The 54,080-nt window shown below is 60.3% G+C and carries 61 protein-coding genes and 2 pseudogenes (2 of these 63 cut by a window edge); 36 read left to right on the plus strand and 27 right to left on the minus strand.

Features of this window, described 5'->3' with window-relative positions; all coding sequences use genetic code 11:
* Positions 1-61, minus strand: partial view of a transglycosylase SLT domain-containing protein gene (locus H9Q16_RS17255; protein ID WP_191076650.1) — the start only. It extends 527 nt beyond the left edge of the window; only the first 61 of its 588 coding nucleotides appear in the window; it begins with the start codon at positions 59-61; its stop codon lies off the left edge, out of view.
* 296 nt (positions 62-357) lie between these two features.
* On the opposite strand from H9Q16_RS17255, the gene hspQ reads away from it, so the two are divergent.
* The gene (gene hspQ / locus H9Q16_RS17260; protein WP_191076651.1) at positions 358-684 is read left to right on the plus strand and encodes a heat shock protein HspQ; all 327 of its coding nucleotides are present in this window, start codon (positions 358-360) and stop codon (positions 682-684) included.
* A 70-nt stretch (positions 685-754) separates the two neighbouring features.
* On the opposite strand, the gene ggt is transcribed toward hspQ, so the two are convergent.
* The 3 genes from ggt to H9Q16_RS17275 form a co-directional block, all read right to left on the minus strand.
* Positions 755-2,332 (minus strand): gamma-glutamyltransferase, encoded by a 1,578-nt coding sequence (gene ggt / locus H9Q16_RS17265; RefSeq protein WP_191076652.1) that lies wholly within the window; start codon positions 2,330-2,332, stop codon positions 755-757.
* A gap of 324 nt (positions 2,333-2,656) precedes the next feature.
* Positions 2,657-3,118: an ATP-binding protein gene (locus H9Q16_RS17270; protein ID WP_246455787.1), complete on the minus strand. Its 462-nt coding sequence runs from the start codon at positions 3,116-3,118 to the stop codon at positions 2,657-2,659.
* A gap of 19 nt (positions 3,119-3,137) precedes the next feature.
* The gene (locus tag H9Q16_RS17275; RefSeq protein WP_191076653.1) at positions 3,138-3,476 is read right to left on the minus strand and encodes an STAS domain-containing protein; all 339 of its coding nucleotides are present in this window, start codon (positions 3,474-3,476) and stop codon (positions 3,138-3,140) included.
* Between the two features lie 85 nt (positions 3,477-3,561).
* Here H9Q16_RS17275 and H9Q16_RS17280 point away from each other — a divergent pair, with 85 nt between their 5' ends.
* The 10 genes from H9Q16_RS17280 to rarD all read left to right on the plus strand — a co-directional run bounded on the left by H9Q16_RS17280 (position 3,562) and on the right by rarD (position 14,296).
* Positions 3,562-4,734 (plus strand): thiolase family protein, encoded by a 1,173-nt coding sequence (locus H9Q16_RS17280; protein ID WP_191076654.1) that lies wholly within the window; start codon positions 3,562-3,564, stop codon positions 4,732-4,734.
* Between the two features lie 53 nt (positions 4,735-4,787).
* Positions 4,788-5,246 (plus strand): GAF domain-containing protein, encoded by a 459-nt coding sequence (locus tag H9Q16_RS17285; protein ID WP_191076655.1) that lies wholly within the window; start codon positions 4,788-4,790, stop codon positions 5,244-5,246.
* A gap of 71 nt (positions 5,247-5,317) precedes the next feature.
* Positions 5,318-5,890 (plus strand): helix-turn-helix domain-containing protein, encoded by a 573-nt coding sequence (locus H9Q16_RS17290; protein WP_191076656.1) that lies wholly within the window; start codon positions 5,318-5,320, stop codon positions 5,888-5,890.
* Positions 5,890-6,510: a LysE family translocator gene (locus H9Q16_RS17295; protein WP_191076657.1), complete on the plus strand. Its 621-nt coding sequence runs from the start codon at positions 5,890-5,892 to the stop codon at positions 6,508-6,510. Before H9Q16_RS17290 ends, H9Q16_RS17295 begins: the two co-directional genes overlap by 1 nt.
* A gap of 3 nt (positions 6,511-6,513) precedes the next feature.
* Entirely contained in the window at positions 6,514-6,888 is a 375-nt protein-coding gene (locus tag H9Q16_RS17300; protein ID WP_191076658.1) for a GFA family protein, read from the plus strand.
* An 11-nt stretch (positions 6,889-6,899) separates the two neighbouring features.
* Complete coding sequence (locus H9Q16_RS17305) at positions 6,900-9,350, plus strand: GcvT family protein (protein WP_191076659.1); 2,451 nt, start codon at positions 6,900-6,902, stop codon at positions 9,348-9,350.
* Entirely contained in the window at positions 9,347-9,982 is a 636-nt protein-coding gene (locus H9Q16_RS17310; RefSeq protein ID WP_191076660.1) for a LysE family translocator, read from the plus strand. Before H9Q16_RS17305 ends, H9Q16_RS17310 begins: the two co-directional genes overlap by 4 nt.
* Positions 9,979-10,863, plus strand: coding sequence for a homocysteine S-methyltransferase family protein (locus H9Q16_RS17315; RefSeq protein WP_191076661.1), 885 nt, complete (start codon positions 9,979-9,981; stop codon positions 10,861-10,863). Before H9Q16_RS17310 ends, H9Q16_RS17315 begins: the two co-directional genes overlap by 4 nt.
* Before the next feature lie 12 nt (positions 10,864-10,875).
* Complete coding sequence (locus H9Q16_RS17320) at positions 10,876-13,320, plus strand: GcvT family protein (protein ID WP_191076662.1); 2,445 nt, start codon at positions 10,876-10,878, stop codon at positions 13,318-13,320.
* 52 nt (positions 13,321-13,372) lie between these two features.
* A complete protein-coding gene (gene rarD, locus H9Q16_RS17325; protein ID WP_191076663.1) occupies positions 13,373-14,296 on the plus strand; it encodes an EamA family transporter RarD in 924 nt (307 codons plus the stop codon).
* A 6-nt stretch (positions 14,297-14,302) separates the two neighbouring features.
* Here the strand turns inward: rarD and H9Q16_RS17330 are convergent, their stop codons facing one another.
* Positions 14,303-14,713, minus strand: coding sequence for a nuclear transport factor 2 family protein (locus H9Q16_RS17330; protein ID WP_191076664.1), 411 nt, complete (start codon positions 14,711-14,713; stop codon positions 14,303-14,305).
* A gap of 51 nt (positions 14,714-14,764) precedes the next feature.
* On the opposite strand from H9Q16_RS17330, the gene H9Q16_RS17335 reads away from it, so the two are divergent.
* Positions 14,765-15,412 (plus strand): pseudouridine synthase, encoded by a 648-nt coding sequence (locus H9Q16_RS17335; RefSeq protein WP_191076665.1) that lies wholly within the window; start codon positions 14,765-14,767, stop codon positions 15,410-15,412.
* Between the two features lie 138 nt (positions 15,413-15,550).
* Here the strand turns inward: H9Q16_RS17335 and H9Q16_RS17340 are convergent, their stop codons facing one another.
* Entirely contained in the window at positions 15,551-16,978 is a 1,428-nt protein-coding gene (locus tag H9Q16_RS17340) for an aldehyde dehydrogenase family protein (RefSeq protein ID WP_191076666.1), read from the minus strand.
* A 141-nt stretch (positions 16,979-17,119) separates the two neighbouring features.
* Here H9Q16_RS17340 and H9Q16_RS17345 point away from each other — a divergent pair, with 141 nt between their 5' ends.
* Positions 17,120-17,773 (plus strand): peroxiredoxin, encoded by a 654-nt coding sequence (locus H9Q16_RS17345; RefSeq protein WP_191076667.1) that lies wholly within the window; start codon positions 17,120-17,122, stop codon positions 17,771-17,773.
* A gap of 3 nt (positions 17,774-17,776) precedes the next feature.
* Here H9Q16_RS17345 and H9Q16_RS17350 read toward each other — a convergent pair whose 3' ends face one another.
* From H9Q16_RS17350 to pnp, 6 genes are all read right to left on the minus strand, one after another.
* The gene (locus H9Q16_RS17350; RefSeq protein ID WP_191076668.1) at positions 17,777-18,535 is read right to left on the minus strand and encodes an FkbM family methyltransferase; all 759 of its coding nucleotides are present in this window, start codon (positions 18,533-18,535) and stop codon (positions 17,777-17,779) included.
* On the minus strand, positions 18,516-19,373 hold the full coding sequence (locus H9Q16_RS17355; protein WP_216859438.1) for a glycosyltransferase family 2 protein: 858 nt from the start codon (positions 19,371-19,373) through the stop codon (positions 18,516-18,518). The genes H9Q16_RS17350 and H9Q16_RS17355 overlap by 20 nt, the downstream gene beginning before the upstream one ends.
* Positions 19,374-19,616: 243 nt before the next feature.
* Positions 19,617-20,414: an ABC transporter substrate-binding protein gene (locus H9Q16_RS17360; protein WP_191076669.1), complete on the minus strand. Its 798-nt coding sequence runs from the start codon at positions 20,412-20,414 to the stop codon at positions 19,617-19,619.
* A complete protein-coding gene (locus tag H9Q16_RS17365; protein ID WP_191076670.1) occupies positions 20,411-21,127 on the minus strand; it encodes an ATP-binding cassette domain-containing protein in 717 nt (238 codons plus the stop codon). The genes H9Q16_RS17360 and H9Q16_RS17365 overlap by 4 nt, the downstream gene beginning before the upstream one ends.
* Positions 21,121-21,825, minus strand: coding sequence for an ABC transporter permease (locus tag H9Q16_RS17370; RefSeq protein WP_191076671.1), 705 nt, complete (start codon positions 21,823-21,825; stop codon positions 21,121-21,123). The genes H9Q16_RS17365 and H9Q16_RS17370 overlap by 7 nt, the downstream gene beginning before the upstream one ends.
* Before the next feature lie 140 nt (positions 21,826-21,965).
* Positions 21,966-24,098 carry a polyribonucleotide nucleotidyltransferase gene (pnp, locus tag H9Q16_RS17375; protein ID WP_191076672.1) on the minus strand — a complete coding sequence of 711 codons (2,133 nt, stop codon included), beginning with the start codon at positions 24,096-24,098 and terminating at the stop codon, positions 21,966-21,968.
* Positions 24,099-24,535: 437 nt separating this feature from the next.
* Here pnp and H9Q16_RS17380 point away from each other — a divergent pair, with 437 nt between their 5' ends.
* Both H9Q16_RS17380 and H9Q16_RS17385 read left to right on the plus strand, forming a co-directional pair.
* Positions 24,536-25,333: a methyltransferase domain-containing protein gene (locus H9Q16_RS17380; RefSeq protein WP_191076673.1), complete on the plus strand. Its 798-nt coding sequence runs from the start codon at positions 24,536-24,538 to the stop codon at positions 25,331-25,333.
* A 323-nt stretch (positions 25,334-25,656) separates the two neighbouring features.
* Positions 25,657-25,872 carry a hypothetical protein gene (locus tag H9Q16_RS17385; RefSeq protein WP_191076674.1) on the plus strand — a complete coding sequence of 72 codons (216 nt, stop codon included), beginning with the start codon at positions 25,657-25,659 and terminating at the stop codon, positions 25,870-25,872.
* Between the two features lie 116 nt (positions 25,873-25,988).
* On the opposite strand, the gene H9Q16_RS17390 is transcribed toward H9Q16_RS17385, so the two are convergent.
* Both H9Q16_RS17390 and H9Q16_RS17395 read right to left on the minus strand, forming a co-directional pair.
* Positions 25,989-26,900 carry an MBL fold metallo-hydrolase gene (locus tag H9Q16_RS17390; RefSeq protein WP_191076675.1) on the minus strand — a complete coding sequence of 304 codons (912 nt, stop codon included), beginning with the start codon at positions 26,898-26,900 and terminating at the stop codon, positions 25,989-25,991.
* A gap of 85 nt (positions 26,901-26,985) precedes the next feature.
* The gene (locus H9Q16_RS17395; protein WP_191076676.1) at positions 26,986-28,101 is read right to left on the minus strand and encodes a serine/threonine protein kinase; all 1,116 of its coding nucleotides are present in this window, start codon (positions 28,099-28,101) and stop codon (positions 26,986-26,988) included.
* Between the two features lie 70 nt (positions 28,102-28,171).
* Between H9Q16_RS17395 and H9Q16_RS17400 the strand changes: the two genes are divergently transcribed.
* Entirely contained in the window at positions 28,172-29,023 is an 852-nt protein-coding gene (locus H9Q16_RS17400) for a methyltransferase domain-containing protein (RefSeq protein WP_343067883.1), read from the plus strand.
* A gap of 4 nt (positions 29,024-29,027) precedes the next feature.
* Here H9Q16_RS17400 and H9Q16_RS17405 read toward each other — a convergent pair whose 3' ends face one another.
* Complete coding sequence (locus tag H9Q16_RS17405) at positions 29,028-29,423, minus strand: MAPEG family protein (protein ID WP_191076677.1); 396 nt, start codon at positions 29,421-29,423, stop codon at positions 29,028-29,030.
* A gap of 114 nt (positions 29,424-29,537) precedes the next feature.
* On the opposite strand from H9Q16_RS17405, the gene H9Q16_RS17410 reads away from it, so the two are divergent.
* Entirely contained in the window at positions 29,538-30,128 is a 591-nt protein-coding gene (locus H9Q16_RS17410; protein ID WP_191076678.1) for a TetR/AcrR family transcriptional regulator, read from the plus strand.
* Here H9Q16_RS17410 and H9Q16_RS17415 read toward each other — a convergent pair.
* From H9Q16_RS17415 to truB, 6 genes are all read right to left on the minus strand, one after another.
* Positions 30,125-31,393, minus strand: a complete 1,269-nt coding sequence (locus H9Q16_RS17415) for an adenylate/guanylate cyclase domain-containing protein (RefSeq protein WP_191076679.1) — start codon at positions 31,391-31,393, stop codon at positions 30,125-30,127. The genes H9Q16_RS17410 and H9Q16_RS17415 overlap by 4 nt on opposite strands.
* Positions 31,394-31,540: 147 nt before the next feature.
* The gene (gene rpsO, locus H9Q16_RS17420; protein WP_191076680.1) at positions 31,541-31,810 is read right to left on the minus strand and encodes a 30S ribosomal protein S15; all 270 of its coding nucleotides are present in this window, start codon (positions 31,808-31,810) and stop codon (positions 31,541-31,543) included.
* A gap of 161 nt (positions 31,811-31,971) precedes the next feature.
* Positions 31,972-32,931, minus strand: coding sequence for a calcium-binding protein (locus tag H9Q16_RS20795; protein ID WP_191076681.1), 960 nt, complete (start codon positions 32,929-32,931; stop codon positions 31,972-31,974).
* A gap of 99 nt (positions 32,932-33,030) precedes the next feature.
* Entirely contained in the window at positions 33,031-33,555 is a 525-nt protein-coding gene (locus tag H9Q16_RS17430) for a DUF1643 domain-containing protein (protein WP_191076682.1), read from the minus strand.
* Positions 33,556-33,647: 92 nt separating this feature from the next.
* A complete protein-coding gene (locus H9Q16_RS17435) occupies positions 33,648-34,136 on the minus strand; it encodes a hypothetical protein (RefSeq protein ID WP_191076683.1) in 489 nt (162 codons plus the stop codon).
* A 207-nt stretch (positions 34,137-34,343) separates the two neighbouring features.
* Entirely contained in the window at positions 34,344-35,273 is a 930-nt protein-coding gene (truB, locus tag H9Q16_RS17440) for a tRNA pseudouridine(55) synthase TruB (RefSeq protein ID WP_191076684.1), read from the minus strand.
* Between the two features lie 218 nt (positions 35,274-35,491).
* Between truB and H9Q16_RS17445 the strand changes: the two genes are divergently transcribed.
* Positions 35,492-36,751, plus strand: coding sequence for an aminotransferase class V-fold PLP-dependent enzyme (locus H9Q16_RS17445; RefSeq protein ID WP_191076685.1), 1,260 nt, complete (start codon positions 35,492-35,494; stop codon positions 36,749-36,751).
* Positions 36,752-36,805: 54 nt separating this feature from the next.
* Here H9Q16_RS17445 and H9Q16_RS17450 read toward each other — a convergent pair whose 3' ends face one another.
* Genes H9Q16_RS17450 through rbfA form a run of 3 tightly spaced genes read right to left on the minus strand, consistent with a single transcriptional unit; the run spans position 36,806 to position 39,095 of the window.
* Positions 36,806-37,927 carry an aminotransferase gene (locus tag H9Q16_RS17450; protein ID WP_191076686.1) on the minus strand — a complete coding sequence of 374 codons (1,122 nt, stop codon included), beginning with the start codon at positions 37,925-37,927 and terminating at the stop codon, positions 36,806-36,808.
* 17 nt (positions 37,928-37,944) lie between these two features.
* Entirely contained in the window at positions 37,945-38,682 is a 738-nt protein-coding gene (locus tag H9Q16_RS17455) for a phosphodiester glycosidase family protein (protein ID WP_191076687.1), read from the minus strand.
* On the minus strand, positions 38,679-39,095 hold the full coding sequence (gene rbfA, locus H9Q16_RS17460) for a 30S ribosome-binding factor RbfA (protein WP_191076688.1): 417 nt from the start codon (positions 39,093-39,095) through the stop codon (positions 38,679-38,681). Before rbfA ends, H9Q16_RS17455 begins: the two co-directional genes overlap by 4 nt.
* 88 nt (positions 39,096-39,183) lie before the next feature.
* Here rbfA and dapB point away from each other — a divergent pair, with 88 nt between their 5' ends.
* The 4 genes and pseudogenes from dapB to H9Q16_RS20925 all read left to right on the plus strand — a co-directional run.
* Positions 39,184-39,993, plus strand: a complete 810-nt coding sequence (gene dapB, locus H9Q16_RS17465) for a 4-hydroxy-tetrahydrodipicolinate reductase (protein WP_191076689.1) — start codon at positions 39,184-39,186, stop codon at positions 39,991-39,993.
* 120 nt (positions 39,994-40,113) lie between these two features.
* Entirely contained in the window at positions 40,114-40,470 is a 357-nt protein-coding gene (locus H9Q16_RS17470) for a dihydrodipicolinate reductase (RefSeq protein ID WP_191076690.1), read from the plus strand.
* A gap of 34 nt (positions 40,471-40,504) precedes the next feature.
* Positions 40,505-40,627, plus strand: coding sequence for a hypothetical protein (locus H9Q16_RS20800; RefSeq protein WP_281403164.1), 123 nt, complete (start codon positions 40,505-40,507; stop codon positions 40,625-40,627).
* A pseudogene (locus H9Q16_RS20925) lies at positions 40,584-40,703 on the plus strand (aldo/keto reductase); the annotation flags it as partial. The gene H9Q16_RS20800 and the pseudogene H9Q16_RS20925, both read left to right, overlap by 44 nt.
* A 114-nt stretch (positions 40,704-40,817) precedes the next feature.
* Here H9Q16_RS20925 and H9Q16_RS17475 read toward each other — a convergent pair.
* The gene (locus H9Q16_RS17475; protein ID WP_191076691.1) at positions 40,818-41,105 is read right to left on the minus strand and encodes a hypothetical protein; all 288 of its coding nucleotides are present in this window, start codon (positions 41,103-41,105) and stop codon (positions 40,818-40,820) included.
* Between the two features lie 108 nt (positions 41,106-41,213).
* On the opposite strand from H9Q16_RS17475, the gene phnC reads away from it, so the two are divergent.
* The 5 genes from phnC (at position 41,214) to H9Q16_RS17500 (ending at position 45,925) form a co-directional block, all read left to right on the plus strand.
* Positions 41,214-42,029, plus strand: coding sequence for a phosphonate ABC transporter ATP-binding protein (gene phnC / locus H9Q16_RS17480; RefSeq protein WP_191076692.1), 816 nt, complete (start codon positions 41,214-41,216; stop codon positions 42,027-42,029).
* 94 nt (positions 42,030-42,123) lie between these two features.
* Positions 42,124-43,032, plus strand: a complete 909-nt coding sequence (gene phnD / locus H9Q16_RS17485) for a phosphonate ABC transporter substrate-binding protein (RefSeq protein WP_191076693.1) — start codon at positions 42,124-42,126, stop codon at positions 43,030-43,032.
* Positions 43,033-43,100: 68 nt separating this feature from the next.
* Positions 43,101-43,976: a phosphonate ABC transporter, permease protein PhnE gene (gene phnE / locus H9Q16_RS17490; protein ID WP_191076694.1), complete on the plus strand. Its 876-nt coding sequence runs from the start codon at positions 43,101-43,103 to the stop codon at positions 43,974-43,976.
* Between the two features lie 18 nt (positions 43,977-43,994).
* Positions 43,995-45,308, plus strand: coding sequence for a phosphonate ABC transporter, permease protein PhnE (phnE, locus tag H9Q16_RS17495; RefSeq protein WP_191076695.1), 1,314 nt, complete (start codon positions 43,995-43,997; stop codon positions 45,306-45,308).
* A complete protein-coding gene (locus H9Q16_RS17500; RefSeq protein ID WP_191076696.1) occupies positions 45,308-45,925 on the plus strand; it encodes an LbetaH domain-containing protein in 618 nt (205 codons plus the stop codon). The genes phnE (H9Q16_RS17495) and H9Q16_RS17500 overlap by 1 nt, the downstream gene beginning before the upstream one ends.
* A gap of 25 nt (positions 45,926-45,950) precedes the next feature.
* Here the strand turns inward: H9Q16_RS17500 and phnF are convergent, their stop codons facing one another.
* Positions 45,951-46,670: a phosphonate metabolism transcriptional regulator PhnF gene (gene phnF / locus H9Q16_RS17505; RefSeq protein WP_191076697.1), complete on the minus strand. Its 720-nt coding sequence runs from the start codon at positions 46,668-46,670 to the stop codon at positions 45,951-45,953.
* A gap of 81 nt (positions 46,671-46,751) precedes the next feature.
* Between phnF and phnG the strand changes: the two genes are divergently transcribed.
* The 7 genes from phnG to phnN are packed head-to-tail and all read left to right on the plus strand — an operon-like array spanning position 46,752 to position 51,744.
* Positions 46,752-47,207 carry a phosphonate C-P lyase system protein PhnG gene (gene phnG / locus H9Q16_RS17510; RefSeq protein WP_191076698.1) on the plus strand — a complete coding sequence of 152 codons (456 nt, stop codon included), beginning with the start codon at positions 46,752-46,754 and terminating at the stop codon, positions 47,205-47,207.
* Positions 47,207-47,806 (plus strand): phosphonate C-P lyase system protein PhnH, encoded by a 600-nt coding sequence (gene phnH, locus H9Q16_RS17515; protein WP_191076699.1) that lies wholly within the window; start codon positions 47,207-47,209, stop codon positions 47,804-47,806. The genes phnG and phnH overlap by 1 nt, the downstream gene beginning before the upstream one ends.
* Positions 47,797-48,885 carry a carbon-phosphorus lyase complex subunit gene (locus tag H9Q16_RS17520; RefSeq protein ID WP_191076700.1) on the plus strand — a complete coding sequence of 363 codons (1,089 nt, stop codon included), beginning with the start codon at positions 47,797-47,799 and terminating at the stop codon, positions 48,883-48,885. The genes phnH and H9Q16_RS17520 overlap by 10 nt, the downstream gene beginning before the upstream one ends.
* Positions 48,882-49,733, plus strand: coding sequence for an alpha-D-ribose 1-methylphosphonate 5-phosphate C-P-lyase PhnJ (locus tag H9Q16_RS17525; protein ID WP_191076701.1), 852 nt, complete (start codon positions 48,882-48,884; stop codon positions 49,731-49,733). The genes H9Q16_RS17520 and H9Q16_RS17525 overlap by 4 nt, the downstream gene beginning before the upstream one ends.
* On the plus strand, positions 49,730-50,500 hold the full coding sequence (phnK, locus tag H9Q16_RS17530; protein WP_191076702.1) for a phosphonate C-P lyase system protein PhnK: 771 nt from the start codon (positions 49,730-49,732) through the stop codon (positions 50,498-50,500). The genes H9Q16_RS17525 and phnK overlap by 4 nt, the downstream gene beginning before the upstream one ends.
* A gap of 3 nt (positions 50,501-50,503) precedes the next feature.
* On the plus strand, positions 50,504-51,187 hold the full coding sequence (gene phnL, locus H9Q16_RS17535; RefSeq protein WP_191076703.1) for a phosphonate C-P lyase system protein PhnL: 684 nt from the start codon (positions 50,504-50,506) through the stop codon (positions 51,185-51,187).
* Positions 51,184-51,744 carry a phosphonate metabolism protein/1,5-bisphosphokinase (PRPP-forming) PhnN gene (gene phnN / locus H9Q16_RS17540; RefSeq protein ID WP_191076704.1) on the plus strand — a complete coding sequence of 187 codons (561 nt, stop codon included), beginning with the start codon at positions 51,184-51,186 and terminating at the stop codon, positions 51,742-51,744. Before phnL ends, phnN begins: the two co-directional genes overlap by 4 nt.
* Here the strand turns inward: phnN and H9Q16_RS17545 are convergent.
* Complete coding sequence (locus tag H9Q16_RS17545; protein WP_191076705.1) at positions 51,726-52,397, minus strand: DUF1045 domain-containing protein; 672 nt, start codon at positions 52,395-52,397, stop codon at positions 51,726-51,728. The two genes, phnN and H9Q16_RS17545, sit on opposite strands and share 19 nt — an antisense overlap.
* On the opposite strand from H9Q16_RS17545, the gene H9Q16_RS17550 reads away from it, so the two are divergent.
* Both H9Q16_RS17550 and H9Q16_RS17555 read left to right on the plus strand, forming a co-directional pair.
* On the plus strand, positions 52,396-53,589 hold the full coding sequence (locus tag H9Q16_RS17550; RefSeq protein ID WP_191076706.1) for an alpha-D-ribose 1-methylphosphonate 5-triphosphate diphosphatase: 1,194 nt from the start codon (positions 52,396-52,398) through the stop codon (positions 53,587-53,589). The two genes, H9Q16_RS17545 and H9Q16_RS17550, sit on opposite strands and share 2 nt — an antisense overlap.
* Positions 53,590-53,748: 159 nt before the next feature.
* Positions 53,749-54,080: pseudogene (locus tag H9Q16_RS17555) on the plus strand (tyrosine-type recombinase/integrase) (it continues 303 nt past the right edge of the window).

Below are 54,080 nucleotides of genomic sequence, written 5' to 3' on the forward strand. Positions count from 1 at the left end.
GTCCACCCCCGCAGGATGCCACCAGCAACACAATTATCAGGGCGCGAAGGGATCTGCTCATCTGCCTCTCGCTTTTTGTATCTTGTTTTGCCGCTATTCTACCTCATTTTTCTGCTGCGTCACATCACAAAATGTCACAGGTTCATCTCTGTGATCCGCAAGGCGACCTGCATGAGGCAAACAGCTTGGGCACGGACGCGACCGGCCAACTCTCCGTCTCGCAAGCAGAATTTTCGGTATGGGCGGTTCGCGACCCTACAGACACACATCAACAGACTGTTTCTGCAAAATCAGGCCTCGTGATTGGACAAAAGGCCCTTGAAACGACTAGTAACGAAAGGTAGGGGCTGCAATGTTATGCTACGCACACGTGCGAAATATCATCTTGGGCAGATTGTCCGACACAAAAAACATCCCTTTCGAGGGGTTATTTTTGACGTGGACCCTGAATTTGCAAATACAGATGAATGGTACGAAGCCATTCCTGAAGAAAGCCGCCCGATCAAGGACCAGCCGTTCTACCACTTGCTGGCCGAAAACGATCAAAGCTATTACGTGGCCTATGTGTCAGAGCAGAACCTGGTCGCGGATTACTCGGGCGAGCCTGTAGATCATCCGGATATTCCGGATCTGTTCGGCCCCTTCACAGATGGGTCCTATCCGCTGCATTTTCAGCTGAACTGAATCGCCCACGGTCCGCTCGCGGCACGGTCGGTATTGAGTTTATTGGAAAGATGAAGGCCGGGCCGCGCGCTCAATACCCCAGCGCGCATCCATCCTTGCGAGGATCACTGGCCCCTTCCAGCACGCCGCTTTCATGCATGCGGATCGCCTGTGCGCCGCCGATTGCGGTGTCTGGCGCGACCATCTTGTGGCCAAGATCTGCAAGCTCTTGCCGCACAGTGTCGCTGTAGCCTCGCTCTAGCCGCAGCTCGCCCGCGTCGGCAAAGGCGCGCGGCGCGTCGATGGCGGTTTGCGCATCCATGCCATAATCGACCATGTTCGAGACAAATCGCGCGTGGCCGGTGCACTGATAGGCCCCGCCCATCACGCCAAACGGCATCACGACGCGTCCCTTTTCACGGATCATCCCCGGGATGATCGTATGCATCGGACGTTTGCCGCCCTTCAGCTCGTTCGGATGCCCTTCTTTTAGGGTAAACCCTGCCCCGCGGTTCTGCAGCAGAATGCCAAATTTGTCCGACGCGATGCCGGACCCGAAACTGCTGAAAATGGAATAGATCAACGACACGGCCATGCCATCGCGGTCCACCACGGTGATATAGACCGTGTCTTTGTGCACCGATTCAGTCAGCGGTGCTGCGGCAGGCATGGCCTTCTTAAGATCAATCAAGCCGACCAGCTTGTCTGCTGTTTCAGGCGACAGCATGTGTTCCAACCCGGTGGTGTAATCGGGATCAGCCAGAAACCTGTTGCGCGCGTCATAGGCCAGCTTGGTCGCTTCCGCCTCGATATGCACGCGTTCGGCGCCCATTGGATCCATCGCGGAAAAATCGAATGCCTTGAGCATATTGAGCAACAACAGCGCGGTGGCCCCTTGCCCGTTTGGCGGATGCTCGACCACTTCCAGATGCTTGTAGGTGCCAGATACCGGCGTGCTTGGGGTCGCGGCGGCTTTGGCAAAATCGTCCGCAGTGTGCACGCCGCCTGCCGCCTGCAGGCAACGCAACATATCCTCTGCCACCTCCCCCTCATAGAACGCGCGACGCCCGTCGCGTGCGATTCGACGCAAGACCTCGGCCTGGCCCGGCGCGGCAAAAACCTGTCCGACCTGCGGGGCTTTGCCGTTGAACAGATAATGTGTGCGCGCGCTGCCCTTAAGGGTGTCGGCATCCAAATGCCAGTCAGAGGCAACGCGCGGGGCGACGGGCACGCCAGCTTCGGCATAATGAATCGCGGGGGCAAGTACTGCATCAAGCCCAAGGTGGCCGACCTCATCCGACAGGCGGCAGAATGCATCGACCGCAGTAGGGATCGTGACAGCCTCAGGCCCCCACTTTGGCACCTTGTCCGCGCCCCGATCCCGGAGCATGGCGGCGTCCAAGGCCGCAGGCGCCCGGCCCGACCCGTTCAACGCGTGAACATCATCGCTGCCGGGCAGGGAATAAAGCACAAAACAATCGCCCCCGATCCCGGTCATCTGCGGCTCGCAGATACCCAGCAACACCGCACCGGCAAGTGCCGCGTCCATCGCATTGCCACCTTGTTTGAGGATAGCGACTGCCGTTTGCGCGGCCAGCGGATGAGAGGTCGCGCACATGCCATTGGTCGCGAAAACGGGCGACCGCCCCGGTAAGTGAAAATCGCGCATGACTGCTTCCTCTGACACTCTGTGCCGCGATGTAGCCCGTCCGGACGGGTGTGCCAAGGAAGAGGGTCAGAATTGGGGGGAAGTTCCTCGGCACCGCGCACTGGGTGGGGGCTATCAAACGCAGTGCCGAGGGAAGCCATATGCAGCTACAGGGTCAACGATGCACAGAAACCAAGGCGATTTTGTGAAACCACGGGGGCGCTTTGACGGTGAATGAAGGCGACACAGTGTCATGGTGAATCTCATGCGGGGAATGTCTTAACACCAACGGGAAGTGGCCCTCGCGCCAAGGGTCAGCGGTCGCGTGCAGGTGGCGATCAGGCGTCAGGGCGGCGCGCGGCGTACCGCGATGGCCAGTCGCAGCTGCAGCTCGTTCTCGCAGCCTTGACGTTGATAGGCCACGTCCTTGGCCAGATCGCGGATCATGAACCAGCCAAACCCCCCTTCGGGCATGTCCATGACATCCACATTGACATCCTGAACCATCCCCAGCGGGATCTGTCCGTCTGGCATCGCTTTGCCCCTGTCCCGGATAGTGAAAAACAACCCTTTCTGCCGATGCCTGCAAGTCACATGAATGGGCCCGCCTTGCGCATCGGGGGGATAGGCATGTTCAACGATGTTGTTGAGTGCCTCTGCCAGCACCAACTCAACCGTGCCCACTTCCTCAATGTCCAGCCCCAGCGGTCCAAGCCCGTGGATCACATCGCGCAGCGCATCCCGAACGGCGTGTTCACTGCTGATCACTGACACATCAAAAGGTGCAAGCATGATCGGTTCATCCATCCGCTGGCCGCCCCTGTTTTCAGGCACGCACGTCGCTCAAGGCGTCGTCCAATGAGGTGAACACCCGAAACACCGTATCCATCCGGGTCAGCTTGAACACCTTGTCAACTGTCGGGCTCAGCCCGGCCAGCACCAGTTTCCGGTCAGGTGCCAGATGCTTCATCGTGGCCACAATCGCGCCCAGCCCGCTTGAATCGATAAAGTCGACCTTCTGAAGGTCCAGCACCACCGTCTGCGGCCCCCCGTCGGTTGTGTTGCGCATCGCATCCTTGAAAGCCAGCGCCACAGCGGCATCAATGCGACTGTCCTGCACACTCACAACTTGCATATCAGCTTCTGTTCTGGCCAAAACTTCCATAAATAGACCTCTGAGACCCTTAAGGTCCCAGCAATAGCCGCGATTCCTTACTATTCAGTGTGCGGCCCCAAGCGAGGTAGGTTTGATGAAAAATGTTGTCATCGCGGGCGCGTCCCGGACGCCAATGGGCGGATTTCAAGGTGCTTTCAGCGGACTGACCGCCGCCGATCTGGGCGGTGCTGCGATCAAGGCCGCCATAACCGGTGCCGGTGCGCCCCAGATCGACGAGGTGCTGATGGGCTGCGTGCTCCCCGCGGGGCAGGGGCAGGCACCCGCGCGCCAGGCAGGCTTCAAGGCCGGTCTGGGCGAAGAGGTGCCCGCAACTACGCTTAACAAGATGTGCGGGTCGGGCATGAAAGCCGCGATGATCGCCTTTGACCAGATCGCATTGGGGCACACAGATGTCATGATCGCAGGCGGCATGGAAAGCATGACAAACGCGCCTTACGTCCTGCCAAAGATGCGCGGTGGGGCGCGGCTGGGCCACGGACAGGTCATCGACCATATGTTCCTCGACGGTTTGGAAGACGCCTATGACAAGGGCCGCCTGATGGGCACGTTCGCCGAGGATTGCGCAGAAACCTACCAATTCACCCGCGAAATTCAGGACGACTATGCATTGGCCTCCCTGTCGCGCGCGCTCAAGGCACAGGAAACAGAAGCCTTTGATCACGAAATCGCCCCAGTCGACGTGCATTCCCGCAAAGGCAGCGTCACCGTGGCCGCCGATGAACAGCCCGCCAGCGCGCGCCCCGACAAAATCCCACAGCTCAAACCGGCCTTCCGCGACGGGGGCACGGTGACAGCGGCCAACTCTTCTTCGATCTCTGATGGGGCTGCGGCCCTCGTTCTGGCTTCTGAAGAGGCGGCAGCGGCCCAAAACCTTGCCATCCGCGCGCGCATTATCGGCCACGCCAGTCACGCGCAGGCACCGGGCCTCTTTACCACCGCGCCGGTTCCCGCGGCCAAAAAACTGCTCGACCGCATCGGATGGTCAAAAGACGACGTCGATCTTTGGGAAGTGAACGAAGCCTTTGCCGTCGTCCCCCTTGCCTTCATGCGTGAAATGGGGCTCGACCACGACATCGTCAACGTCAACGGCGGGGCGTGCGCGCTGGGCCACCCCATTGGCGCGTCAGGCGCGCGCATTATGGTGACGCTTCTGAACGCACTGGAAAAGCGGAACCTCAAACGCGGTGTGGCCGCTATCTGCATCGGCGGCGGCGAAGGCACTGCCATCGCGATTGAACGCGTCTGACTGCATCTTCTGGCCACAAATATCCAATTCCAACCGCACACAGCAGAACCACAATGGCGATTGATTACCCAACCCTTGCCCAAACCATCGCGTCGCTGACCAAGGGCGAAGACGATCCTATCGCGCTAATGGCCACGCTGGCGTGCGAAATCCACCACGCAGACACCCGTTTTGACTGGACGGGTTTCTACCGCGTCACAGCGCCCGACATGCTCAAGATCGGCCCCTATCAGGGTGGCCATGGTTGCCTGCACATCCCCTTTTCACGCGGGGTGTGTGGTGCGGCGGCGCGCACCGGCGAAACCCAGCTGGTACCAGACGTAGACGCCTTTCCGGGTCACATCGCCTGCGCCAGTTCAACCCGTTCTGAACTGGTGCTACCTGTGTGGAACGCGACAGGTGACCTCATTGCGGTGCTCGATATCGACAGCGATCAGCCCGACGCGTTCAACACTCAGGATGCCACCGTGCTGGCTGCTATTCTGAAAACAACCTTCGCTTGCGTGAAATAGCGCTGGATTTTTTCACGTGAATTTGGCTATCGTGAAAAAGAGAGTCCTTTTTTCACGGAAAATCCGCTCCAATGCGCCACACTCTGCCAGACACACCGGATACCCTGGGGGCCGACCTGCGCGCCCTGCGCAAGACGCGCGGGCTCACCTTGGCAGGGCTGGCGGAAAAACTGGGGCGCTCGGTCGGGTGGCTCAGCCAGGTTGAGAGGGACCTCTCAGAACCCTCCATCACAGATCTCCGCCACCTGGCGGCAGCGCTGGATGTCTCCGTGTCCATGCTATTCCGCCACGCAGCAGCCCCGGCACATGAGGCCGGATACATTGTGCGCGCCGACGCACGCCGGCCCATCGGGTCAGATACCGCAGGACTGGTCGAAGAACTTTTGTCCCCTGACCTAACGGACGATTTTGAGATGGTGCATTCCACCTTTCAGCCCCACAGCCGGATCAAGGACCTGGTCAAGCGCCCGACGCAGGAAGTGGGCTACCTGATTTCGGGCCGCCTGCAGATGGAGATCGACGGCACGACCCACGAGATCAATCCCGGCGACAGCTTCCGCATGCGGGGCGAGCCGTTCCGCTGGGCCAACCCTCATGACAAACCCGCCGTGGCCATCTGGGTCATCGCGCCGCCGGTCTACTGATGTCATTTGAGGGCTGGATCATATTCGCGGTGTTTTGGGCCGTCTTCGTGACAACCCCGGGGCCAAACGCAGTGAACTGCATCACCAATGGCATGACAATCGGCTTTCGGCGGTCGCTTGTCGGCGTGCTTGCGATCCTGACACAGGCCACGCTCTTTCTGATCTTGTCCGCCTTCGGGGTTACGGCGCTCATCGCGGCCTCTCCGACCGCATTCCTTGCCGCCAAACTTATCGGTGCCGCGTTCCTGATCTATCTGGGTCTGCGTGGTTGGGTGATGTCGAAGACGCCTGTGAAGGTCGACAATCGCCCCGCCTCCAGCATCTATTTTCGCGCATTGGCCATCGCGACGATCAATCCGAAGTCTGTCGCAGGCTACCTTGCCGCCTTCTCTCAATTCGTGCAGCCGGACGTCCCGATCTGGGATCAGATGGCCGTGATCATGCCCACCGCGCTGATCCTGACCGCACTTAGCTACACCTGCTTTACCGCGCTTGGCGCTGGCATTGGCCGCGCAGCGCTGGGGGCCGTGTTCAACGTCTGGTTCCGCCGCTTCATGGCGGTCTGTTTCATCATCTACGGGGTACTGCTTGGCAGTGCCGCCACCCCGCAAAGGAGCTGACCAATGCTCTCAGGATCCTGCAACTGCAACGCCATCACCTTCACCGTCACGGGCCAGGTCCGCAGCATCTCTAACTGCCACTGTGGCCAGTGTCGCAAGCAATCTGGCAACGTCTGGGCATCCGCTGTCGCCGAACAGGCGAACATCACCATCACCGGCACGCCCCGCTGGTATCGCTCCAGCGCCAGTGCCGCGCGCGGCTTTTGCCCCGACTGCGGATGCTTTCTGTTTTGGCGCCACGACGATGAAACCTCGATGAGCTTCGCGCTTGGGGCGCTGGACGGCCCAACGGGCCTCAGAATCGAAAAACACATCTTTGTTGCCGACAAGGGCGACTACTACGACATCGCGGATGATCTGCCGCAACATGAACACTAAGGGAGACTTTCATGGCTGACTTTCCAACAACGGCACGCGTGGTCATCATCGGCGGCGGTGTGGTGGGCACGTCGACACTTTATCACCTGGCCAACGCAGGCTGGAAGGACTGCGTCTTGCTGGAAAAGAACGAACTGACCGCAGGCTCCACCTGGCACGCGGCAGGCAACGTGCCGAACTTTGCGGGCTCTTGGGCCATAATGAACATGCAGCGCTATTCGGCGTCGATGTACCGTACACTGGGCGAGGACGTCGATTATCCGATGAACTACCATGTCACCGGCTCTATCCGGCTGGCCCACAACAAAGAGCGCATGCAGGAATTTGAGCGTGTCGCGGGCATGGGCCGGTATCAGGGCCTGCAGATGGACATCTGCACGCCCGAGCAACTGCGCGAGATGCACCCGTTCATGGAAACCCACGACATTCTGGGCGGCATGTGGGATCCGCTGGATGGCGACATCGACCCCGCCCAGCTCACACAGGCACTGGCCAAGGGCGCGCGCGAGGCGGGCGGACGCATTGAGCGGTTCTGCCCCACCGAAGGGATCGACCGCGACGGCGATGAATGGATCGTCAAGACACCCAAGGGCGATATCCGCTGTGAAAAGGTCGTCAACTGCGCGGGCTACTACGCCCAGCGCGTGGGCGAGATGTTCAAGCCCTTCGGCGGCCGCACCGTGCCTATGATCGTCATGTCACACCAGTATTTTCTGACCGGCCAGATCCCCGAGCTTGAAGCCTGGACCAAAGAAAAAGGCCACAAGGTGCCGCTGTTGCGCGACGTCGATATCTCCTACTACCTGCGGCAGGACAAGAACGGCCTGAACCTTGGCCCTTACGAGCGCAACTGCAAGGCCCATTGGGTCACGCCGGATGATCCGATGCCCGAGGACTTCTCCTTCCAGCTATATCCCGATGACCTTGAGCGGCTTGAGTTCTACATCGAAGACGCCATGGCCCGTGTACCCTTGCTGGGGGAAGGCGGTATTGAACGCAATATCAACGGCCCGATCCCCTATGCGCCCGACGGCCTGCCCATGATCGGGCCGATGCCGGGCGTCAGAAACGCCTTTGAGGGCCATTCCTTCACCTTCGGCATCGCGCAGGGTGGAGGCGCGGGCAAGGCGCTCAGCGAATGGATCATGCATGGCGAAACCGAGCTGGACATGTGGGCCGTCGATCCGCGCCGCTACACCGATTATGCCGACCACGATTATTGCCTGTCCAAGGCGCTGGAAACCTACGGCCACGAGTACGCGATGCATTTCCCGCATCACGAATGGCCCGCAGGCCGCGACAAGAAACTGTCGCCGATCCATAACAAATTGCAGGCGCTCGGCGCGCAATTCGGTGCCTACAACGGCTGGGAACGCGCAAACTGGTTCGCCAAAGATGGTGATGACACGTCCGAGGCTGCCACCCACACGTGGGATCGCAAGGGCCCCTGGACCCAACGCATCAAGGAAGAATGCGAGGCGGTCCGCGACAACGTCGGCGTGCTGGAGCTTTGCGGTTTCTCGCGTTTCAAGATTTCCGGGCCCGGCGCTGATGAATGGCTGCGCGGACAGGTGGCAGGCGCGCTGCCCAAGATCGGCCGCGCGGGTCTGATCTACTTCGCCGACAGCCGCGGGCGCATCCTGACAGAGATGTCCGTGACCCGCGAAGCCGAAGACAAGTTCATCCTTGTGACGGCTGCAACCGCGCAATGGCACGACGCCGAAGTCCTGCAGCGCCGCTTGCCCGAAGATGGCAGCCTGACATTTGAGGATTGGACCACAGCCATGTCCACCTTGATCGTCACCGGGCCCAAATCCCGCGCGCTGATGGCGGGCCTGACGGATGCGGATCTGACGCTGCCATGGCTCAGCATGCAGGAGACCGAAGTAGCGGGCCGCTGGGCCGCATTGGTCCGTCTGTCCTTCGCCGGCGAACTTGGCTGGGAAATCCACGCGGAAAACGCGGATATCCCCGCAATCTACGATGCGGTCATCGCGGCAGGGGCCACGCCCTTTGGGATGTACGCTCTGAATTCGCTGCGCATCGAAAAGGGCTACCGGACATGGAAGGGCGACCTGTCGACAGACTATTCCTTGCTGGAAGGCGGGCTCGACCGTTTTGTGCGCCTCGACAAACCGCAGGATTTCCCCGGCAAGGCCGCGCTTCAGAACGAAAAGCAGCAAGGCGTCAAGAAACGCTTTGTCACGCTGATCGTGGACGCAGGCGATCAGGACGCACCCTATATGTCCACCGTCTGGCACGGTGACGAAGTCGTGGGCGAAACGACGTCGGGGGACTGGGGATACCGGGTGAACAAATCCATCGCGCTTGGCATGGTCCGCGCCGAACTGGCAGACCCCGGCACAGAGCTTGAGGTCGAAATCTTCGGCCAACGCCGCAAGGCGGTGGTCCAGCCGGATCAGCCGCTGTGGGATCCCGAAAACGCGCGTATCCGCGCATGAGCATCGAGACATACCTGGTCTATCTCGGCATACTGGCGGCGTTCTTTGCAACGCCGCCGGATACCAGCCAGCTTCTCATCATCTCCAATAGCCTGCGCCACGGTCTGCGGCGCAGCACGGCAACCATCGCAGGCGATCTCAGCGCCAACGTGCTGCAAATGACTGCCGCAGCCTTTGGCCTGACGGCGATCATTGCCGCCTCGGCGGATGCAATCTGGATGATCAAATGGGCGGGCGTGGCCTATCTTGCGTGGATCGGCCTGCGTCTGATGCTGTCGCGCGGGGACGCGGCGGGGCCGCAAGCCGCCGCGCAGGCGCGCACAGGCGTGCTTTTCCGGCAGGGCTTTCTGACCTCTTCGGCAAATCCATACGCCGTGGTTTTCTTCGGCGCGCTGTTCCCGCAGTTCATCGACCCCGCGCAACCGGTGCTGATGCAATTGGTGATCCTTGGCGCCACATATCTGGTTGTCGATGGTGCGGTGCTGTTGCTCTGGGGCTGGGCTGCAACCCGCACTTTGGGTCGCATGAAAAGGCTGACAGGTGTATGGCTGAACCGCGCATCAGGCGCACTGATGATCGGCGCGGCCGCCCTACTGGCGTCACGTGATCTGGCAGCGGAGGCAAGACAATGACCGAAATCACACTGCTTGACGGCGGCATGGGGCAGGAACTGATCCACCGCACGCCGGACGATGCGCCCACACCGCTATGGTCGACCCAGGTGATGGTGAACCTTCCCGGTTTGGTTGCACAGGTGCACCGGGATTTTGCGGATGCGGGTGCGACGGTCGCCACAACCAACACCTACGCCATCCATCGCGACCGGGTGAAGGACACCCCGTTGGAAGCGCGGTTCAACGATCTTTATACAATGGCGCTGGCCGAAGCGCGCCTCAGCAAGGCACCACGTATTGCCGGGGCCATCGGCCCACTTGGGGCATCCTACCGGCCTGACCTGCATCCACCCAGCGACGAAGGTGCGGCCCTCTACGGCGATATCGCGCGCATGCTTGGCCCCTCCTGCGACTTGCTGCTGTGCGAAACGGTGTGCTCTGTGCTGCATGCGGAATCTGTTCTGCGCGGGGCCACGCGCAGCGGCAAACCGGTCTGGCTGTCGCTTAGCGTTGATGACACCGAAGGCACCCGTCTGCGGTCAGGCGAACCCCTTGCCGACGCGATCCCCTATGCGCAGGCCGGGGCAGATGCGGTCCTGATCAATTGCTCCGCCCCCGAGGCGATACCCGCAGGCCTTGAGATTCTGGCCAATGCAGGTCTGCCCTATGGCGCCTATGCCAACGGGTTCGAACAAATCTCCGAAGGGTTTCTGGGCGACAAGCCGACGGTTGATACGTTGCAATCGCGCCGTGATTTTACCCCGGAAGCCTATGCCGATCACGTGATGGGCTGGGTCGATCAGGGAGCCACCATCGTCGGCGGCTGTTGCGAAGTCAGCCCCGCCCACATCGCCGAAATCGCCGCCCGCCTGCGTGCGGGGGGCCATACGATCATCTAAAGGACCGATCCGATGCCCGATATCCCCTCCCACGCCCGCGTTGTCATTATCGGTGGTGGCGTCATCGGCTGTTCGGTGGCCTATCACCTGACCAAGCTGGGCTGGAAAGACGTGGTCCTGCTGGAGCGCAAGCAGCTTACCTCCGGCACCACATGGCACGCGGCAGGACTGATCGCACAACTGCGCGCGACGGCGAACATGACCAAGCTCGCGAAGTATTCGCAGGAACTCTATGGCAATCTTGAGCAGGAAACCGGCGTTGCCACCGGCTTCAAACGCTGCGGGTCGATCACTGTCGCGCTGACCGAAGAACGCCGAGAAGAGATTTATCGGCAGGCCGGCATGGCCCGCGCCTTTGGCGTCGACGTGGAAGAAATCAGCGCGGCTGAGGTCAAGGCGAAATACGAACACCTCAATATCGACGGGGTGACCGGTGCGGTCTATCTCGACAAGGACGGGCAAGGTGATCCGGCCAATATCGCCCTTGCACTGGCCAAGGGCGCACGGCAGCGCGGCGCGCGTGTGATTGAGCGTGTAAAAGTTACTAAAGGGTTAAAATCAAACAGAAAGTTGACAGGTGTCAACTATGAAACTGCGGATGGTCACACCGGTACGATCACCTGCGATCACGTGGTCAACTGTGCAGGGATGTGGGGCCATCAGGTCGGTGAAATGCTGGGCGTCAACGTGCCGCTGCACAGCTGCGAACATTTCTACATCGTCACCGAAGCCATTCCCGGCCTGACCCAACTGCCAGTGCTCCGTGTGCCGGACGAATGCGCCTATTACAAGGAAGACGCGGGCAAGATGCTGCTGGGTGCCTTTGAACCCAACGCCAAACCTTGGCGGCTCGATATCCCCGAAGATTTCGAATTCGACCAGCTGCCGGAAGATTTCGACCATTTCGAACCCATCCTCGAAGCCGCGGTAGAGCGCATGCCGATGCTGGCAGAGGCGGGCATCCACACCTTTTTCAACGGGCCCGAAAGTTTCACGCCTGACGACGCCTATCACCTTGGTCTCGCCCCCGAGATGGACAACGTCTGGATCGCTGCCGGCTTCAACTCCATCGGCATCCAGTCCGCGGGTGGCGCGGGCATGGCGTTGGCACAATGGATGGAAGACGGCCAGAAACCCTTTGATCTGGGCGATGTCGACATCAGCCGCATGCAACCCTTTCAGGGCAACAAGACCTACCTCTTCGAGCGCTCCAAAGAGACGCTGGGCCTGCTCTACGCGGACCATTTCCCCTACCTGCAAAAGAAAACCGCCCGGGGCGTGCGCCGCACCCCCTTCCACCACCATCTGCTGGAACAGGGCGCCGTCATGGGCGAACTCGCTGGCTGGGAACGGGCCAACTGGTTTGCACGTGACGGCCAGACGCCCGAATACGACTACAGCTGGAAGCGCCAGAACTTCTTTGACAACGTCGCTGAAGAACTAACGGCCATCCGCACAAATGTAGGCATGTATGACATGTCCTCGTTCGGCAAAATCCGGGTCGAGGGCCGTGATGCGACGGCCTTTATGAACCATATCGGGGGCGGACAGTATGACGTGCCGGTGGGCAAGATCGTCTATACCCAGTTTCTGAACGATCGCGCCGGGATTGAGGCAGATGTGACCGTCACCCGCCTGTCTGAAACCGCCTATCTCGTGGTCACCCCCGCCGCCGCCCGGTTGGCAGACGAAACATGGATGCGCCGTCATCAGGGCGACTTTAATGTGGTGATCACCGATGTGACGGCAGGCGAGGGTGTGCTTGCCGTGATGGGCCCCAATGCGCGTAACCTCCTGCAGGCCGTCTCACCGGCGGATTTCTCGAACGCGGTCAATCCGTTTGGCACAGCGCAGGAAATTGAACTGGGCATGGGGCTGGCCCGGGTGCACCGGGTTACCTACGTCGGCGAACTGGGGTGGGAGATTTATGTCTCAGCCGACATGGCGGCCCACGCGTTTGAAACGCTGCACGCCGCAGGCCAGGACATGGACCTCAAATTGTGTGGCATGCACATGATGGACTGCGCGCGGATCGAAAAGGGCTTCCGTCATTTCGGCCATGACATCACCGCAGAAGACCATGTGCTCGAAGCGGGTCTTGGGTTTGCCGTAAAGACGGACAAACCCGATTTTATTGGACGGGATGCGGTTCTGCGCAAAAAGGACTCGGGGCTGGAAACCCGCCTGGTGCAATTCAGGCTGACAGACCCCGAGCCGCTTTTGTACCACAACGAACCTGTCATTCGGGATGGCGAGATCGTCGGCTATCTCTCGTCAGGGTCTTACGGCCACCACCTGGGGGCCGCGATCGGCCTGGGCTATGTGCCCTGCAAGAACGAGACGGCGGCAGATCTGCTTGCCTCGACCTTTGAGATCGACGTGTCAGGGACCCGTGTGGCGGCCCAAGCATCCCTCAAGCCGATGTACGATCCCAAGTCGGAACGGGTGAAGGTTTAGGTCTGGTAAATAGACAGGGGCGGGCGTACCCCTTGGCGCAAGGAGGGATCCCATGCGCAACCCTGACAGCCTGAGCCCCAAGACCAACGAAGACACCGCTGCGGGTCTGGGTTTTGCCCTAACAGCCTATGGGTTGTGGGGTTTTCTGCCGCTTTACATGAAAGTGCTGGCGCATATCCCGGCCGCAGAGGTCGTCGTTCACCGCGTCTTGTGGTCCGTGCCCATTGCAGCGGTCGTGCTTGTCGTTCTGGGTCGCACGAACACGCTGCGCGAAGCCTTGCGCAACCCGCGCATGCTGGCGATGGGCTGCGTGACGGCCGCGCTGATATCGCTGAACTGGGGCGTCTATGTTTGGGCGATCACATCCGGTAACGCGCTGGATGCCGCCTTGGGATATTATATAAACCCGCTCTTCAGCATCTTTCTGGCCGCTGTCGTGCTGCGCGAAAAGCTGAGCCGGGCGCAGCTTGTCGCCCTGTTGCTGGCGGCGGGCGCTGTCCTTGTGCTGACGCTGGACGCAGGCGGCGTGCCATGGGCCGCCCTGGTGCTGACGATCACATGGGGGCTCTATGCGTTGTGCAAGAAAAGCCTGCCGATTGGCCCCAATCAGGGGTTCCTGCTGGAGGTGCTGATCCTGCTCGTTCCGGCACTGGGTTACCTGGGCTACCTGACCGTGACGGGTGCATCGCACTTTGATCTGGCTTTCACCCGCGACACCTGGTTGCTGATCGGCTGTGGCGCGGTCACTGCCGTGCCGCTGCTGATATACGCCAATGCAGCCAAGCGGCTGCGCCTGTCGACCATTGGCATCCTGCAATACATCGCGCCGACGATGATCTTCCTGATCGCGGTCTTTGTCTTTGAAGAACCCTTCGGCCAGGCCCGCATGATTGCCTTTCCGATGATCTGGGCAGCCCTGGTGATCTATACGATGTCGATCCTGCGCCAGATGCGTCAGCCCAAGGCGGCTGAATAGACCGCTTTAGGACAGCGCATCCTTGAATTTGAGAAACGCCGGATCGCGCATCACCCGCGCATTCATTTCATCGCGCAGCGCGCCGATAGTCTTGTGCGGGCGCATGACGACTTCGAAAGTGTCGATCAACCCGTCCCCGTTCAGCGTGATCAGATCGACGCCGACGGCGTCCAGACCGCCAACCTTGCAACGAAACTCCAACGCCCAGTCCACGCCGTCGCCCATGACCCGGCGATAGCGAAAGTCGGAAAAGACTTGTCCGACATGGCCCAGTACGGCGGCGACCGCATCCCGTCCTGTCCAGACCTTCCAGTAGGTCGGCGGCAGAAACTGCACCTCTTCTGCCAAAAGCGGCGCGATGGCGCTGGCATCCCCCTTGGCGACAACCGCCTGCATGGTTTCGATGGTCGGATGCATGGAACTCTCCTGTCGGGTTGAAATCTTAGCCTACATCTGGGACGAGGCTGGATGGAAGATCAATACATGCCCCCTGATGAACCGCTTGCCCTCCTGCACGAAGATGCCGAAGTGCTGCTGGTGGACAAACCCGCAGGCCTGCTGAGCGTGCCCGGCAAGGGGCCGCATCTGGCCGATTGCCTGCTGACCCGGGTTCAGGCGGTCTTTCCGGATGCTCTGCTGGTGCATCGGCTGGACCGCGATACGTCTGGCGTGATGATCTTTGCGCTGACGCCCCATGCGCAGCGCCACCTTGGGCTTCAGTTCGAAAAACGCATGACCCGCAAAACCTATGTGGCACGCATCTGGGGCGCCCCTGCGGACAACACCGGCACCATTGATCTGCCGTTGATCGTGGACTGGCCAAACCGCCCGCGTCAGATGGTCTGCCACGAGACCGGCAAAAGCGCGCAGACCGATTGGCGGGTGATCAAACGCGAAGGTGACACGGCGCGCATCAGACTTTACCCCAAGACGGGCCGCAGCCATCAGCTGCGCGTCCATATGCTGAGCTTGGGGCATCCCATTCTGGGGGATCCCTTTTATGCAACAGGCCACGCGCGGGCGTATCCACGTCTGATGCTGCACTCAGAAGAGCTGCGCTTCAAACACCCGCAGGGCGGGCGGTCGGTGAAAATCCGCAGCGCCGCGCCGTTTTGAGAGGCAGCATTCAGGTATTTTCAAAAGGGTGAAAGCCAAAGCGCAGGGCTCTATTTCACCCTTTTTCAAATACCTATTCCGGCATCTCCAAAAGAAAGAAGGGCCGCGATGAGGCGGCCCTTTTTGATGTCTTGGGTCTTATTCAGCGGCCCAGCCGGAGACCGCCTTGACCTCTAGGAATTCTTCCAACCCATAGACGCCGCCTTCACGGCCATTGCCGGATTGCTTGTAGCCACCAAAGGGCGAGCCCTGTGCAAAGCCCTGACCGTTGGTTTCCACCATCCCAGAGCGCAGCCGGCGTGCCACGCGACGGCGTTTGTCGTCGTCTTCGGTCTGGATGTAGTTGGTCAGCCCGTACGGCGTGTCATTTGCGATGCTGATGGCTTCCTCTTCGGTCTCGAAGGGGATGATCGACAGGACCGGGCCAAAGATTTCTTCCTGGGCGATGGTCATGTCGTTGGTGACATCGGCAAAGACCGTCGGTTTGACATAGTACCCCCGGTTCAATCCGTCGGGGCGGCCCAGGCCACCGGCGACAAGGCGCGCCTCGGACATGCCCTTTTCGATCAGGCCCTGGATTTTATTGAACTGCGCCTCGCTGACGACCGGTCCGATGTGCTTGCCCTCTTCGGAGGCGGGGCCGACGTGAGTATTGGTCGCGACATCCGCCGCCATTTCAACGGCTTCGTCATAGCGCGACTTGTGCACCAGCATCCGCGTTGGCGCGTTGCACGACTGGCCGGAGTTGCGGAAACACCGGATCGCCCCGGCCTTGGCGGCTTTGGGGTGCGCGTCTTCGAAGATCACGTTGGCGCCCTTGCCGCCCAGTTCGAGCGAGACGCGCTTGAGCGTGTCCGCTGCCGCCTTGGAGATGGCGATGCCCGCGCGGGTGGAGCCGGTGAAGCTGACCATGTCTACCTCGGGGTGGCACGACAGTTGCGAGCCGACACCGGGGCCGTCGCCGTTGAGCATGTTGAACACACCCGGCGGGAAGCCGGCCTCGTCCATAAACTCGGCAAAGAGCAGACCGGAGAGCGGCGCGATCTCGGAAGGTTTCAGCACCACGGTACATCCGACTGCGATCGCCGGGATCGCCTTGAGGATGATCTGGTTCATTGGCCAGTTCCACGGCGTGATCAGCGCGCAGACCCCAATGGGTTCGAGCAGCGTTTTTTCGGTGGCGTTGAAGTCGCGGTCAAACTCGAAGGTTTCGAACGCCTTGAGGAAGCCGCCGATGTGCCAGCTGCCTGCGCCCACTTGCTGGTTGCGTGACAGATCTACCGGTGCGCCCATCTCAAGAGAGATCGCATCGGCCATCTCGCTTTTGCGGGCTTCGTAGACCTCGGAGAGTTTCCGGATCAGCGCGACACGTTCTTCGCGCGGGGTCTGTGACCAGCCGTCAAATGCAGCGCGTGCGGCGTTCACGGCCGCGTCGGTGTCGGCCTGGCCGCCCAGCGAGATCACGGCACATTGTTCTTCGGTGGACGGGTCGATGACGGCGAAATCATTGGCGACCGCGGGGGACACCCACTGACCGTTGATATAAAACTCACGCTTTTCCAGCATTGGAAGCTCCCTTCATTCATGGTGATGCCCGGATGGGCGAATTCCTTGCCTTGTGCATATGCGCGTCAGAACGGGGGGATGCAAGTCGGGGTGCGACCCGCTACATTGCAGGAGACGACATTAACCAAAAGGAGATTCCCCATGGGCCTGCGCATTAACGATACCATTCCCGATCTGACGGTCGAGACCGATCAAGGCACGCTTTCGCTGCACGACTGGGTTGGCGACAGCTGGGCGATCCTGTTTTCGCATCCCAAGGATTTCACGCCGGTCTGCACGACCGAGTTCGGCGCCGTGGCGCAGTTGAAAGACGAATGGGCCAAACGCGGCACCAAGGTGATCGGTGTGTCCGTGGACGGGGTCGAAGACCACAAAAAGTGGAAGGGCGACATCAAGACCGTCGGCGGGGCCGAGGCAACCTTTCCGATCATTGCGGATGAAGGGCTGGAAGTGTCCAAAGCGTTCGACATGCTGCCGGCAGAGGCCTATCTGCCCGATGGCCGTACGCCTGCAGATTCAGCGACCGTGCGGTCCGTGTTTATCATCGGCCCGGACAAGCAGCTGAAACTTTCCATGACCTACCCGATGACCGTGGGCCGCAATTTTGCCGAGGTGCTGCGCGCGCTGGACGGATTGCAGACCTCAACCGGCAAGGGCGTGGCGACACCGGCCAACTGGAACGTGGGCGATGATGTGATCATCCCGGCCACGGTGTCTGATGATGACGCCAAGGCGAAGTTCGGGGAGTTCACGAAAGTGCTGCCCTATCTGCGCACCACGGCTGACCCAAGCTAAAACCTACCCTGCTGGGCCGCGCAGCAGAAGGACATCTGCGGTGCGGTCCAGCACGTCAAACCCCAGCTGATCGAGCCGAATGAGAAAGGCGTCTTCGCTGCCGCCCATGGCCGTGAAGGCCTCTGGGTGGATTTCCATCACGCTGTGACTGACATTTGCAAAGACGCTTGGGTCTTCTTGCATCACGATGTCGTATTCGCCCCCTTCGATATCACTGACCCACGCCCATGGACCGTCGGGCATGCGACTGACCAGTTCACTCAGCCGCAGGGCAGGTGCGGTGAACGTGTCGCCGTCGCCGTTTCGGGCAACGTGACCGGAGTGGTGTGTCTCGCCTCGCGCAAAGCGCACGGATTCCGCGTCGGTGTAGGCAACAGCGGCCTGAATGACCTCTGTCACATCGGCGGAGGCATCGCGCAGGGCATTGTCGCGGCAGATGGGAACCAAATCAGGATTGGCCTCTACGACAAGATGGCGGGCATCAGGGCCGATGGTGGCGCGGATCACGCGGCTGACGACGCCGATCGAGCCGCCCAATTCGAGCACCGGCATCCCGTGCGGCAGGTGCTGCTGGATGTACGACGCCTCTTCAGCCTCGTAAGCTTTGCCTCGTGCCAGCACATATCGCACGCCGGTTGAAACGGTTGACGGGACGCGAAGATCGAGCCCGTAGGCGGTAAAATGATCCCCATGCGTGGCATGATACCGGCGCACATAGCGCGCACGTCGCCAGTCGCGAAACTTAGTTGTCCAATGTGCCACGTCCGCGCCCTTTATCGTTGCGGGCAGACCATGCCCCTTTGAGGAATCCGACTGCCTTGGCCCGCTTGCGCGGGATCAGCATGAGGGGTGAAAACAGCCCGCTGACCCCTTCAAGCAGAGTGCGCAGGAAGGGCCGGGGACGGCCATGTTTGGTGTACGCGTACACTTTCGAGCGGGCAAGGTGATAGGCTTTGAACGCGGCAACGGCGCCCGTGCGCGCGGTACTGCGCCCTTCGCTGTGGGTCACCACGGCCTGCGGGATGGTCATTAGCGGGCCAAGGCCGCGCAGGCGCAAGGACAGGTCGTCGTCTTCGTGATAGAGAAAGATGTTTTCGTCAAACCCGTCGATGCGGTCATAGATATCGCGGCGCAGAAAGATGGCCGCCCCTAGCAGGGTCGGGATTTCGGCGGGTGTGTCCGGTACCGGACCCTGCAGCACAAATTCAGGGTTCAGACGGGTGCGGCGTCGCAGGATCACCTTGCCCTTGCGGTCCAGCAGGCGCGGGTTAAAGGCGCTGGCATCGGGGTAGGTATCTGCGGCGGTCTCAAGCGCGTCGATGCAGCCCTGTGACAAAACCGTATCGGGGTTGAGAAACAGAATGAACGGCGTGCGTGCTACGGCGGCGCCGCGATTGCAGCCGGTGCCAAAGCCCAGATTTTCCGGCAGCGATACAAGCGCTGCCCCTGCGCGCTGTGCCAGCTTTTTGAGGTCGTCCACGTCGGCAGAGCCATTGTCGACCAGCACAACAGGGACGCTTGGCGGTACGCTGTCCAGCATCTGCGGCAGCACAGCGGTACTGTTGTAACAGACGGTGACGATGGTGGTGCGGCTGGGCATACCGGGTTCTAGCGGGCGGGCGGATGGACGTGCAAGGTCTGAACGGAGCATGATCATTACGCCGCCGGAATTCGCGACGGCATCGACACAAATGCGCTGACTGCAGTGCATTCGCCCAGATATCGGCTGCCGCGGCTATTCCGGCCCACCTGCCCTCTGATTGGGTGTGCCGGAAATGGGAAGGATAGCTGCAAAGCGGACCGTGTGGATCAGGGGAAAAGACGCGTGAATCCCCGTAAAGGACTATTTGGCGTTGAAGGTAAAAAGCTGCGCGCCGTTGATCTGGTAGCCGTTGATCAGTGCCGCAGCTGTGGGTGAAGTGAGCCAACGCTCCAACCGCATGGCGCCTTGATGGTTCACATGCGCATGGCGCAGATCAGAGACCGGCAAGTAGGCGTATTGATTAAAAAGCACGGCATCCCCCGCAAAAAGCAGGGCCAGTCCGCGCCGGTTGGCAAAGTTCAGCCAGCTTGCGCGGTCGGCCATGATGTAGGCGTCAAGGCCTGCCGCGGTGTTGAGGGCGGCCCCCATCCCTGCGCCGACCTCTTTGTACCATGCGCCGAACCGGTCAGGGTCGAGTCCGGCGTCGCCCCACAGATCGCGTTCTTTCTTGTGTGTACCGCTGTCGTCGCCACGACTGACAAAATCAGCCTGCGCTGCTGCAATCCGGGCCAGCGCGCCCGCAGCACTTTGCGTTTTTGCAATGCCGGCGGGGTCGGACGATGGGCCGATCAGGACAAAGTCGTTGAACATGATCTCTCGGCGGTGGGTCCCGTAGCCTTGGGCGACAAAGGCGCCCTCGGCGGCGCGGGCGTGCACAAGTATCGCGTCAACATCACCCGCCTGGCCAAGTTTGATGGCCTGTCCGGTGCCGACGACGAGCAGTTGCACGTCCAGCCCCGTGTCCGCCTTGATCTGCGGCAGCAGCACGTCTGACAGGCCGGAGTTGTTGAATGACGTTGTCACCGCCATGCGCAGAACCTCAGCCTGCGCGAAGGGCGCGATGAACGCGAAGACCACAGTGGCAATCAACCGGTTCATTCGACGATTTCTCCTTTCAGAAAGGCCTGCAATTCATCGGTCTGCGGGTGTTCGAAAAAGGTGCTGGCCTTGCCGGTTTCGCGCAAAGCCCCGCGGACAAGGAAAAGGGCGTCTGTGGCCAGACGGCGGGCTTGCCCCAGATCATGGGTGGCCATCACGATCCGCGTGCCTTTGGCATAGGCTTCCAGCAGAAGGATCTCAATGTCCCGCGTCGCACGGCCATCAAGGTTGGTGCAGGGTTCATCCAGAAAAAGCAGCTCTGGTTCAGTGATCAGCGCACGGGCCAGTGAAAGCTTTTGCCGCTCGCCGCCCGACAGCCTGAGCGCGGATTGGCCCAAATGGTCAGTGAGCCCGATAAGGCTCGCCCAGTGGTGGATGCGGTCGTCGATCTGGGCTTTGGGAACGCCGGTGAGCGACAGTGGATATCGCAGGTTCTCACGCACCGTGCGGCGCAGCATGACAGGGGTTTGAAAGACGAATGACTGGCGCGCGTGCACGTCGTCGTCCGGCGCGGACCAGGTCAGGGTGCCGGCAGACACCCGCTCGACCCCGTGCAGGGCTTTGAGCAGCGTGGATTTTCCAGCGCCGTTGGGGCCGATGACCATTGTGAAACCCGTGGCGTCGAGGGTCAGGTCAAGCGGGCCCAGAATATCCCGGCCCTGCCTGCGCACATGCAGGCCCTGCACTGCGAGGGGGAGGATCTTGTTCACCATCGGCTGCCCCTTTCCGTGCCTGAGAGGGTATGGACAGCAAGGTTCACGCTGACTGCCAGGGCGATCAGGACAAAGCCCAGCCCCAGCGCCAGCGCAAAATCACCCTTACCGGTTTCCAACGCGATGGCCGTGGTCAGCACTCGGGTCGCATGATCAATGTTCCCGCCCACAACCATGATCGCCCCGACCTCACCAATCGCGCGGCCAAAGCCTGCCAGCGCTGCCGTCAAGAGCGCACGCCGCCCGTCCCAGAGCAGCGTCCGAACACGTTGCCAGCGGGAGGTGTTCAACGAGATCAGCAAATCGTGGTATTCGGCCCAAAGCTCGCGCATGGCCTGATGTGTGATCGAGGCGATCAGGGGCGTGATGATGATGATCTGCGCAATGATCATCGCCGTGGGGGTAAAGAGCAGGCCCAGAACGCCAAACGGGCCGGAGCGTGAGAGCAGAATATAGACGATCAAACCCACCACAACAGGCGGCAGGCCCATCAGAGCGTTGAGAAGTGCGATCACCCCCCGCCGAAACCGAAACCGCTGCACCGCGAGCCATGTGCCCAGCGGCAGCGCGATCATACACGCAATAGCAAGGGCCGACACGCTGACCTGCAAAGACCGCAGCGTGATTTCCACCAGATCAGCGTCCAGTTGCACTACCAGCCAAAAGGCGGCTTGCAGGCCTGAAAGGATGTCGTTCATGCGGCAGGATTGCCTTTGAGGTGACTTCGTTTCAGCCGCCATACTGCGCAGTGGTCAGAAGACGCAATAGGGCTGACGAAAAAGGCCCCGATGTCTCCACCGGGGCCTTGCGTTCAATCGATTGCGAGGGTTAGCGGAGATCAGTCCGCCTTTTCCTCTTTCTTCACTTCTTCGCCGGTTTCCTGATCGACGACTTTCATCGACAGGCGGACCTTGCCGCGATCGTCGAAGCCGAGCAGTTTGACCTTCACTTCCTGGCCCTCTTTGAGGACGTCGGAGGGGTGGTTCAGGCGGCGGTTTTCAATCTGGGACACGTGCACCAGGCCGTCGCGTTTGCCAAAGAAGTTCACGAACGCGCCGAAGTCGACGATCTTGACGACCGTGCCGGTGTAGACAGCGCCTTCTTCGGGCTCTGCGACGATGGCATGGATCATGTCGTAGGCTTTCTTGATGCTGTCGCCGTTGGGCGATGCGATCTTGATGATGCCTTCGTCGTTGATGTCCACTTTGGCACCGGAGACTTCCACGATTTCGCGGATGACCTTGCCGCCGGAGCCGATGACTTCGCGAATTTTGTCCGTGGGCACCTGCATCGTTTCGATGCGCGGGGCGTGCTCGGAGAACTCGGATGCACCGGACAGGGCTTTGTTCATCTCACCCAGGATATGGATCCGGCCGTCTTTGGCTTGTGCCAGGGCTTTCTCCATGATCTCCGGCGTGATGCCTGCGACCTTGATGTCCATCTGCAGCGAGGTGATCCCTTTTTCGGTACCCGCAACCTTGAAGTCCATGTCGCCAAGGTGGTCTTCGTCACCCAGGATGTCGCTGAGGATGGCATAGGAGCCGTCGTCTTCGAGGATCAGACCCATGGCCACACCGGCAACCGCGCTTTTGAGCGGCACGCCTGCGTCCATCATGCTGAGCGACCCGCCGCAAACTGATGCCATGGAAGAAGATCCGTTGGATTCAGTAATTTCCGACACCACACGAATGGTATAGGGGAAATCGGTTGACGCAGGCAGGACCGCCTGAAGGGCGCGCCATGCCAGCTTGCCGTGGCCAATCTCGCGACGGCCGGTAAAGCCGAAACGACCCACTTCACCCACAGAGTAGGGGGGGAAGTTGTAGTGCAGCAGGAAGTTGGATTTGAAGTTGCCGTGCAGCGCGTCGATGAATTGCTCATCATCGCCAGTACCCAGCGTGGTAACGACGAGGCCCTGTGTTTCGCCACGGGTAAAGAGCGCCGAGCCATGGGTGCGCGGCAGCATGCCAGTTTCGCAGACGATGTCACGGATTTCATCCGTTTTCCGACCGTCGATCCGCTTACCGGTTTTCACAACGTCACCGCGCAGGATGGAAGCTTCCAGCTTTTTCATCGCGGAGCCGAGGTTGGCGTCCTCGCGCTGCTCTTCTGTTAACGCTTCCTTAACCTTTTCGCGTGCTTCCGCGACGGCGGCGGTGCGTTCTTGCTTGTCAGCAATGCCAAAGGCGGCGCGCATGTCTTTCTCGCCCGCTTTTTTCACATCTTCGTAAAGATCCGAATAATCGACCGGTTGGAAGTCGAACGGCTCTTTCGCGGCGTCTTCGGCCAGATCGATGATCAGGTCGATAACAGGCTGGATTTGCTCGTGGGCAAACTTTACCGCGCCGAGCATTTCGGCCTCGTCCAGCTCATAGGCTTCGGATTCGACCATCATCACGGCGTCTTTGGTGCCCGCGACAACGAGATCAAGGCGTTGATCGGGGTTCAGGCGCAGGTCCTGCATGTCGTCCACGGTGGGGTTCAGGATGTATTCACCATCTTCAAAACCAACGCGGCAGGCCGCAATCGGGCCCATGAAAGGTGCGCCAGAAAGGGTCAGAGCGGCAGAGGCTGCAATCATCGCGACCATATCGGGATCATTGACCAGATCGTGGCTGAGCACGGTGCAGATCACCAGGACTTCATTCTTGAAGCCGGGCACGAACAGCGGACGGATCGGACGGTCGATCAGGCGGCTTGTCAGTGTTTCTTTTTCGGTGGGGCGCGCTTCGCGCTTGAAGAAGCCGCCGGGGATCTTGCCTGCGGCGTAGTATTTTTCGTTGTAGTGCACGGTGAGGGGGAAGAAGTCCTGCCCTGGCTTTTGTGCCCGTGCGTAGGTGACGTTGGCCATGACGGAGGTTTCGCCGTAGGTCACGATCACGGACCCGTCTGCCTGACGGGCCACTTTTCCGGTTTCCAGTGTGAGCGTTTCCTCGCCCCACTGCATTGATTTTTTCACTTCGTTGAACATGTTATTTCCTAAGTAGGCCAAGGGTTTGGCCATTTGCATAGGGGCCGTATTGCCCCTGACCGCGGTATCTTCTTTTGGCGGCGCTGCGGTCCGGGCGCCGGCTTTCAGATAGGCGCGCGTGTAACGCAGATTGAGGTGCTTGGAAAGGGTCCGTTGCGCGCCCTGGCGCAACAGGGGGGCTGACGCAGCGGTGCGGGGCGGTGAATCGGGTTATTTCCTGAAGAAAACGGCGAAAAGGGCCGTCGGTATCATGTCGGTATAACGTCGGTATTGCGTCAGTATTCGGGGCCGCGCCGGTGTGATTAACAGAGCGTTCGGTCGGGAAGAGTTAAGGGTGAGTAAACAGCGGGTTTTGCGGTGTGCCGTGCACGCGAGCGACGGCTTTTGCCGAAGCCACGTGGTGATGGTATGTCTGGGCCAGCAAAAGAGACTGACCCTTGGCCGACGATCCATTCTACAAAGCGCACTGGCAGGACATAGAGCCGGAACGCATGTCGGCCTATAAGGGTGGCTTTGCATGGGATGAAGCCGCGTCAGCGCTCTATGCTGGTGCCGACATTCATGCAGGTCAGGCCATTGCAGACTTTGGGTGTGGGCCGGGTAAGGTTGCTGCGGCGCTTGCCGGGTTGGTGGGTGAGACCGGGTATGTGTATGCCATCGACATCAAGGAGGCGTTTCTGAAGATTGCGCGGGAAAATGCGGTCGCTGCAGGCGTCGCCGATTGGGTGACGACGCATCAGAGCGACGGTGCGACGCTGCCGTTTGATGACGGGACTCTGGACCGGGTCACGGCGCGCAATACGATCATGTATGTTGATGATCCGGTGGAAACGCTTGGTGAATTTCGCCGGGTGCTCAGACCCGGAGGTTTGGCGCATGCTATTGATGGCGATTGGTACATGATGGTTGCTGAACCCGTCGCGCACGACCTTTGGCGGGACTTTGTGCGCGCAGCCTCGCATGCCTGCCGTAACGCGGACATGGGCAGGCAATTGTATGGCGCCTTCCGAGAGGCGGGATTCGAAGACATTCAGGTTAAGATCTTTGCAAATCCGGATGTGACGGGTCGCCTTTTGGGGATGGTCAGAAACATGGCGAGGTATGCGCTTGAAAGCGGCACGCTGGATGCTGCGGCGATAGATCGGGTCATCGCGCAGGTGGAGCAGGGGTTGGCTGATGGGCGTTACTTTTTGGTGTCCCCGCAGTTTGTTGTGACCGGGCGCGCGCCCGACTAGGGTCAGGGCCCATTAATCTTGCACCGCTTGGTCCGGTTTCTCGATGGGCACGGCTGACGTTGACCTCTCATGATCCAGTGGTTCTCGGTCAGGTGGTGGGACGGCTTTGAAGAGGACGGAAACCATTGGGCAATGGGTGGTGTCAGCCTTGTTTCATGGAAAGGCGACTTTCTTGGCGGCTTGCGGTGCTATTGCTGGATTTTGAGGCATCGGCGGAGGAATTTCGCCAATCATCAGCGGATTCATAATTTTGTAATCTTTGCACGCTCAGCGTGTGTTATTCTGAACAGACCAACTTGCCATTGGTCATAGGGAGACTGCCGATGAATATCCAGGAACTGGAACGCCGTATCAGCGCGCTTGAGCATGAGATGCGCAGCGCGCCTGCGGATGAACGGATCGCGCTGCGGCCACGGGTGCGCGGGTTGATCCGCACGCTTGGCGAAAAAGCGGTGACGGTGCCGAATACACTGGCCAACATCAATCGCCAGCTTGAGGACGAGGCGCTGGAGGACATGTTCGACAACATGCCGGTCTGACCGCCCGCGCGCTTTGTGTTGCCCGTCTTTAATCTGTTTTGAAGAACCGTGCCGCGCGGCTGTTCCCAGCCGCGCGGCACATGGATATTGGTGGCTCTTGCACAGAGCCAGGGGGCTTAGATCAGCTGATAGCTGTGCGGCACATAGCGATATCCGCCTTCGCCGCGCGTCTCGATAAAGCCCATGCCGGGGAACGGCATGTGATACCCGATCAGCGGGAAGCGATCTGATGCTGCCATGTCCATCAGCTTTTTGCGGGTGGCGGCCGCCGCTGCCTTGTCCATGTCGAACTTGACCTCCCAATCGGGGTAGGCCACGGACCAGACATAATGGTTGGCCGTGTCTGCCATCAGCAGCAATTGCTTGCCGCCGCTTTCCAGCATGTAGGTCATGTGCCCCGGCGTGTGGCCAAAGCTTTCGACTGCCGTGACACCGCTGCGCACCGCGTCGCCGCCACCGATGAAGGTCATCTTTTCTGCCAGCGGCTTGACCTTTGCATCAAATCCTTCGTTGCCCGCTTTTGCCCATGCGTCAAATTCGACCTGGCCCGTGACATAGGCCGCGCCGGCAAAGGTTTCGGCGCCGTTGTCATCGGTCAGCCCGCCAATGTGATCCCCATGCATGTGGGTCAGGACGACGTGCGTGACATCGGAGGCTGCGTATCCTGCCGCCTCGAGCGCCTTGGTTGTCCCGCCCGCATTCAGGCCGGTGTCAAACAGGATCACCTCGGAGCCCGTGTTCACAACCGTTGGGGTAAAGAAAAACTGCGCAGCGTCGGTCGGAATGAAATTGGCGGCGCTGACCTCGTTGAAGGTGTCGGCATCTACGTTCAGCCCAAAAATCTTGTGCGGTTCCGGCACGCTGCGGCTGCCGACCAGCAGGGTCGTGACCTTGAAATCACCCAGCGTAAAGTCGCGGTGCGTGGGCAGGGATGTGGCGCTGTGTCCGTCAGCGAGGGTCAAAGACGGGGCAACAGCCAACGGCAGGGCCGCGCCCGAAGCAAGCGCTTGGCGGCGGGTGAGTTTCATTGAACTTTCCTTTCCTGATTTGATGTCAGTCAAGGTAGAGCGCCGGGGCCTCGGGACAATGAACGTAATTGTGAAACGGCTCGCGCTACTGGCTGAGGCTTGGGAAGTAGTCCTCGCAGGTTCCTTCGCGGTACACATCCGCCGTGCAGCAATGCAGGCCGCCGCCGAAGGCATAAGCGTCGCGCAATTCGACCTCGACCACTTCCATGCCCAGCTTGTCCATCTGTTCGGCCTGATAGACCTCGGACTTTTCGACGCAGACGGTTTTTGGATCCAGCACCAGCACGTTCATCGACAGCCAGGTTGAGGAATAGCACAGCGGCGGTGGCGTGTTGTGCGCAGGCTGGGCGGCGTCGACGATTTCCCAGTCGTTGTCGTTGAACATGGCGCGCTGGTCTTCGGGCAGGCGGCGTTGCGGGTTGTTCAGGATCAGGCCCGGGCGCAGCGGCGTGAAGGTCGCGTCGATGTGGATGGGGTAGGGATCGCCGGGGAAGTTCACGTCATGCACGCGGTGACCGGGGAAGTGGCGGCGCAGCCATTCGATGCCCTTCATGTTGGTGGTAAAACCGTGCTGCACGACCAGATCGCGGCCAAAGCGCAGGACATCGGCGGCGTCGAACAGCGGTTCTTCCTCAGTCGTGACAAAGAACTTTTTCGCGGCCCATTCAAGGCGCTTTTCCACGCCGATTTTGTCGCTGAGGTAGTCCGGGTGATAATCGGCATCCGTGAGGCGGGGTTTTGGTGCGGATTCGTGCCGGAAGTTGGGGTCTTCGTTGAAATACTGCTGCATCAGGGGGCGGTAGTTGAGGTATTCGAACCACCGGCAGCGGTAGGACATGGTCGCTTCAAGCATTTCGGAGCCGACGGTCAGCAGAACGTCGCGGGGCGGCATACAGCCGAATTGGCTGTCGGTGTGAAAGTCTGGCGTTGTGGCGGGCAGCGCGTGGTCGATGGGGGTGGGCCGGTCCACCCGGATGCCCCGGTCGGTCAGTTGTTTGGCAAAGGTATCGAGCAGTTCGTTGGCGCGGTCGATGGTGTCTTGCGGGCGACGGCCCCATTGTCCGCGCATGTCACTGTCTTCGGGCACCTTGGCGTCCAGCGCGGGTTCTTCGGGGGGGATGTGGCAATCATCGGCGCGGCCCACGATCACATGTTTCAGCGGATCCCATTCGTTCCAGCTGTTGACCACTGTGTTTGCCATATTTCGCCCTCCCCTGCGATGAACCGACGACCTGTTAGGGGGGAACGGGGCGCGGCACAAGGGGGCACGCGTGTTGCGCGGTGTCCGGGGGATGTGGTTTGCTGGTCTGAGTAAGCAACACAACCGGACGAAAGCCGAATTTCTGATGCTGCAATTTGATGCCGAAACCACTGCAATTCTTGAAAACGGGTATCTTGGCGCCGATGTCACAGCCCGGCGGCGCGCCTCGTTCGATGCTCTCGGGCCGCTGCCCGGAGAGACGATACTGGACCTTGGCTGTGGCAACGGGTTGTTAACCCTTGATCTTGCGCGGGCCGTCGGGCCGCAGGGGCGGGTGATTGGCGTGGATCCCAGTGCGGACATGCTGAACGTGGCCCGCAAGCGGCTTGAGGGGTTTGACAACATCGCCCTTGAAGAAGGTTTGGCCGATGCCCTGCCTTTGGCGGATGCGCAGATCGATCGGGCTGTGTCGGTTCAAGTCTTTGAATACATCGACGACCGGATCGGTGCGTTGACCGAAATCCGCCGGGTGCTGAAGCCCGGAGGTGTGGCGGTGGTTGCGGATATGAATTTTGACATGTTTTCGTGGGTCAGTGATGACGCCGCGCGCATGGACCGCATGAAGACGGCATGGGACAGTCATCTGGCGGAACGCGATACCGGCGCGCTGTTGCCGGCAGAGTTTCGCGCCGCCGGTTTTGCGGGGGTCGAGGTTGTACCGTTTACAATCGTCGACCCTGTTCTGAGGCCAGATGGGCTGGCGCAGATGATGATGATCCTGATGCGGCGCTATGCCATCGAGAATGATCTGATGCCCGCCGCAGAGGCCAATGCATGGTACGACGAACAGGTGGCATTGGCCGCCGAGGGGCGGTTCTTTTTTTCGCTGGCGCAGATGGTGGTGTCAGGGCGCAAGCCCTGATGGGTCAGCCCATCGTGGCAAGCGTATAGAGGATAAAGAGCAGCGACAGTGAGACGGTCAAAAAGGCCAGCACCCGGATGAACGGGATGCCGGTGTAGTAAAGCACGCAGAACGCCGCGCGGCCAAGCACCACAAGCAGCGCTGCGGTCTGTGCGGCAGGCGTGGCCAGACCCATGAGGGCCGCGCCGCCCAGGATCGGCACGACATAGGCCGACGCTTCGACCTGATTGCGGTAGACCCGTTCGATGCGCAGGCCCAGCGGCGACTTTTCAACAGACGCAGGGCGGTTTGAGGAAAAGCCAAAGCCAAAGCCCCGGGTCGCGTAGGTATACATGATCTCAACGCCGATCACGATGAAGGTTATGACGCCGAACCAGACGAGGGCGGTTTCGAGGGGCATGATGGATCCTTTTGATGTTGGCGCTTTGGGCTTGCGCGGGAGGGTCAGAATAGTATTCTATCCAAGTGGATAGATAATTGCTATCCGATTGGCTAGATATGTCAAGGATGTTTGATGGCCCGATTGCGCAATGTTGACGAAGATGCCGCCTTGCAAGGGGCGATGCGGGCGTTTTGGCAGCATGGTTATCAGGCGTTGGGCACACGCCAACTGGAGGCGGAGACGGGCATTACACGGTTCACCTTGCAGACCACTTATGGCGGCAAGATGGCGCTATTTGTGCAGACGCTGGATGCCTACCTTGATCAGATGGATGCCCATATGCTGCCCGAGATGGCAGATGGCACGCTTGACACTTTGGCGGGGTGGTTTGAGAGGCGATGCGATCCGGCGCGCAATCCCGAGGCGGGCAGATGGGGATGTCTGATGATTGCCAGCATCAACGCCTTTGCGGATACCGAGCCTGCCGTTTCTGCGCGGGCCGTGCGGTTTGAGACGATGCTGCGCGAGGCTTTTGCCGGGGCGCTGGCACAGATCGATCAGGCGGGCGCCTTGTCGCCAGACCTGAACCGGGGAGCGGCGACGCAGATGCTTGTGGCGGCGTCCATCGGGTTGAATACCGTGATCCGTGCGGCAGGCGATTGTCGTGCCGGGACTAAGATCGCGGACGGTATTGCGGCGATGGTGCGGGGGTGGGCCAGTTAGGCCGGCGCATATTCGAACAAAGGTATCTTGCCTGCACGGCCCCGGATGCTGTTTTCTGCCAGCGCCCGCCATTCTGCAGCGTTATCGCTGTGCGCGTGTACCGTGTCAGACACCACCAGACCGGATGCCGTTGACTTGGCGATTTCCTGAAGGCGGGCGGCGATGTTCACGGCGTCGCCGAGGACGGTGTATTCAAGGCGCCTGGCGCTGCCGACAGCGCCTGCAAATACGGTGCCATTGTGCACGCCGATGGTCGCCCTGATGGGTGGCAGATCCTGGGTGGCGCGCTGAGTGTTCCAGTATTCAAGGCCTTGCTTGATCGTTAACGCGCAGCGGAGGCCGTTGCTCTCGTGGCCGGGGCGTTCTTCCGGAACGCCAAAGACGGCCATGACCGCGTCGCCGATGAATTTGTCGACAATGCCCTCGTGATCTTCAACTGCGCGCAGGATAAGAGCGCGAAAAGCGCTGAGCAGCGCACCGATCTCTGCCGGGGGCAGCGATTCTGACAGGGTCGTAAAGCTGCGGATGTCTGCAAAGAGGATTGTTGCCTGTTGCTGTTTGCCAGTTGTCAGGGCATCCATTCCCTGGCGCGCGACGGTGTCTGCAACCCGATCGGGCAGGTAGCGCGACAGGTTGGCGGTTTTGCGGGCGGCGGCGATTGCGGCCTCAAGCGTTTTGCGTCGGCGGATCACTGACAGCAGGCCCAGCAGTGCGGCAATGCCCAGAAATCCCCAGCGAGCGGCGTTCTGGACGGTGCCGAAAAAGAACGCGGGGTCGGCGGGGGGTGTCGGGCTGGGCGGGGCGAGTGCGGCAAAGAGGGTCCATGTGGCGGCGAAACTGCCGACCGCGATCAGCGTGGGGCCGATGGTATAGCGCATGGTGGCAAGGATCAGGATGCAAAAGGCGAAGACAAACCCGGGCACTGCGGCATGGAATTCCAGCGGGGTGCCGGTGATCCTGAGCGCAAAGCCGATCAGCAGGGCCAGCGAGATGCCATCGACCGCCGTGAAGAGCAGGCTGAGGCTGGGGTTGAAGAAGCGTTTGAGCGAAAAGACCGCCGAGATCACCGAAACGGCTGCATAGGTGAGCAGGTAGGTCAGCACCACGGGGGCGACGGGCAGGGTGATGCCGCCCGAGACAACAAAAATGAAAAGCGCGATGGTGGTGATTACCAGTCTGGCGCCTGCCGAGACCATCTGCGCCTCGCGCTCGGCATCGAGGATCAGCTGCTGCGTGTCACGATCGGTGGCGGGTGTGGTGGTCATGGCGGTGCCGCGCCCTTTGCATTATCTTGGGACCATGAACGCACGAAGCGGGTACGGGCGCAATGCGTTGGGGCGAGCCGCACATGAAAAGAGCCGCGACCCTTTCAGGTGCGGCTCTGTCAGAAAGCGGTGCTTTCAAAGGGGCGCTTAGCGGCGCAGGCCCAGACGTTTGATCAGGTCCTGATAGCGGGCCTCGTCCTTGCCTTTGACGTAGTCCAGCAGCTTGCGGCGCGTAGCCACCATTTTCAGCAGGCCACGGCGGCCGTGGTTGTCTTTCTTGTGGGTCTTGAAGTGCTCTGTCAGCGTCGCGATGCGCGAGCTGAGGATGGCAACCTGTACTTCGGGGGAACCAGTGTCGCCCTCGGATGTGCCAAAGTCCTTCATGACTTTTGCTTTTTCTTCAGCAGTGATCGACATCGGGGTCTCCTTTCGGATCAGAGTTAAAGGTATGGCGCAGGCCGGGATGTCGTCCAGCGCAGGCCCATGGAGAAATCACCCCTGACGGAATCAGGCGCGATGGGGGCGTATAGGAAGTTCTGGGAGGATTGGCAAAGGGTTATTGCGCCGATGCGCGCCCGTTACGTGGGGATCAGCCCCGCCTGCAATGCGGTGCTGAGCGGGACAAGAGCAATGTCAGCGCTTTGCAGGGCTGTGGCGCCTGATATGCTGGCGATTGTGGTGCCGCCGACGCGGACCAGCAGTTGACCGTCGTTGGCGGGGTCCGGGGCGACGTCGACGTCGGGTTCGGTGCTGGCTTCGCCGGAGTCGTCCCAGACGAACAGGAGCGAATCTTCACTGGCGGCAAAATCTTCGATGTGGGCTGCTGAGCCACCGTTTATCCAGTCGCCCAGCACAACGGAGTCGGCGCCGTCGCCTGTGTTCACAGTGTCGCCCTGACCTGCGGTGATCTGGTCATCGCCGCCCCCGCCATTGAGAAAATCGGCAGCGTCCGTGTCCTGAATGCCCGTGCTGTCGGGGTCGTCTTCGACACCCGACAGTGTGTCATCGCCCCATCCGCCAAAGAGCGTGTCCGCCCCGGTGCCGCCGGTCAGGACATCGTCATCAAGCCCACCCATCAGGGCATCGTCGCCTGTGCCGCCGTCAAGCGTGTCATCGCCCGCCGACCCCTGAAGGCTGTCGCTGCCGTCGCCGCCAAAGAGGTGGTCGTTATCGTTTTCACCCGAGAGCGTGTCATGGCCGTCGCCGCCAAAAATGTCGTCGGCCGCATCGCCGCCGCCAAGGCTGTCATCGCCCGCGCCGCCCGACAGCGTATCTGCCCCGGCCGCGCCCTGTGCTGTGTCATCGCCAGCGCCCCCTTGCAGCAGATCGTCGCCTTGGTAGCCGCCAAGCTGGTCGTTGCCGTCGCCCCCCGTCAGCGTGTCGGCAGTATCAGTTCCGGCCAGGATATCGCCGCCTTGCGCGTCTTCTTCGGGGGGGAGGATGAGATCTTCCTGTTCCTCGTCGTCGTCCTTGTCGATGTCCACATAGGCGACGGTGCCCACGGCCATCAGACCCATCAATCCAGCAAGCCACAACATGACAAACCCCTTACAAGATGCACTGCGCACCGGGCCCAATTGCCCGCAGTTATCGGGCCACGAAACGCCGCGCAGGTCAAAGCCTATGACATCTGTTGGTTAATTTGGGGTGTCAGTCGGCGCCCAGGCGACGGGCTGCTGGTGGTAGGGCAGGTAGAGCGGGTGGCGGGGGTGCCCGTGTTTGGTCAGGCCCAGGTGAAAGACCGGTGTGGCCAGGCGGTGGAGCATCTGCGCGACTGCCGCGCCGCGGTCCTGGTGTGCGGCATGCACGCCCCAGGCGGCGATGATATGGTCGGCCCAATCGGCACCGTCTCGCAGGGCCTGATCGTTGTCAGCGCCCACGGGGTCGGGCGCGCGGCGCATGTCGCGGGGATCTGTGGCGCGATAGGCAAAGACGTTTGTGACGCAAAACGCCCCGAAGCCCAGCGTGCGCGCGCGGCGCTCGCAACGTTCTACTGTCGGGTCGTTCTGAACCTCGGTCGCGGTGGAGGGGTTGAGCATCACAAACATCACGCGCGGCCCGTCAGCCGCCCATTCCCGGGTCAGGCTGTAACGGTAGGTTTCGCAGTCGGAGTAGACGGCGGTAGAGGGTGCGTCGCCCTTGGTGTGGCTGCGGATGATCATGGCGCTTCCTGCCACGGCGCGCGCTTGCGCGCAAACGGCAAAAGCCGCCAGAGCAGGCTCTGACGGCGTTGGGGGGGTGTTTATGTGCCGGATCAGGCGGCGGCGGTCACACGGCGCTGTGCCGGTTCAAAGGAGATCCCGTGGGCTTCGATCACCCAGGCGGCGACGGCGGCGAAAAGGATGTGACCCCAGAGCGCCACCCAGGTGATGCCGGTAAAGCCGAGGAAGGCGGGCATGCCGGCGACCAGATGGGCCATGATGTAAAGGGCAAACACCCATAGGGCGACACCATAGACCACCGCCGTGACGGCCCATGGCAGATTTGGAAGGACGGCGCGTTGCACAGGGCGTGCGATTATCAGATAGCCCAGCGTGTAGAATACCACGCCTGTTAGGGTGTGCAGCAGATAGGCCGCACCCGAGGGGCTGGCGCCAAAGACCTGTTTCAGGGTCTGGCTTGCCAGCCCGACCGGGGCCAGCTTGGCGTAGCCCAGCAGCGGCGACAGGCCTTGCCCAAAGGCGTCGAAGGCCACGGTGGCAAGGGCGCCGGCGCCCAGAATGGTGAAGATGGGGTGTTTCATGTCTCTCTCTCCCGGTTGGGGTGCGTTGATGTTGCAGTGAACATGACACCGGGCCGACGCGGCGGGCAGGGGGCTTCACGCAGGGCTGATCACCAGCACTGAATTTGAAACATTGACTGTCACAAAGGCCCGATTTCGCTGACATCAGCGTGAGGTTGGGGTGAGGCTGTAACAATTCGGGACTGATTGGTACATAAACCCGGAGTTTCAGTCGGACGAATCGTCACCGGGTGGTGCGTTGAATACCCGTGACGGGTGCAGTTCGCCGGATCTGAAGATCCCCACCGCAACGGCCCGGCCATCGCGCGAGGCCCAGCAGGTGTCGCCGTAGTCGACGTCATTGGCAAAGACCATGCCGGGGTTCCCGTTGCGCAACCGCTGCGCGCCTTCGGCAGAGGCGGTGACTTCGGGCAGGTCCGTCAGGCCTGTTTCAAGGGGCAGCAGATGGGCGTCAAGTTCAGGTGTTTTGGCCATCGCATCGATCTGTTCAAGTGTCAGCCCGTCCTCGGCGTCAAAGGGCCCTGACCAGATGCGGCGCAGGTCGCGTACGTGGGCATGGCACCCCAGTGCCGCACCCAGATCGCGCGCGATAGCCCGCACATAGCCGCCCTTGCCGCAGACCATCTCAAGCGTGGCGTGGTCGGCATCGGGGCGGTCGATCAACAGCAGGCTTTCCACCCAGAGTGGACGCGCGGCGATGTCCATCGCCTCGCCGTCGCGGGCGCGTTTATAGGCGCGTTCGCCGTCGATCTTGACGGCAGAGAATTGCGGCGGGACCTGTTCGATATCGCCAATGAAGGCCGACAGGGCCGATTTGATCGCGTCATCGCCCGGGCGCAGGTCAGAGGTGGCGATGACCTCGCCTTCTGCATCGTCGGTGTTGGTTGCGATGCCAAGGCGCATGGTAAAGGTATAGGCCTTGAGGGCGTCGGTGATGTAGGGCACCGTCTTGGTCGCCTCGCCCAGCGCCACGGCCAGCACCCCGGTGGCTTCGGGATCAAGCGTTCCGGCGTGGCCCGCCTTTTTCGCATCCAGCGCCCAGCGCACCTTGTTGACCACAGCGGTGGAGGTTGGCCCGGCGGGCTTGTCGATCACCAGCCAGCCTGAGATATCCCGGCCTTTGCGTTTGCGCCCCATGGTGCTGCCTCCGATGCGTGCTGCGTCCGCGGCTATACAAAGCGGCGGCGGCGCTGCCTAGTCGAAAAGCGCGGCAGGCCAGGATGACCCCGATCAGGGCCGGGACCGGTGGTCGCTGGTGGTGGCGGAAAGGGCGGAGGTGGACTTGCGCAAGGTCGCTGGATGATTGACGTTCAGACCAACGAACGGGCCACTGCGCCTGAAGAGGAACCAAGACCATGATCACAGACAAAGAAACCCTGCTGGCCGATATCCGCAGCCGCTTTGCCCATGTCGAGAGCTGCCCGCAGGCGGGCCCGCGGATCTTTTTCGAGAACGCCGGCGGGGCGCTGACGCTGAATTCTGTGGTGGAGACGTCGAACCATTATGCGGCGATCCCGGACAATCAGGGGCGGGACAATGAGATGGCGCATGAACTGGTGGCGGTGATCAACCGCGCCAAGGACGACATGCGCACCTTTTTCAACGCACCGCAGGGCGATATTTTTGTCGGCGAAAGCGGGACCGAGCTTTTGTTCCGGCTGATTATGAATGCCATTCTCGGGGCGGAGCAGGGGGGCGTTGTTCTGGGATCGACCCTTGAGCATCCGGCGACACGCAGTGCCTGTACGCGCTGGTCGAAAGTGGCGGGCAAGCCCTATCTGCAGGTGCCGCACAACAATGAGACCGGCAGTGTGACAGCGGATGATTTCCTGCCGCATCTGCGCCCGGATATCCGTGTGGCCACCATTTTGCACACCTCGCCCGTGACCGGGATGGGTGTGGATGTGGCGGGCATTGCCAAAGCCATCCGCGATGCAGCGCCCGACGCCTATATCATCGTGGACGGGATTCAGCATGCAAGCCACGGACAGATCGACATCGCGGGATATGACGTCGATGGTTATGTGATTTCTCCCTACAAGGTGTTTTCGCGGCATGGCTACGGGGTGGCCTGGACGTCACCGCGTCTGAATGCCCTGCCGCATGACGGGCTTGACGGCGGGCCTGAGGGCAATTGGGAACTGGGCACGCGCGACACCGGTGCCTATGCCACCATGTCTGAAGTCGTGGGATATTTCGACTGGCTGGGCGGGCAGGTGAGCGATGCAGACGATCGCCGCGCGCGCATCGAAGCGGCGGGTGCGGCCATTCATGCACATGAAAAGCGGCTGACGGATGCGATGATCCATGGCACCGGCAATCTTGCCGGACTTGCGGATTTGCCCGGCGTCGGCATCATCGGCGGGGTGGATAACCCGGCGCGTGAAGGGTTGGTGTCGATCACGCTTGAGGGGATGGAGGCCCCCGATCTGGTAAGTGCCTTGCGCGCGCGCGGCATCCGGACCCACACCCGCAAGGCGGATCATTATTCCGGCAATATCCTTGACCCTCTGGGCCTGCCCTCAGCTGTCCGGGTATCCATGTGCCACTACAACAGCCTGGGCGAAGTCAGTGCGTTTCTTGCTGCAATGCGCGAGATCGTGGACGCAAGCTAGTCCGGGCAGCGGGACGAAGCTGATCCGGTACGGCGCAGGCGCTACAGAACGCCTTTAGGGCTGGCGCGCCAGAAAGGCGGAGACTTTTTCAAGCCCTTCTTTCAGCACGTCGGTGTTGTTAGCAAAGCCGATGCGGAACGTGCCTTCCATGCCAAAGGCGTCACCGGGGGTGAACATCACGCCGGTTTCCTTAAGCAGGGCAACGCACAGGGCGCGGGATGTCATGGGCAGATCGAATTCGACAAGCGTCGTCGTGCCGGATTTTGGTTTGACCCAATTGAGGCGCGGCTGGGTTGCGATCCAGGCGTCGATGATTTCTAGGTTGGTGCGGGTGATCTGGCGGCTTCGCTGCAGCACGCGGGCGCTGTTTTCCAGCGCCAGGGCGGCAAAGTGATCGTCCAGCCGCCCCACTGAAATGGTATCGTAGTCGCGATGGATCGAGATGGCCTCGATCACATCCCTAGGGGCCGCGACCCAGCCCAGACGCAGCCCGGCCAGCGAAAACGCCTTAGACATGCTCGCCGTTGAGACACCCTTTTCATAGACATCCGCAATAGAGGGGGTTGTGCCAGAGCCGGTCTGATCAATGCCGCGGTAGACCTCGTCGCACAGGATGTAGGCATCCGCCGCACGGGCAATATCGGCGATTTGTTCAAGCATTGCGCGGTCCATGAGCGCGCCGGTCGGGTTGTTGGGGTTGTTCATCGCGATCAGGCGCGTATCGGGTGTCACCCGCGCGCGCAGGGCGTCGAGATCGGGCAGATAGCCATCCTGCGCACGCAGCTTGAGCGGCACCATGTCGGCCCCGATGCTGGCGGGGATCGAGTAGTGCTGTTGATATGTGGGCACGATGGTCACCACGCGGTCGCCGCGCGAGACGAGGGCCTTATGCACCAGCATGTTGGCGCCGATGGTGCCGTGGGTGGTGATCAGGTTCTGCGAGCCTTGTGTTTCGTAAAGTGCCGCGATTGCGCCCAGCAACCGGTCAGAGCCGCGAATGTCGCCGTAGGTCATTTTGAGGGGCAGCAGTGCGGACAGATCGGATGAATTCTTGCCCGAAATCTCGAGCAGTTCTTCGATGGTCAGGCTTTCAACGCAGGTTTCGGCCAGGTTGAATTCGCACCGAGTTTCCCATTCGTTCATCCAGATTTCAACGGCAAAGGGTTCGATGTGCATGGGGCAATTCCGGCAGGTTAGTCGACGTCCTGTACGACGCCGATGATGGGGCCAAGGTCGCTGAACCCTGCGTCGTTGCGACCCAGATCCGGCGCGCGGACCCGTGAAACATTGCCGTCAAAGTAGAGCGCGTTGGGCAGTTTCAGGTAGTCGCGAAAGAGCGAGCCGAATTCGTGGAAGGTAACCGTGTTGTTGGAAATGACGAAGACGGCGGTTTTGCCATCGGCTGAGGTGCCCACCCCGTTGCGGATGTAGCGCGAGGTGCTGTTGGGCAGAAAGCGCGGGTGCAGGGCGCCGTCGATGACCAGCATCGGGCCGGATTGCGTGGCATCGATGCAGGTGGGATTCTCGCGCAGGAAGCGCTCGGTTTCGAACACGTCGGCGCGGCCTTTGCGCAGGCACAGCACACCGTTGGGCAGCAGGCCGAAATTGCCTGGGCCATCGCTGCTGATCACGCCGCGCAGTTCGGTGCCATCCTCGACATAGTGACCCACCGGCGCGCGGTCTTCGTGGTACATGCCCGCATTTGTCGCAAAGCCCAGTGATTTGCCATTTGCCTGCAAGGCGCGGTCAAGCGTACCGAAGTGGCCGTAAGGATCGCCGTTGGCATCATAGAGGAACAGTTCGAGCCGGTCGCGGGTCAGATCGACTGTGCAGATGACGTAGGTGTTGTCGGCAACAGTGTCTTCGGCACATTGGGCTGCATCCAGCGGCGTGGAGAGCAGCGCCATCAGCCCGGCAAGGAGCGCCTTCATTCCTCTGCCGCCTCATCCGGGGCTTCGGCATCGCGGCGCACGCGCACGTCGCTGAGCATGCGACGGGTTTCGTCCATCTGATCGAAGGTCTGATCCAGTTGGAACCGCAGGTCGGGTGCAAATTTTAGGGTTAGCTTGCGCGAGACCTGGCGGCGTAATTCGCCCTTGTTGCGCGCGAGCAGTTTCAGCAGGTCTTCCTGCCCTTTGCCGCCCAGCGGCAGCACGTAGGCCGTGGCGATCTTGAGGTCCGGGGATGTGCGCACTTCGCCCACGGTGATCGACATCGCGTTAAGCTCCGGGTCGTGTACGTCACCACGCGACAGCACCTCGGACAAAGCCCGGCGAATGGTTTCACCGACGCGCAGTTGCCGTTGTGACGGGCCCGTGCCCTCGTGAAACTTGTTCTTGCCCATGGACCCCATTTAGGCCTTTGCTGGCCCTTTGCCAAGCGCTGCCAACGCGGGTACACCAACGTCAGAAATGCGATAAGGATTTTTCGACATGAGCGATCAGCCGGGTGTTGCGGTCACGGGAGCCTCGGGGCGGATGGGGCAGATGTTGGTAAGCCAGGTCGGCGCGAGCGACCGGCTGCGCCTTGTTGGTGCTATCGAGCGGCCGGGCCATGACTGGATCGGTCAGGACATCGGCGAGGCCATGGGTGGCGCACCGATCGGGGTCATCGTGACGGATGATCCTTTGCAGGCCATCGCGCCCGCGCAGGCGATCATCGACTTTACGGCGCCTGCTGCCACGCTTGAGTTTGCGGCATTGGCGGCACAGGCGCGCGCCGTGCATGTGATCGGCACAACGGGGATGTCCGAAGACGAGATCGCGGCACTTGAACCTGCCGCGCGCCATGCGGTGATCATACGGGCGGGAAACATGAGCCTTGGGGTCAATTTGCTGACCCAGCTGACCCAGCGCGTTGCGGCGGCGCTGGATGAGGATTACGACATCGAGATCATCGAGGCGCACCATAACCAGAAGGTCGACGCGCCATCCGGCACAGCGCTGATGCTGGGCGAGGCCGCGGCGAAAGGGCGCGGTGTGGCGCTGGGCGATGTAGCGGATCGGGCGCGGGACGGGATCACCGGCGCGCGCAGAAAGGGCGACATCGGATTTACCGCCATTCGGGGGGGCGACATCATTGGCGAACACGACGTGATGTTCGCCGCCGCCGGGGAGCGGATCATTCTGCGGCATGTGGCCTCGGACCGGACGGTCTTTGCGCGGGGCGCCTTGAAGGCTGCCCTTTGGGGGCAGGGCCGGGCACCGGGGCAGTATGACATGCTGGATGTTCTGGGGCTTTAGGCGCGTCAAACCAGTGAAAACCGGGTTTTTTGGCGTTTTTTCGCCCGATCCTGCATTTATTTTGAACCAAATTGGCGCGCTGCTCGTATGTCTTGTACATTTCCTGTGGGGAGAGATGCGATGAAAGCCATGATGACAACACTTGTGCTGAGCACTGCCGTGCTCGCCGCGCCGGCCTATGCGGAGTTCCAGCAGATCACCAACCGGGACGATTTTGTATCGGTCGTCAGCGGCAAGACCCTGACGCGGCCTTTGGTCAAGCTCAAGGTGTCGCCCAGCGGGACGATCTCTGGCAAGGGAGCAACCTGGGACGTATCGGGCCAGTGGCAGTGGAAGGGTAATTACCTGTGCCGCAGCCTGTACTGGGGTGGCGATGACATGGGGTACAATTGTCAGGAAGTGAAAGTCAGCGGCAACAAGGTGCGGATCACATCGGACCGGGGCACCGGGCAGTCGGCTGAGTTCCGGCTGCGCTAGGGTCCTGATCCTAGCGCGCGGCGACAGACCCACGATGTGCCTCCCAGAAACGCCGCTGCAAGAGACTTTCGAGACGCTGTACGATCTGCAGAAAACAGGCAAAATCCGCTATATTGGCGCCATCTCTGGCGGCGCTGGACGCGCCATGATCGGATGAATTTTACGCTCGGATCGAAGCACTTTCGTCGCGGCCGGCCCCGGCGACGGACAGGTTGGAAGAAGTGGCAGCTTAGGCGGGATCTGATGTGTCCGACACACCATTCTCAATGGTCGCCCATTGCAGCGATGCAGGATGTTCCGTTCGGGAAATTCTGAACGATCGTCCATTCGCCGCTCCTGCGCGTGACTCATACCTCCAGCATGGTTTCTGGATCGCGCAGCCTCATGCCTTGCCGTTCCGTGCCCATCACTTGCGTCAGTGTTTGCGTCAGGCGGGCGCTGTCGTCACACCTTACGTCGGCCAATTTGGCGTGTGCCGAGGCCGGAATTGAAAATGCAAAAAGCAAAGTGGACGCGATAAATTTGGACGTGAGCTTAGGGTAACTGCCGAAAGCTGCCAACCTGACAACTTTATGACGTCCTGTGGATAAATCCGGCAAAGGCTGCATTGACACCACACTGCTGATCTTTGCCACGCCCCACAGCTTTCACATTTCTTTCGCACAGTTGTAAGAAATCTGAATCAAATCCGTCACAAGGCTGTCGTGCAAGCCCATTATCGATCCTTCAAACACGGGGGTGATATGCTGCAAGTTGACACGCTGACCAAGCGCTTCGGAGACAAAACAGCTGTAGATGCAGCCAGTATTTTTGTCGACAAACCGACGATGATCGGGATCATCGGACGGTCTGGGGCCGGGAAATCCACATTACTGCGGATGCTCAACCGGCTAAGCGATGCGACGACAGGCTCCATCACCTTCGAAGGCCAGGAGATCACAGCACTTCGGGGTGCTGCCAAGCGGAACTGGCAGTCGCGATGCGCGATGATTTTCCAACAGTTCAATCTGGTGCCCCGCATGGATGTCGTTTCAAACGTGCTGCATGGCACTTTGAACAAACGGTCTACTTTTTCCACGCTTTTCAACCTCTACCCCCAAGCGGACATTCACAAAGCGATCGAAATCCTTGATCGCCTTGGCATCGCTGAACAAGCCCCCAAGCGCGCCGAAGCGCTATCAGGTGGTCAACAGCAACGGGTCGCCATTGCCCGCGCGCTGATGCAGAATCCCAAAATAATTCTTGCAGATGAGCCTATTGCATCCCTTGACCCAATGAACGCGCAGGTTGTGATGCAATCATTGCGCGCCATTCACGAAGAAGACGGACGCATGGTGATCGCCAACCTGCATACGCTGGACACTGCGCGGCGCTATTGCGACCGGGTCATCGGAATGCGCGATGGCCGGATCGTCTTTGACGGCACGCCGGCACAGCTCACCACCGGGGTTGCACGCGACATCTACGGCGCAGGCGCAGACTTTTCTGAAGCCGCCACATCGACCGAAATCGGAACACTGGACAGGCCTGAAGCCCGAAAAACGGAAATCCACGCCTGATCCCAGTCATCCCGCGTGATCGGCGCGGGCCACCTTCATCAAACCCGCCCTCAAGCAGCCAAAAGGCGGTAGGGCATAGAAACTGGAGAGAACGATGAAAAAGACCCTCGCACTGGCGCTCGCCGCCGCAACTGCGCTCAGCACAGGCGCTTTCGCGCAAGAGATCACCGAGTTCCGGATTGGCATCCTCGGCGGTGAAAACGCTCAGGACCGTCTGACCAACAACCAGTGCCTCGCAGATAAAATCTCGGAAGCTTTGGACGTTCCGGTCAAGATGTTCGCACCTGCGGACTACAATGGCGTCATTCAGGGCATCCTGGGCGGCAGTATCGACCTTGCTTTGCTTGGCCCATCTTCCTATGCAGCACTGCATATCGCTGACCCGGAAGCTGCGTCCCCGATCCTTGTGAAAGTAAACCTCGATGGCTCCATCGGCTATCACTCGATCGGATTTGCACGGGTCGACAGCGGTTTGACCAGCCTGGACGATGTGCAAGGCAAAACCTTTGGCTTCGGTGATCCAAACTCCACTTCGGGCTATTTGGTCCCCTCCATCGAAATCCCTGAAATTACCGGCGCGACGATGGATAGCGGCGACTACTTTGGTGAGGTCCGCTTTACGGGTGGGCACGAGCAAACCATCCTCGCGGTCAAGAACGGTGACATCGACGCGGGCGTCACATGGGCCGACGGACAGGGCAACTGGGAAGACGGCTACAACTTTGGCGCGCTGCGCAAGGCGGTTGATGCAGGTCTTGTCGACATGAACGATCTGACCGAGATCTGGCGCTCCAAGCTGATCCCCGGTGAGCCGATTGTCTTGCGCAACGCGTTGCCGGATGACGCGCGAGCCAGCGTCACACAGATCATGGATACATTAGGTGAAACCGATCCGCAGTGCGCCTATGGCGTTGGTGGCGGTGAAATCCAGGGCTTCGATCCGATCACCCATGACGCCTACACCTCCATCGTCGGTGCGCGCCGCGCCAAAATTGGTGGCTAAGCCATTTTCATGACGTTTCCGGCAGTTCCGCATGGGGCTGCCGGTCTTTCTTGGTACGGGGGACTTAGATGGCAGTCATATCACTCAGCGGCGCGTCGCAAAGTGTAAACGGGATTCAGTCCAGCTATATGGCGCAGGTCCAGCGCCGTCGCCTTTATGGCGGGCTCACGCTGCTGATCTTTATTGTCCTCATGGTCTCTGGCTTCAACATTGCAGACAACCGGAATGCAGGCGGCTTTTGGGACGGTTTGCACCAAATCGGCGACTACCCCGCCGACGTCCTGTCGGAAGCCTGGGAAAAGCGCGCTGATCTGCCGGGCCTGATTGCAAAGTATTTCCCGGCACTGATTGAAACCATCAATATCGCGGCTGTATCCACCTTGATTGGTGCAATTGGCGGGTTGTTCCTGTCCTTGCTGGGCACACGCGGCCTTGCGAAATGGCCGCGCCTAATCCCGCTGTTTCGCCGCATTTCTGATGTCATGCGCGCCGTGCCTGAAATTGTAATTGCGCTGGTTTTGATCTTCGTTCTTGGCGGCGGCCCTGTGCCAGCGATGATCGCCATTTCCATCCACACCGCTGGTGCGCTCGGCAAAATGTTCTCCGAAGTGGCTGAAAATGCAGATGCGAAACCAGTGGAAGGTCTTGCCTCTACCGGGGCGACCTGGTCGCAACGGATGCTGTTGGGTGTGTTCCCCCAGATTGCGCCGAATTACGTCAGCTACACTCTTCTACGGTTCGAGATCAACATTCGCGCGTCCGCCATCCTCGGCTTCGTCGGCGCGGGCGGTATAGGTTACGAGTTGCGCAATGCCATGGGCTGGGGACAAGGCCGGTTTGACGATGCCGCAGCGATTTTCCTGCTGCTCTTTGGAACCATTGTGTTCTTCGACCAACTCTCAAGCCGTTACCGCAACCGCCTGACCGACGGTCAGTCGCACTAGCTCCAAAGGCCTTGCCCAATGACCACTGTTGATCTTAACGCAACCAAGTTGGACGCCGAGAAGCTCTTTCACCGTAAACGCATGATTGGTTTTGGCATCCCTGCGGCCATTTTCCTTTACCTCGCCTACATCTTTTTTGCCTTCGATCTGCCGGGGCAGGCTCAGCGCGCGGATGTGGTCAACGCTGTCACGCTGGCGTCTGACACCTGGTCCCACAAGGTGCATGTGACCCGCGACAATGTGTCGGGCGAGATCAGCTTTTCCATAGAAGGAGAACGCAAAGGCCGCTACCCGGAAGGTCAACGGCCGGACTGGGTTTCCGGCGATGAGGTGTTGACCATCGACTTGGGCGGCGATCATCTGGTGCGCTATCTGTCTGACAACAGAACTGAGATCGAACTTCCGGGCTTTCCGCTGATCGAAGTACAGGCCGAAGGGCGCAGTGTTACCACTAATTTGCCCGAAGATTTACCCGATTGGATTTCATCGTCGGAACGCCGCGTTAGTATCACAACGCCCGAAGGTCGGATCACGATGACGGGGGCACGCACAGAGGTCTTCAACTATTTCCCTGGATGGGAGCTTTTCTGGTTCACGCTGGACAGCCCGTATTATGGGCAGGGGATCGGTACGATCCTGTTTGGCGATCAGCTGGATCCCAACCGCTCAAACATCGCCGGCGCATCTTCAGACTGGTGGAACAATGCCATGTGGCGCCACAAGGACGTGGCTTGGGCCATTGGTGAGACGATCCTGATGGCTTTCCTTGGCACGATGGGAGCGGCAATTCTTGCCTTACCCCTGGCTTTCCTTGCGGCGAAACGGTTCTCGCCCATCATGCTGTTGCGGGCCGCAACGCGCCGGGTGTTTGATTTCGTGCGCGGGGTGGATGCGCTGATCTGGACGGTCGTTCTTGCCCGCGCCTTTGGGCCCGGTCCATTGACTGGCGCGCTGGCTATCCTGCTCACGGACACTGGAACCTTCGGGAAAATATTCTCTGAAGCCTTGGAAAACGTGGATCAAAAACAGATCGAAGGCGTATCCTCAACGGGGGCCAAGCCGCTGCAACGCTATCGCTTTGGTGTTATCCCGCAGGTCGTTCCGGTCTTGCTGGCACAAATCCTCTACTTTTTGGAATCCAATACCCGCTCTGCCACTATCATTGGTGCCATTACCGGAGGTGGCATCGGCCTGATGCTGACTCAAGCCATCCAGACCCAGAAAGACTGGGAAGAGGTCGCCTATTACATCATACTTATCATCGTCATGGTCATGTCGATGGACTGGTTTTCGGGTTGGTTGCGGGGCAAACTGATCGGGCGCAAAGACTGATGGCACGCCTGTCTGCCGACACCCCCTTCATCCACCCGGAATGCGATATCACCGAAAGTACGCTTGGCGCCTATGTCGAGATCGGCAATGGCAGCCGTGTCGTGCATTCCAGTCTGGGCGACTACAGCTACTGCGACCGCTATGCGGATATCGCAAATGCGCGGATTGGCAAGTTCTCCAACATCGCGGCGTTTTCCCGGATTGGCGCAACGGACCATCCGCTACATACTGCCGCCTGTCACCATTTTCTCTATCGGTCTGACGACTATTGGGATGACGCGCCGCGCGACGATGCGTTTTTTGCAAACCGAAAATCCCGCGTCGCCACCATCGGGCATGATACATGGATCGGGGCCGGTGCGATGATCAAGCCAGAGGTGACGCTTGGCCATGGTGTCATTGTGGCGGCGGGGGCGGTGGTCACAAAGGATGTCGAGCCCTACACAATTGTCGCGGGCACCCCCGCTAAACTGCTTCGCCGACGCCAGCCCCGCGAGGTCGCTGACCGTCTTGTCGCGCTTGCCTGGTGGGACTGGCCGCATGACATGTTGCGCAAGGCATTGGAAGATTTCAGATCCCTCAAAGCGGAAGCTTTTCTTGAGCGCTACGGCGGTTAGGGTTCCCCGGGCCGTAAAGAAAGCGTCAGGTCTCCAGCGTTAACGTCACTCGGTCCCCGGCAAACCAGGTGCGCCCGTATTCAACCGGCCAACCACGGTCATCTATATTGACGCTGGTTGAGCGCAAAAGCGGATCTCCTTCCGCAACTTGCAGGTGGAGCGCATGTGTCGCCGTCGCACGCACTGCCGTCAGCCGGGTCGAGGCGCGGGTGTAGTCCACGACGCCTGCAACTTTCAGCGCATCGGTCACACTGCTGTTGTCTCGCAACGCCGCTTTCATTCCGGGCAGGCGCGACGAGGGAAACAGGCTTTCAACCACTGCAATGGGTTGGCCGTCAGACAAGGACAGCCCGTGGTACACGCATACCAGATCGCCCGCGGTCATCTGCAATGCGGCAGCCTCGCCCTGCGTTGCCGAACGCTCATCAAGGGCGAGGACACGCTTTTCCGGCCTGCGTCCTGCCGCAATCAGGTTTTCGTGGAACCGAACGCGCTGTCCAATGGGATAATCAGTCGGCGTCGCCGCGACAAAGGCCCCTGCACCGCGCCGTGTACGGACCAGCCCTTCTTTGACCAGCGAAGAAATACCATGGCGCACCGTATGCCGGTTTACGCCAAAGCGGTCCGCCAAAGCGGCCTCGGTCGGTAGCTTGTCTCCAGCGCCATAGCGCCCTTCGGCCAAATCGCTGCGCAGGGCATCAGCAATGGCGCGCCAAATCGGGGTTTTGCCGGACTTGTCATGCAAACTTCACAAAACTCCTCTGTCGCGGTGGCGAAAATATGTTAAGATGTGTATAGTTGTATAGTATCAGGAAAAGTTGTCGAGATGAAAGACACTTTGGACGAACAAAATCCTCGTCAAGCGTGGATGAGCCTTATCGCGCTAGCACCGGAGGGCCGTGTCGCACAGTTGCTTGACGCCGCAGAAGAGCGCCCTGCTTTCAAGTGGCTGCGCCCGCCCGAGATCGGAAGCACAATGGTGCGCGGGCGTGCGGGTGCGACTGGCGCGCCGTTCAATTTAGGTGAAATGACAGTCACCCGCTGTGCGTTGACCTTGGACACGGGCGAGGTTGGCCATGCCTATATTCAAGGCCGCCGCAAGGCGGACGCAGAGGCCGCAGCTTTGGTAGACGCGATGATGCAAACGGCGCTGGCCGACAAACTCCGTGAGACAGTTTTGGAGCCAATCAAAGCAGAAATGAAACAGGCCAAGACCACCCGCGCCGCCAAAGCGGCCGCGACAAAGGTCGAATTCTTCACCATGACTCGAGGAGAAGACTGATGCAGGCACAGGCTCTCAGCGGTGGATTTGCTGATCCGGCTACCCAGTCGGCCCACGCATTTCGCAGTATCATGGAAGCGATGGCGCGCCCGGGTACTTTGCATGGCGTGAGTGGTGCCCTGCCGCCTGCGCCTCTGTCGCGCGCCGCGGGTGCGGTATTGCTGACGCTGTGCGACACCGAAACGCCAGCATATCTGGCCGGTGGCGCGAATTGCGACGCGGTTCACGCCTGGCTTGCGTTTCACACTGGCGTACCCCTTGTCGGCCCCTCCCATTGTCGGTTCGCGGTCGGCAGTTGGAGCGCACTCACGCCTTTATCGGCCTATCCAATCGGCACATCCGAGTATCCCGACCGCTCTGCCACGCTGATCGTTGAGTGTCCTGAGCTTACCGATTCAGGCGAAATTCTGACTGGCCCTGGCATCCGAAATAATGCGGCGCTATCGCTACCGGAAGTCGCGGCCTTTCAATCAAACCATGCGCTTTTTCCCTTGGGGCTCGATTTTATTTTCACCTGTGGTGACCGTCTCGCAGCACTTCCCAGATCGACCAAAGTATGCGCGCCAATGGGCGCGACCGAGGTGACGCCTTGTATGTAGCGGTCAAAGGCGGCGAGCGCGCGATTGAAAACGCCCATGCGTGGCTTGCCGAAGAGCGCCGCGGTGACATGGACATCGCAGAGCTTGGTATCGCGCAAATTCGGGAGCAACTGAGCCTTGCCGTGAACCGCGTGATGGCAGAAGGCTCGCTTTACGATCCGGACCTGGCAGCACTGGCGATCAAGCAGGCGCGCGGTGATCTGATCGAGGCGATCTTTCTTATCCGTGCATATCGCACCACCCTGCCCCGCTTTGGCGCATCCGAACCTGTCGATACCGGTGCCATGACCTGTGACCGGCGCATCTCCGCCACGTTCAAGGATCTGCCGGGCGGTCAGGTGCTGGGGCCGACTTTTGACTACACCCACCGCCTGCTGGATTTCAAACTGGCGGCAGATGGGGACGTGCCCGAAGCGCCTTCGCGCGAAGCCGCCGCCGACTCTGTGCCGCACGTGACGGAGTTTCTGAACCACGAGGGTCTGATCGAAGAGGCCCCGCAGGAGGATACGCCTCCACCTGACCTGACGCGCGAGCCGTTGGAAACGCCCGCAGAGCGCGCTTTGAGGCTGCAAGCCCTGACCCGCGCAGACGAGGGATTTATCCTTGGCCTCGCGTATTCCACGCAACGCGGCTATGCGCGCAATCACGCCTTTGTGGGTGAACTGCGTATCGGGTCCGTCGCGGTTAAAATGGAGATCCCGGAACTGGGCTTTGCTGTTGAAATCGGCGAAGTGACCCTGACCGAATGTGAAACCATCAACCAGTTCAAAGGGTCCAAAACCGAGCCGCCGCAATTCACCCGCGGCTATGGACTGGTTTTTGGTCAGACCGAACGCAAGGCGATCTCAATGGCGTTGGTCGACCGCGCCTTGCGGTGGGAAGAACTGGGCGAAGATAACGTCGGTGCGCCCGCACAAGACGCTGAATTTGTGCTGTATCACGCAGACAACATTCAGGCGACCGGATTTCTCGAACACATCAAACTGCCTCACTACGTCGACTTTCAGTCCGAATTGGAGTTGGTGCGCAAGTTGCGGCGCGAAGCGGGTGTTGATCAGGTACAGGAGGCGGCGGAATGACCGACTACAACTTCGCTTATCTCGACGAACAAACCAAGCGGATGATCCGACGAGCGATCCTCAAGGGTCTTGCGATCCCCGGATATCAGGTGCCGTTTGCCAGCCGCGAGATGCCGATGCCCTATGGCTGGGGAACGGGCGGCGTGCAGGTGTCAGCCGCTGTCTTGACGCCAGAAGATACATTCAAAGTGATCGATCAGGGGGCCGATGATACGACCAACGCTGTGTCCATCCGGACCTTTTTTGAACGTACAGCGGGCGTTGAAACAACAACCACAACCTGCGATGCATCGGTCATCCAGACGCGTCACCGCATCCCCGAGGAGCCACTGAGCGAGGGCCAGATCCTCGTGTATCAGGTGCCAATCCCCGAGCCACTGCGCTTTCTAGAGCCGCGTGAAAGTGAAACGCGCAAGATGCACAGCCTTGAGGAATACGGGTTGATGCATGTGAAGTTATACGAAGACATCAGCCGTCACGGCCATATCGCGACTTCTTACGCTTATCCGGTCAAGGTCGAAGGGCGCTATGTAATGGATCCCTCGCCGATCCCCAAATTCGACAATCCGAAGCTGGGCGATATGGCTGCTATTCAGCTTTTTGGTGCAGGTCGAGAGCAGCGTATTTATGCGCTGCCGCCTTACACGCAAGTGGTCAGCCTCGACTTTGAGGACCACCCCTTTGAGGCGTCAAAGGCGGACCACCCTTGCGGCATGTGTGGTGCGATCGACAGCTATCTTGATGAGTTGATCATAGATGACACAGGTGGGCGGATGTTTGTCTGTTCCGACACGGATTTTTGCGAGGCCCGTCAATTGGCCGGCCATAAAGGAAAGGACGCGGCATGACGCCTTTGCTTTCTGTTCAAGGCATCTCCAAGCGCTACGGCATCCATATCGGGTGCGCTGATGTGTCCTTTGATCTCTATCCCGGCGAGGTGATGGGGATCGTGGGCGAAAGCGGATCCGGCAAATCCACCTTGCTTAATTGCCTGGCAGGGCATCTGGCCCCCGACGAGGGGCAGGTGATCTTTGACACCCGCGCCGACGGACCCCGCGACACCCTGACCATGTCGGAACCGGAACGCCGGATGCTGGGCCGGACCGACTGGGCCTTTGTGCACCAACATGCGCGTGACGGTTTGCGCATGGGCGTCAGTGCAGGCGGCAATGTCGGTGAGCGGCTGATGGCGGTGGGCGAACGCCACTATGGCAATATCCGCAACAAGGCCACGGATTGGCTGGGGCGGGTCGAGATTGACGCCGCCCGTGTGGATGACCGACCCACAACGTTTTCAGGCGGCATGCAACAGCGCCTGCAGATTGCGCGTAACCTTGTGACCGGACCCAGGCTGGTGTTCATGGATGAACCCACGGGCGGGCTGGATGTTTCCGTGCAGGCGCGCCTGCTGGATCTGCTGCGTGGTCTGGTGCGCGACATGGGGCTTTCCGCTATCATCGTGACCCACGATCTTGCTGTGGTGCGCCTGTTGGCAGACCGTCTGATGGTCATGAAGTCCGGCCACGTGGTGGAAGCAGGACTGACCGATCAGGTGCTCGATGATCCGCAGCACGCCTATAGTCAGCTTCTTGTCAGCTCCGTTTTGCAGGTATGAGCCATGATTGAAATTCGCAACGTGTCAAAGACTTTCACACTGCACAATCAGGGCAGTGCCGTGATCGAAGTGATCAACGATGTGTCATTCGCTGTCGCACCGGGCGAATGTGTCGCGCTGACGGGCGCGTCTGGTGCCGGAAAGTCCACGCTGATGCGCATGATTTACGGCAATTACCTGACCCAAGCCGGTGAAATACGCATTGGCGATGTGGATTTGGTACAGGCAGCTCCGCGCGAGGTGATTGCCCTGCGCCGTGAGGTTTTGGGCTATGTTAGCCAGTTTCTGCGGGTGGTGCCGCGTGTGCCAACATTGGATGTTGTGGCTGAGCCATTGCGGGCCGTTGGGGTCACTGCGCAGGACGCACAGGCGCGGGCCGAGGTGTTGCTGACCCAGTTGAACATCCCCCAGCGTCCGTGGTCGCTCTCCCCAACCACCTTTTCCGGGGGCGAACAACAGCGGGTGAACATTGCCCGCGGCTTTGCCCGCCATTACCCTGCGATGTTGCTGGACGAACCCACCGCCAGCCTTGATGCCGCTAACCGCGAAGTCGTGCTGTCACTGATCGAAGACGCCAAGGCGCGGGGCGCGGCAATCATCGGAATCTTCCATGACGAGGCAGCCCGTACGCGCGTGTGTGACCGCGAGATTGACGTCAGCCGCTTTACGCCCGGTGTGGCAGCGTGACGCGCGCCTCAAAGTCAAAGGGACGCCTCGTCGCGGTTGTTGGCCCCTCTGGCGTTGGCAAAGACAGCGTCATGGCGGGCCTCGCGGACGCATTGCCCCGAATGCATCTGGTCCGCCGGGTGATCACCCGTGCGCCGGGCCTTGGCGGAGAAGACTACGACGCAGCAACACCTGAGCAATTCACAACCCTGGTGGCGGAAGGGGCCTTTGCCGTTCATTGGCAAGCCCATGGTCTGCGCTACGGGATCCCGGTTTCAGTCAGTATTCACATTGATAAAGGAACAGATTGTCTTGTGAACTTTTCCCGCAGCGCATTGGCCGAGGCGGCGGAGATTTTCCCACGCTTTATCGTTCTGAATGTCACCGCGCGGCCTGAAACCCTCGCTTTGCGTCTGGCCGCAAGAGGCCGCGAGACGGAGGAAGAAATAGGCAAACGTCTCGCAAATGCCGACAAACCTTTGCCAGCAGGTCTTAGAGTCCTCCACCTGTCGAATGACGGCTCTTTGGCTGAAACAGTCGCGCGCGGCGCAGACCTGCTTCAACCGGCGAAGGTGTAGCGATGCAACATCTCAAAGCGGCCGTCTGCCCGTTCGCCACACAAGGCGATCTGATCAACAACAAACGGCGCGGGCGATGCGGGCAGGTGGCTTTTTACCCTCTCACTCCATTTAGCGATCGCGTCTTCGGGCAATCGTCCTGTGAGGGTCAGGTGAAATTTGAACGCCTCCATCACATAAGGGTATCCCCATTGCGTCAGCAATGTCTCTTGCAACGGGGTCAGACCAGCTTTGCGGTGCCGCGCCAGTTCGGTGTCACCGGCAGGTGCGCGGAACCCGTCAAGATCGCGAACACAGCTACTGGAAATCCGGCGAACAGCCCCAAGATCGCCGCACGGGGTCAGCGCCAGGAAGCGGTTCAGGACCGTCACTTTCAAGCCCTCGCAAGCTGCAGGCGCAAGCGATGCCGCCAAGTTAGATGTGGCGTTTTCCAGATCCTCGACCGTTGTGCCATCCTTCAGCCGGAACGGCGGCTTCAGCGTTCCGTGAAACCCATATTTCTTCGGTGTCATCGTGATGTCACGCAAACCGGGCAAACTAGGCTGAGGGATTTCGCGACCCGTGGCCACATCCCAACCAAGCCAGGCGGCACCAGCCTCCGCCAACGCGCCATCGGGCGGAACATAGTAAATTGCAAATCGAGAGTATGACATGAATTCTCTTTTCCCCGCCTCCTCTTTGGCAAAGGCTTGTGACAGCGATATGTCAAAGGATCTTTGTCTCGCAAATGCGCAAATTATACTACCGGATCGGGTGCTGTCGGGCGCGGTAACGATCGAAAAGGGCGTTATTTCGGGGATTACGGAAGGCGATCAGGTTCCCGATGGCGCCATTAATTGCGCGGGCGATCTGGTCTTGCCCGGTCTGGTGGAACTGCACACAGATAACGTCGAGCGGCATATTGAACCCCGTCCCGAAGTCGACTGGCCGCATCTGCCCGCCCTTATCGCACATGACGCAGAACTGGCGTCGACTGGCATCACGACAGTATTTGACGCGATGCGAGTCGGCTCCATCCATAGCGGCAAGGGGCGCTATCTCGACTATGCGCGCAGACTGGCCGACGAGCTGTTGGCGGCCCGTTCGCAAGGGGTGTTTAAGATCAGCCATTTCCTTCACCTGCGCGCAGAAATCTGTTCGGAAACGCTCTTGGAAGAGCTAGCCGGGTTTGGCCCGGATGACCGGGTGGGGATCGTCAGCTTGATGGATCACACGCCGGGCCAGCGTCAGTTTCGTGATCTTGCCGTTCTAAAGACCTATGTCGCGAAGAAACGCAGCATGAATGACGCGGAATTTGCAACGCATGTAGAGAACCTGCTGGGGCTGCAAGTACGCTTTGGAGCGAAACACGAAACCGGCGCCGTGAAAGAGGCGGGGCGGTTGGGCGCAGTTCTGGCCAGCCATGATGACACGACCTCGGCGCATGTTGCCACATCTGCTGAAAACGGTGTCGGCTTTGCGGAGTTTCCCACAACGATTGAGGCCGCCAGGGCCTGTCGCGCCCACGGAATAGCCGTCATGATGGGTGCGCCAAACCTGATCCGCGGCAGCTCGCATTCGGGCAACGTTGTCGCCGAAGACCTGGCAAGGTCCGACTTGTTGGACATCGTTTCGTCGGACTATGTCCCCTCAGCGCTGCTGTTGTCCGCATTCCATCTCGCAGAGGTCTGGAATGATCTGCCGCGCGCGATTGCAACAGTGACGTACAACCCCGCCAAGGCGGCACATTTGAAAGACCGCGGCGCACTCAAAGTTGGTTTGCGCGGCGATGTCGTGAGGGTGCGCAAAACCGGTCAAACACCCCTTCTGCGCGGGGTTTGGAGCCAAGGCAACCAAGTTGCCTAAACCCTTTGGCTCTCAGCGACCAAGACATACGGCCATGTGACAGCTTTGCTACGCTGAAAACGAGATTGCCAACCTAGCCCCTAAAGCAGTTCGGGGAGCGAGACGGCCATAAGCGCGGTGCTGACGTCTGGGGCTGGAAGGAGGACTGGAGGGCTTATCATGCCAAGAGTTCAACTTCCCGCAGTCACCCCAATAACGCAAAGCATGGAACAAAGGGAAGGTCATCGGCCAGAAACGACCGCTGCTTCGCAAACAGGCTTGGGCAATCCGCGCGCGGCTCGAACGTGCAGGCTGCCTTCTCGATCTCGCGCTGTTCAACGTTGCGATTGATAGCAAGCTGCACGGCTGCGATTTGGTCAAACTTGCCGTGACTGACTTGGTCAAAGATGATCGCGTTCGCGAGAGAGTTTCTGTGATCTAGAGCAAGACTCAAATGCCGGCTCAGTTTGAACTGACTAAAACCACGCGAGAAACTATTACAGCGTGGGTTA

This window comes from Sulfitobacter aestuariivivens, assembly GCF_014763045.1.
Classification (GTDB): Bacteria; Pseudomonadota; Alphaproteobacteria; order Rhodobacterales; family Rhodobacteraceae; genus Sulfitobacter; species Sulfitobacter aestuariivivens.

Bases quoted from the DNA above. Each gene is read 5' to 3' on its own strand.
- H9Q16_RS17410 (WP_191076678.1), top strand. From the start codon at position 29,538: ATGGCCCGATTGCGCAATGTTGACGAAGATGCCGCCTTGCAAGGGGCG.
- H9Q16_RS17430 (WP_191076682.1), bottom strand. From the start codon at position 33,555: ATGATCATCCGCAGCCACACCAAGGGCGACGCACCCTCTACCGCCGTC.
- H9Q16_RS17305 (WP_191076659.1), top strand. From the start codon at position 6,900: ATGGCTGACTTTCCAACAACGGCACGCGTGGTCATCATCGGCGGCGGT.
- H9Q16_RS17545 (WP_191076705.1), bottom strand. From the start codon at position 52,397: ATGTCATACTCTCGATTTGCAATTTACTATGTTCCGCCCGATGGCGCG.
- pnp (WP_191076672.1), bottom strand. From the start codon at position 24,098: ATGTTCAACGAAGTGAAAAAATCAATGCAGTGGGGCGAGGAAACGCTC.
- phnH (WP_191076699.1), top strand. From the start codon at position 47,207: ATGCAGGCACAGGCTCTCAGCGGTGGATTTGCTGATCCGGCTACCCAG.
- H9Q16_RS17395 (WP_191076676.1), bottom strand. From the start codon at position 28,101: ATGGCAAACACAGTGGTCAACAGCTGGAACGAATGGGATCCGCTGAAA.
- H9Q16_RS17330 (WP_191076664.1), bottom strand. From the start codon at position 14,713: ATGCATCCGACCATCGAAACCATGCAGGCGGTTGTCGCCAAGGGGGAT.
- H9Q16_RS17415 (WP_191076679.1), bottom strand. From the start codon at position 31,393: ATGACCACCACACCCGCCACCGATCGTGACACGCAGCAGCTGATCCTC.
- truB (WP_191076684.1), bottom strand. From the start codon at position 35,273: ATGGGGCGCAAACGCAAAGGCCGGGATATCTCAGGCTGGCTGGTGATC.
- H9Q16_RS17390 (WP_191076675.1), bottom strand. From the start codon at position 26,900: ATGAAACTCACCCGCCGCCAAGCGCTTGCTTCGGGCGCGGCCCTGCCG.
- H9Q16_RS17370 (WP_191076671.1), bottom strand. From the start codon at position 21,825: ATGAACGACATCCTTTCAGGCCTGCAAGCCGCCTTTTGGCTGGTAGTG.
- dapB (WP_191076689.1), top strand. From the start codon at position 39,184: ATGAGCGATCAGCCGGGTGTTGCGGTCACGGGAGCCTCGGGGCGGATG.
- phnD (WP_191076693.1), top strand. From the start codon at position 42,124: ATGAAAAAGACCCTCGCACTGGCGCTCGCCGCCGCAACTGCGCTCAGC.
- H9Q16_RS17365 (WP_191076670.1), bottom strand. From the start codon at position 21,127: ATGGTGAACAAGATCCTCCCCCTCGCAGTGCAGGGCCTGCATGTGCGC.
- H9Q16_RS17320 (WP_191076662.1), top strand. From the start codon at position 10,876: ATGCCCGATATCCCCTCCCACGCCCGCGTTGTCATTATCGGTGGTGGC.
- H9Q16_RS20800 (WP_281403164.1), top strand. From the start codon at position 40,505: ATGTGCCTCCCAGAAACGCCGCTGCAAGAGACTTTCGAGACGCTGTAC.
- H9Q16_RS17525 (WP_191076701.1), top strand. From the start codon at position 48,882: ATGACCGACTACAACTTCGCTTATCTCGACGAACAAACCAAGCGGATG.
- phnE (WP_191076694.1), top strand. From the start codon at position 43,101: ATGGCAGTCATATCACTCAGCGGCGCGTCGCAAAGTGTAAACGGGATT.
- H9Q16_RS17270 (WP_246455787.1), bottom strand. From the start codon at position 3,118: ATGGATGAACCGATCATGCTTGCACCTTTTGATGTGTCAGTGATCAGC.
- H9Q16_RS17385 (WP_191076674.1), top strand. From the start codon at position 25,657: ATGAATATCCAGGAACTGGAACGCCGTATCAGCGCGCTTGAGCATGAG.
- rbfA (WP_191076688.1), bottom strand. From the start codon at position 39,095: ATGGGCAAGAACAAGTTTCACGAGGGCACGGGCCCGTCACAACGGCAA.
- H9Q16_RS17340 (WP_191076666.1), bottom strand. From the start codon at position 16,978: ATGCTGGAAAAGCGTGAGTTTTATATCAACGGTCAGTGGGTGTCCCCC.
- H9Q16_RS20795 (WP_191076681.1), bottom strand. From the start codon at position 32,931: ATGTTGTGGCTTGCTGGATTGATGGGTCTGATGGCCGTGGGCACCGTC.
- H9Q16_RS17405 (WP_191076677.1), bottom strand. From the start codon at position 29,423: ATGCCCCTCGAAACCGCCCTCGTCTGGTTCGGCGTCATAACCTTCATC.
- H9Q16_RS17345 (WP_191076667.1), top strand. From the start codon at position 17,120: ATGGGCCTGCGCATTAACGATACCATTCCCGATCTGACGGTCGAGACC.
- H9Q16_RS17300 (WP_191076658.1), top strand. From the start codon at position 6,514: ATGCTCTCAGGATCCTGCAACTGCAACGCCATCACCTTCACCGTCACG.
- H9Q16_RS17280 (WP_191076654.1), top strand. From the start codon at position 3,562: ATGAAAAATGTTGTCATCGCGGGCGCGTCCCGGACGCCAATGGGCGGA.
- H9Q16_RS17550 (WP_191076706.1), top strand. From the start codon at position 52,396: ATGAATTCTCTTTTCCCCGCCTCCTCTTTGGCAAAGGCTTGTGACAGC.
- H9Q16_RS17285 (WP_191076655.1), top strand. From the start codon at position 4,788: ATGGCGATTGATTACCCAACCCTTGCCCAAACCATCGCGTCGCTGACC.
- hspQ (WP_191076651.1), top strand. From the start codon at position 358: ATGCTACGCACACGTGCGAAATATCATCTTGGGCAGATTGTCCGACAC.
- H9Q16_RS17470 (WP_191076690.1), top strand. From the start codon at position 40,114: ATGAAAGCCATGATGACAACACTTGTGCTGAGCACTGCCGTGCTCGCC.
- H9Q16_RS17455 (WP_191076687.1), bottom strand. From the start codon at position 38,682: ATGAAGGCGCTCCTTGCCGGGCTGATGGCGCTGCTCTCCACGCCGCTG.
- H9Q16_RS17445 (WP_191076685.1), top strand. From the start codon at position 35,492: ATGATCACAGACAAAGAAACCCTGCTGGCCGATATCCGCAGCCGCTTT.
- phnC (WP_191076692.1), top strand. From the start codon at position 41,214: ATGCTGCAAGTTGACACGCTGACCAAGCGCTTCGGAGACAAAACAGCT.
- H9Q16_RS17355 (WP_216859438.1), bottom strand. From the start codon at position 19,373: ATGCCCAGCCGCACCACCATCGTCACCGTCTGTTACAACAGTACCGCT.
- H9Q16_RS17435 (WP_191076683.1), bottom strand. From the start codon at position 34,136: ATGAAACACCCCATCTTCACCATTCTGGGCGCCGGCGCCCTTGCCACC.
- phnL (WP_191076703.1), top strand. From the start codon at position 50,504: ATGATTGAAATTCGCAACGTGTCAAAGACTTTCACACTGCACAATCAG.
- H9Q16_RS17295 (WP_191076657.1), top strand. From the start codon at position 5,890: ATGTCATTTGAGGGCTGGATCATATTCGCGGTGTTTTGGGCCGTCTTC.
- H9Q16_RS17360 (WP_191076669.1), bottom strand. From the start codon at position 20,414: ATGAACCGGTTGATTGCCACTGTGGTCTTCGCGTTCATCGCGCCCTTC.
- H9Q16_RS17290 (WP_191076656.1), top strand. From the start codon at position 5,318: ATGCGCCACACTCTGCCAGACACACCGGATACCCTGGGGGCCGACCTG.
- H9Q16_RS17315 (WP_191076661.1), top strand. From the start codon at position 9,979: ATGACCGAAATCACACTGCTTGACGGCGGCATGGGGCAGGAACTGATC.
- H9Q16_RS17275 (WP_191076653.1), bottom strand. From the start codon at position 3,476: ATGGAAGTTTTGGCCAGAACAGAAGCTGATATGCAAGTTGTGAGTGTG.
- rarD (WP_191076663.1), top strand. From the start codon at position 13,373: ATGCGCAACCCTGACAGCCTGAGCCCCAAGACCAACGAAGACACCGCT.
- H9Q16_RS17450 (WP_191076686.1), bottom strand. From the start codon at position 37,927: ATGCACATCGAACCCTTTGCCGTTGAAATCTGGATGAACGAATGGGAA.
- H9Q16_RS17310 (WP_191076660.1), top strand. From the start codon at position 9,347: ATGAGCATCGAGACATACCTGGTCTATCTCGGCATACTGGCGGCGTTC.
- ggt (WP_191076652.1), bottom strand. From the start codon at position 2,332: ATGCGCGATTTTCACTTACCGGGGCGGTCGCCCGTTTTCGCGACCAAT.
- H9Q16_RS17335 (WP_191076665.1), top strand. From the start codon at position 14,765: ATGGAAGATCAATACATGCCCCCTGATGAACCGCTTGCCCTCCTGCAC.
- phnK (WP_191076702.1), top strand. From the start codon at position 49,730: ATGACGCCTTTGCTTTCTGTTCAAGGCATCTCCAAGCGCTACGGCATC.
- phnE (WP_191076695.1), top strand. From the start codon at position 43,995: ATGACCACTGTTGATCTTAACGCAACCAAGTTGGACGCCGAGAAGCTC.
- H9Q16_RS17500 (WP_191076696.1), top strand. From the start codon at position 45,308: ATGGCACGCCTGTCTGCCGACACCCCCTTCATCCACCCGGAATGCGAT.
- rpsO (WP_191076680.1), bottom strand. From the start codon at position 31,810: ATGTCGATCACTGCTGAAGAAAAAGCAAAAGTCATGAAGGACTTTGGC.
- phnG (WP_191076698.1), top strand. From the start codon at position 46,752: ATGAAAGACACTTTGGACGAACAAAATCCTCGTCAAGCGTGGATGAGC.